We start from the raw sequence: 57,671 nt of genomic DNA on the forward strand, positions 1-57,671 counted from the left end.
TAGCGATTGTCGCTAGGTTTGTCGCTTGAAGGACTGGGTTCTCCGCGGTAATTGTTCATTGTTGACTGTTTTTGCTTGTTGTTTTTGTTGTTACTGTTTGTTACGCTGTAAACAACGGGATAACTGCCCTCTTTGCTAAAATTGACTTGGCTGTAATCCACTTTTACGTCTTTGCTAATATCGCCGTCTGCTTTATCGGTTGCCGAAATGCCTTGGAACCACGCGATATCGCCTGATTTTGTTCCTGCGAGAATGTCTAGATTACTAGCTTGAAGGGCAGGTTTTTCAGCGGTAACGGTAATGTTGATTGTTTTTGTTGTCGTTTTGTTGTTGCTGTTTGTGATTGTGTAAACGACTGGGTAGCTACCTTCTTTTTTGAAGTTTACTGCGCTGTAATCTACCTTGACGTCGGTGCTAATATCACCATCTGCGCGGTCGGTTGCGGAAACATCTTGGAACCATGGGATTTCATCGGGTTTCGTTCCAGCGATTGTCGCTAGGTTTGTCGCTTGAAGGACTGGGTTCTCCGCGGTAATGTTCATGTTGACTGTTTTGCTTGTTGTTTTGTTGTTACTGTTTGTTACGCTGTAAACAACGGGATAACTGCCTTCTTTGCTAAAATTGACTTGGCTGTAATCCACTTTTACGTCTTTGCTGATATCGCCGTCTGCTTTATCGGTTGCCGAAACGCCTTGGAACCACGTGATATCTCCTGCTTTTGTGCCAGCTAATGTGTCTAGATTAACGGCTTGCAAGGCTGGGGCATCTGCGATGATTGTGACAGTAACAGTGACTGCTGTTGTTTTGTTATTGCTGTTTGTCACGGTGTACACGACTGGGTATGTGCCCTCTTTTTTGAAATTAACGGCGCTGTAATCGGCGGTTACCGCGGTGCTCAGATCGCCATCCGCTTTGTCCGTTGCCGTCACATCTTGATACCACGCTACGTCTTCTGCTTTTGTTCCAGCTAGGAGTTGCAGGTCCGTGGCTTGAAGTACTGGTAAATCAGCGCTTACGGTTACTTGGACTGTTTTCGCTGTCGTCTTGTTATTGCTGTTTTCCACTGTATATGTGACTGGGTATTGGCCTTCTTTTTTTGAAGTTTACCTTGCTGTAATCGACTGTCAAATTCACGCTGATATCGCCATCTACTTTGTCTGTTGCGGATGTATTTTGATACCACGGGACATCTGCTGCTTTGGTTCCTGCGATGATGTTGATGTCTTGCGCTGTGATGACTGGTAGATTCGCTGTTACACGCGCTGTCACGGTTTTCGTCAAGGCTTTATTATTACTATTTTTGACGCTGTAAATAACCGGATAGTTGCCTTCTTTATTAAAATTAACTTGGCTATAATCCGCGACAAGTTGCCTGCTTAAATCGCCGTCTACTTTGTCTGTCGCGCTAGCTCCTGTGTACCATGGAACTGCGTTTTCGTCTGTTCCTGCGATGATATCAAGATCTGTTGCCTCGATGACTGGAGCGTCGGCTGTGATTGTCATTGTCACAGTTTTCGTTGCAGTTTTGTTTTTGCTATTTGTGATTGTGTATGTGACAGGGTAGTCGCCATCTTTTTTGAAGTTTACTGTGCTGTAGTCGACGGTTACTTTGTCTGAAACATCGCCATCAACTTCATCTATCGCGGACATAGTGCTCGTCCAATCGATGTCTGCCGCAGTGGAACCCGCTGTTGCCTGAAAGTTACTTGCTGTTAAAACCGGTGCTTCAAAAATTCGGATTTTGGCAATCGCGCTATCGCTTGTTAGTGTTTTTGCGGCTAACTCGGTTTCTGATACTGCTGGAATTTCCAAGTGTTTATTTTTCAAGTAGGAATCGTAATCGGCATCTGCTTTTAGATTCGCGGTTACTTTTAACATGTAGCTATTAACATATAGATTGACATTTTTAAGCGCTGCCGAGGTGGCTGTTGCCGTCACTGTATTCGAATTTTTGTCGATAGCGATGGTGAATAAAGATGATGCGTCTTTGCCTGAAATATCTGTGATTTTAACATCTTGAATGTCTAGAATATTTTCGAGCGATGTCTTCATGACTAGCTTGCTCTCAAGGTCATCTGTATCGCGATATGGTACTTCTTGGATTGTTGTGTATTCTACTTGGTTATCCTCCACATTTGATGTAGCTTCGTCTGCCATGAACTGTGGTTTCGGAAAATCAATGGCTACAAGGGATTTACCGATGTAAACCATGATGCTCGATCCTGCTGCTCGCGGTGCCATAATAAGATGATCGGTTGGTCCGTATATAAAAGAACCCCAACTTTCTTTGACAGATTCATTGCTTGCACCGCCGTTAGATGTGATGGAAGTCGATGTTTCGTCGTCACTGTATAGCAACGTACTTTTTTCCATGACGTAGATATTTTTCATATTACTTTCTTTGAAAATTTTCAGGCTTTCTTCGTTATCAATATCCGTGTAGGTGAAAAATCCGGATACATCAACAGGCTGTTTCGTTTCGTGATCTAGATATTGAATTTTAACGATAGGATCTGATGTTCCGCCTGTATTCGTGAACCTTAGGAACGTGCTAGCTGCATGACCAACTGTAATCGGTGAAGTTAACTCAAGCGGGATAAGACGTAAATCAACCCATCTCGAGTTGTAAATGCCAACTTTTGAGGCTTCCATATACGTATCTTCTGCGCCTTGCGTGATGGTATTCGGTTGAAAGACAATATTGCTTGCTGGTAGCGCTCTTGCTGTACCATTAACTACGTAGGAAATCTTTGTATCTGATGTAAACCTTGGGAAGAATGAGTACTCACTTGGAATGTAGAGTAGCGGATCTTTTTGTGTTGGTACTTTGATTGAGTATGGGCTATCGATGAGTTTGCCACTGGTGACTGCTGTAGTTCCAATAGCAGCACTCGTATTTTCGATAGCAAATGCTTGGTGGGACGGTACTAATGTGCTTATCCCAAGGCAAAAAACGATGACCGGGACTGCGACTTTATTCATGTTATTATTTCCCCTTTTCTTTGAATTCATTTAGGTTATTCACATTTGGAAATATGAGCCTTGCATTCACTATAAGGGATAAAAGAGGTATCGTGAAGAGCTTGATTCGGGATTTTGAAGGGGTTTCGTGTGAACAATTTGTGAACTTTGAAAAAGTTCTCATTTGATTAAGTTATGCAATCAAATGAGAACTAGTATGTCTATATAAAAAATTTTAAGTCTATCTTCGTGGAGTTTTTCGCCGCCTTGATAATGATGCTGCTTTACTCTTAGAAGCATCTCGATATGTGCCACTGTTATTATCTCACCAGCTAGAATAATGGGAATTCCAGGTGGGTATGGGATAACCATTTCTGCTACTGTTTTGCCGATTGTATGTTCAAGTCTTTCGAAATAGGTTGGACGAGACGTATTGAAAGCTTGGATTCGAATAATTGGTGGGATTGCAATTGGATTTGGTGGATTTGACGTGCCAAATCTAACATCTTCCCACTTTAGCTCTGTTGTCGGTGTTGGAAATTCCATAACGTCTTTAATTAAGGGCAGTGTAAGTAAAACATTATTAGTATCCGCGAGTTCAGGGTAGTAGTCTGCTTGCTCGAATACTGTTTGAAGGTCAAAACCAGATAATCCGTCTTTACGCACGATGAGTTTTAGTGGGTCGTCGGGTGTGATGATAGTGAGCTTATTTTTTTGAAGCCAAATTAGCCAATCTGTGCGCATTTTTTGGAATGCTTCGGTGTCTTGTTTGTTGTAATTCCCTACGTAATGACGCGCGTAATCGAGGGACGCCATGATTAAATAAGATGGGCTACTTGATTGTAACATTTGTAGATAGCGTGGAATCTCAGCTAATTCTTCTCGCCATTTTGGTATATGTAAATAAGATCCCATTGTCAGGCTGGTAGGGTTTTATGCGCGGAATGCACGACAACATCAGCGCCGAGTTGGATAGCTGAGACTGGAAAGATCGATGCATCTGCCTGAAAATGGGCACCGTGCGCTTCATCGACGAGTACGAGTGCGCCAAATTCTCGGCAGGTCGTGATGCAGGCTGCTAGGTCAAAGCTGAAACCGTAGTAGCTTGGATAGGTGAATATGACGGCGCGGATCGTTTCCATCTGTAAGGCTTCTCGTAATAGTGAGGCTTCGATACCGTTCGCCGTCCCTGTCTGCGGTTCCTTTTGTGTCGCCAAATAAATCGCATGGACACCCGCCAAATCTAACGCATGCATCACTGATTTGTGGCAATCACGTGACACTATTACCGTATCTCCACGCTTGCAAGTTCCAAGAATCATCGCCAAATTCCCAACAGTTGACCCGTTCACCAGCATGTAACTGCGATCTGTATTGTAACATGCGGCAATGAGTTGCTGAGCCTCACGTATCGCACCTTCTGGATGATGCAAATCGTCCAATCCCGAAATTTCTGTGAGATCATGACGCAAAACTTCGCGATATTTCCCGGGAAATAATAGCCCGTTTTTGTGTCCTGGCACGTGTAGAGACGTTGCTCCCTCATGCTTTTTTTAAGGCCTCCACAATCGGCATCTTGTTTTGCATCTAAAACCCTCCGCATCATTTCTATTGAAAAAAGACAATCGCAAGTTGCGATCGCCTTATTTTTCCAACAATTCTTCCCATAAATCAGGAAAACCCAATTTAACAAAATCCAAATATTTCTCATATGCCCTAATTAGTTCTATTAATTCATCTCTAAAATCATTCCAATAACTAATGTCTGAACATAGCTTTTTGCAAACATATACTGATGCAAAAACACGAGAATTATCTATATTTTTTGCCGTTCTGTCTAATTTTGGCGTTATCGGTAGTATCCTATCGTATAATCGGCTGTTATGAGCACAAATATTTCGAACAATGCTTGTTGCATATAACCAACTAGAAACGTACTCTCTTCTGACTCCACAAACCTGTTTAGCAATTTTATTTTGCAATGGATATTGCAAATTCTTATATAATTTAGATAATGATCCAAAAGTTATCATCTCTAAGCATACCCAGATGGGAAATGTAGATTCATATACCTGCGTGTAATGTCTCGCAAAAAGTTCTCTTCTCTTAGAAGCTTGGGAAATAGATTTTTTCAAATCCTCCTGCCACAAATTAAAATAAGCCGTATTTAAAAAATATACCTCTTTATAATGTCCAATCGGAGTATATTCCAAAGCAAAGTAATAGCCTATTTTCGATTTAAAAGCCACCTCTATGTGCTCAATTAATTTAAATAGCAATAGTCGAAGCTTTTCATCAAAGCAATACACATTGTAAACTTCTTCAAAACTAACATTTTCTTTAAACCTGTCCTTAGACTCATAAAAAGGAAGGCAATAACCTTTGAATCGAAAATATCCAACATTAGCAAGAGATTCTTTTGCAAATAACTCATCATTAATAGTCAGATTTCTTTCCTTCAAAATTGCAATCTGTTCCACCAACGTAGTAGCATCCTTCAAGTATACTCCCATGATTTCCTCCAGATAAAAAAAAATGCCCTCCCCTGGGACACCAACATGGGTGCGGGGAGGTTCTATTACTACTATTATAACCTTGTTTATCAGCGGATGCAATGTTTATCTCTATACTTACGAAACGTTTAATCTCCCACCATCAGGGAAATTTACATAGTAGGAACTAAAAACAAGGAGGAGACAGTAAACATGAAGAAGATTCTAAATGAAGTGGATCAAGCCGTGGAACAGATGGTAGAAGGCCTCGTCAAAACGCATGGCGATCTTGTGTATCGTGTGGAAGGAACGCGCGTCATTGCTCGTAACGACAAACGTCCTGGAAAAGTCGGACTGGTCAGCGGTGGCGGTTCTGGTCACGAGCCTGCGCATGCCGGTTACGTTGGCAAAGGGATGCTTAGCGCGGCGGTTTGTGGAGACGTTTTCACATCGCCAACGCCGGATCAAATTTTGGAAGGAATCAAAGCGGCAGATCAAGGAAAAGGCGTACTTCTCATCGTGAAAAATTATACGGGTGACGTGATGAATTTTGAAATGGCGGCGGAACTCGCGGAGGCAGAAGGGATTAACGTGGCGTCTGTCCTCGTCAATGATGATATCGCGGTGGAAGACAGCTCGTTTACGACTGGTCGGCGCGGCGTCGCAGGGACAGTATTTATCCATAAAATTGTGGGCGCGGCCGCAGAAGCTGGTGCTTCACTCGAAGAACTCCAAGCCCTCGGTGAAAAAGTCGTGGCTTCCGTCAAATCGATTGGCGCAGCCTTGTCAGCTGGGACGGTTCCCGAGGTTGGGCATCGCGGATTTGAACTTCCAGAAGACGAGATTGAAGTCGGTGTTGGGATTCATGGTGAGCCCGGATCTAGTCGCGAAAAAGTGATGACGTCGCATGAACTCGCGAATTTACTTTTTGCTCGGATTAATGCGGAACTGATTCTTGGCGCGGACGACAAAATCGTTGTTCTCGTCAACGGCATGGGCGCGACGCCACTCATGGAGCAGTATATTTTCGCCAATGATGTGCATAAAATCATCGCGGCACACGGGATTCCTGTTGCTAAAACGCTCGTTGGTGACTTCATGACATCGCTTGATATGAACGGCGTCTCCTTGACAATTTTGAAATTAACGGATGAAAAATGGCTCGATTTGGTGAACTACCCTGTCGTGACTAGTGCATGGAAATAGGAGGGATTTCAATGACTTATAATCTAAAATGGGCGATTGGCTGGCTGACGGATTTTAGCGATCGTGTCATTCAAAACAAGCAGTTACTCAGCGATTTGGACCAAGCGATTGGCGATGGTGACCACGGGATTAACATGGCGCGTGGCCTCACGGAGCTGCAAAAAACGCTGGCGGAGAAAGAGCCAACGAGCGTGAAAGATGCGTTCAAAACGGCTGGTATGACGATACTTAGCAAGGTCGGCGGCGCTTCTGGTCCGCTATACGGCAGTGCTTTTCTCGCGATGAGTAAGGCGACGGAATCCGAAACGTTGACCGAGGCCGAATTCATTGAAGCACTGGAAGCCGGACTTGCAGGAATCGAACACCGCGGCAAGTCACATGCTGGTGAAAAAACGATGATCGATGTGTGGGAGCCAGTCATCCACGCTCTGCGCCAAGACGAATTGACTGGAGATGTCATCGAGGCCGCCCTCCAAAAAAACGAAAGATTTAAAAGCTACGAAAGGCCGTGCCGCTTATCTCGGCGATCGTTCCATCGGTCATCTCGATCCAGGCGCCTACTCTTCTGCCCTACTTTTCCAAGCCTTACTCGCACAAGAGGAGCTGAAATAAATGACAAAAAAAATACGGTATTGTGATTATCTCCCATTCTGCAGATGTTGCATATGGCATTCACCAAATCATTCAAGAAGTCGCGCGTGACGTTGCGATTACACACGCCAGCGGAACAGATGACGGCGAAATCGGCACAAGTTTTGAGAAGGTAAGCACTGCTTTTGAAACCAATGAAGCCGATTACCTCTACGCTTTTTACGACCTCGGCAGTGCAAAAATGAACATCGAAACAATTATGGAAATCTCGGATAAAGAAATCCTCTTGTTTGATGTTCCGATTTTGGAAGGCGCCTATGTCACTGCGGCCCAGCTTCAAATGGACGAAAATATCGATGTGATCAATAAAAATTTAGAAACGATTATTGTGAAATGAAAAAATAAGTGCGACAAAAACTCAATATAAAGCAAAATAAGCAGAAAATCACGAATCCCTTTTTTTCGGGTAAGACGTGGATTCTGCTAGACACAAATCGAGCGAAAGCGTTTGTATTCAGGGAATTTGGTGGAAGCCGGAAGCGGAGCATACTGATGTATGTGAGAACCGGAAGTCCACCAAACTCCCTGAATGCGAGCGCTTTTCGCCGATTTATCTGGGTTATGTCCCAGACCTTTCATCGTTCACCAGCTGGCTTTTCTCACGCCAGGAATTTGTCCTTTATGCGCGAGTTCACGAAATGTAATACGAGACATTGCGAATTTGCGCATATAAGCCCGCGGTCTACCATCCGTCAAATCACGATTTTTGTAGCGAATCGGATTCGAATCTTTTGGCAGTTTTCTCAATGCTTCCATGTCGCCACTCGCCTTGAGTTCATGCCTTAACACTGCATATTGCGCGATTAACTGACGCTGTTTCGCCGCTTTTGCTATTTTAGATTTCTTAGCCATGTTCTTTCCTCCTTTTCGTAAATAGTAATGATTACGATTTGATAAGTATACTCCCACTCTCTAAATAAAGCAAGTTTTGTAACCGCAAAAAGCCGAATTCGCAAAACGAAGCTCGGCTAGTCTGCTTTTAACTTATCTAAAAACTTAGTTGCGGCGATAGACATCGTCTGATTCTTTTTCCAAATCAAGCTTAACGAGGCATCCAATTCTGGTTTAAGAGGAACGAAAATCAAACTGGTATTCGCCGTATTAATAATCCCATCAATGCACAGTGCACATCCTACGCCTTCCTCAACCATCAATGAAGCATTGTATAGTAAATTATAACTGCCCACGATATGAAGCTGATCTAGATTATTTCCAACCCATTCAGAAATCTGATCACTTACCAAACGTTGCTGAGAGATTAGTAACGGCACACCTCTTAAATCCTCTGGTGTAATAGCCTCCTTTTCAGCTAAAAAATGATTACTTCTAACTAATAGCCCCCACTTGTCTGTTTGCGGTAAACGGATAGATTTATATTTTTGCTTATTTGTGGGATTGACGACTATTCCAAAATCCAGCAAACCATTATCTAATTTCTCCATGACATCGTCTGCATTTCCGCTGTATAAATAAATTTTTATCTCTGGATAATCATCCATCATCCTTTTCGTTACTTTAGCGATCAGTGACATGGCCCTTGTCTCTGCGCCTCCGACATAGATTTCCCCAGCGACCACTTCGTCTTTTCTTAAATTTATTGTCGTCTTTTCTACTAGAGCCAGTATCTCATTTCCCCTGCTTAATAAAAACAGACCTTCTTCCGTTAGTCTGATTTCACGATTTCCTCGCTCAAAAAGTGTCACACCTAGCTCTTTCTCTAACTCTTTTAGTTGCTTGGACAAAGTCGGTTGAGAAAGATGGAGACTTTTCGCTGCTTTGCTAATATTTCTTTCTCTCGCTACTGCTAGAAAATATTTCAAGACTCGAAGTTCCATAAACCCTCCTATAATAATTAGTTATGTTTGATTATGCTTTATAAGTATTAGACATATATATAATACTACCGTAAACTGATGATAACAACTATTTAGGAGGGGTCACTTTGGCAGACACATTAAGAAAGCGAATCAATGGTCGAGAAATAACGGCGTCTGATCCGATTTTTGACGAAATTCATCGCTTACAAGAAGAGAATGAAGAAAGACTAGTGCATTTAAATAATACATTCCATACCAAACAAAAGATCAATCAAATTTTATCAGCCATTATAGGTGCAAAAGTAGACAATACAGTCACGGTTATGTTGCCTTTTCACACCGATTTTGGAAAACACATCACACTCGGAAAACACGTTTTTATTAATAGGAACGCGATGTTTGTTGATTTAGGAGGAATCACATTAGAAGACCACGTTTTAATTGGGCCTCGAGTAAACCTGCTTACAGTCAATCACTTAATAGAACCTACAAATCGCAGAGGGCTATTCACCAAACCCATTCACATTAAAAAGAATGCTTGGATTGGAGCAGCTGCCACCATATTGCCTGGTGTCGCGATTGGCGAAAATTCCGTTGTAGCGGCAGGCGCTATCGTCACCAAAGACGTCCCTGATAATGTCATCGTAGTTGGATCACCTGCAAAAATCACAAAAATGATTGAAAACTAATAAATCTTACTATGTAAAAATAGGCAGGGCTGTAACTAGCACTTACAGCCCTGCCTACCTGGGATGAGACTCTACAAATAAGCTGCACACAAAAAGACTTATTTATAAAGTCTACTCTATTTTACCTTCATTTTTTCGATTCAGTCAAAAATTTGTCAGAAAATACTTTTTTATTCAAGTTAACTATTATTATAGTCTGAACCGCTTTATTTAATTATTATTTTCTAGGAAAGCTTTAATTTCCCGGTCGACACCGATGTTCGCATGGAGCCAACTGTGTTGCGCGAATCGCCCGGTGAACAGAACTTCCCGATAATCATTATTACTAAATAGGAAAGCCGCACTTTTCGCGCTATCAACAGCAACAGGCCCATCGCTCCGGCTACCATCATCCACGTCCCCAACGATATTCAAAACTTGCAAATTGGCGGGAATCTTAGCTTTACGCTTCATCATTTCTTGAAAATAAGCTGACTCTTTTTTTCGGCCCAGTAGCGGTTAAATCATACGGTGTTAGCCCATCGCTAGATACCGCGGAACCGTTGAATGGTGTCCCAATCGCGGTGAATTTGTCCACTTTTGGATAGCTGTCAGACTGATAATTATACTTTTGCAGGAAGTTAACGAACGTCAAACCGCCATAGGAATGCGCAACGATATCCACTTTTTCAATGCCATAATCGTTTTTTAGCATGTCCATCGCCTTCGAAAACCACGTAGCATTATTCGGTATAATCGATCGCGGATTTTCAAAATTCACACGAATCATCGGCCGCTTCATGCCTTTATCGTAGACACCCGAAGCCTCGATATCCCCATTTTCACGAACGAGCAAAGTCAACGAACGCGTCGCAAAATTAGTCGCGCTATATCGAACCGTCGTTGTGAAAAACGTCCAATTCGAGCCATCAAACCCGTGAATAAAAACAATCGGCTCATCATCCGAACTCGTCGAACTGGAAATATTCAACGCTTGCTTCACGCGGAAGCCGAGCGGATCAAATAACGTCGTTCGAAAAGTCATAAACAAAAGCACCACGACAAGTACTATCGCGCCAATCATCATACCCCGTTTTTTCTTCATTTTCACACCCCATTAACCACAAAACTAGAGACCACAACTATGATCTCTAGTCCTATTTTATTTCGGCGAGTTTCTTAAGTTACGATGTCTTGCTTCACGAAAAAGATAAAAATATTTGGCTTCTGCTTTCTTTAATTCATATTCCGTTTCAGAATTGTAACCAAAACTTTTACGCGCAATGTCTCGATGTTGATTCCATTTTTCTTGGGTAACCTCAATCAATTCTACTAAATACGCGTCATATGACTTATGCATTTTCCCTACCTTTTGTTTCTTTTCACGTGGAGATTTCGCATTTTTGTCGCTTCTTGTTTCCATTTCGCTCACCTCGTTTTTAAATTTCGCGTCGGCCTTCTAATGCTTTGGATAGCGTCACTTCGTCAGCATACTCTAAGTCGCCACCAACTGGGAGCCCGTGCGCAATTCGCGTCACTTTAATGCCCGATGGTTTTAGCAATCTTGAAATGTACATCGCCGTCGCCTCGCCCTCCACATTCGGATTCGTCGCCAAAACTACTTCTTGAATCGTATCATCCTGCAAACGTTTCAGCAAATCAGGAATATTAATATCTTCTGGACCAATCCCATCCATCGGCGAAATCGTACCGTGAAGCACATGATACAAACCGTGGAAATCACGCATTTTTTCCATCGCAATCACGTCTTTTGCCTCTTGAACGACACAGATAATACTGCGATCACGAGACGTATCCGCGCAAATATAACACGGATCCTTGTCCGTAATATGCCCACAAACGGAGCAAAAACTCAAATTACGTTTCGCATCCACAAGCGCCTTCGCAAAATCAAGCACATCTTCTTCTTTCATGTCCAACGTAAAAAAAGCCAGCCGCGCCGCCGTTTTCGGTCCGATCCCTGGCAATTTCATAAAGCTGTCCATTAGTTTAGTTATCGGTTCCGGATAATGCATTGTCTCCTCCTTACCCCAAGTAAATCGGCGACAAGCGTTCGCATTGTTGGGGCTGTTTGAAACGAAGTGAATTACAGCCCCAATATAAGGGTGAACAAAGTGAACCGTTAATCCATTCGCAACCCGTGAAATACAAACGCTTTCGCTCAATTTGTACATTGCAGAATCTTCGTCCTATACAAAACTTGGCAAGTTCTTAGTACTACTCATTTTCTCAATCAAGTCAAATGCCTCTTTAATTACATTCCTGGTAGGTTCATACCCTGCGTAAATTTACCCATTGTGGATGCTGTTGTATCTTCTACTTGTTTCAACGCGTCGTTTGTTGCTGCTAAAATTAGATCTTGTAGCATTTCGATGTCTTCTGGGTCTACTACTTCTTCTTTTACGATGACGTCTGTTACTAGGCGTTTTCCTGTCATTTCAACGGTTACCATGCCGCCGCCTGCTGTTCCTGTGAAGCTTCTTTCTTCTAGTTCTGCTTGTGCTTTTGCCATTTCTTTTTGCATCTTTTGCATTTGTTTCATCATACCTTGCATATTTCCCATTCCACGCATTATTAAATCTCCTCTTTCTTATCTTAGTTTTTTATTCTTTAATTTCAAGTAAGCCTTCTCCAACTAGTTTCGCAGCTTCACTGATAATCGGATCTTCAGCCGGTTCTGACGGTTTTTCCCCGCCGTCTTCGGATTCAGTGTTGTCCGCATTTTTCAGGAAGTTCTCGCGGATTTCGCCCCATTGGTCTTCGGGAATACCGATGAAGGAGTAGTTATTCTTCGTCAGCCGCGAAATACCGTTCGTTACTGTTTCCACAAAATTGGGATTATCCATCGCCATTTGACAATGAATCTCATGCTTAAATTTTAACACAAAAGTGTCGCTAGAGGCAGCTACAGGCTCTGCTTCGTTTAAAAGTGCGGCTTGTGAGGCCATCAGCATCGAAATCAGATCGCTCCAGCAGCTACGAATGAGTTGCAAATCTTGCTTTTTCGCGGCGCTTAATACAGAATTGATCCGGCCTACTGGTGCTTTAAACTGCTTGTTTCCTGAGATGGCTTGCTTCTTGCGCGGTGCGGCTGATTGGGCGTTGGCACCGTTCGCTGCCGTTGCGCCATTCGCAATTTGACGTTTTAGGTCGTTTAATTCTTGCTCCAAACGGTCGACTTTGTTCACGAGTTCGGCAACATCTTGACTCGGCGCGACCGCTTCATTCGATGTGGCAACTGCAACCGGTGCTCCTCCGCCGACTTGTATCAACTGCACGAGCGCGACTTCGATGTAGATTCCTGGATGATTGGAAAATCGCATTTGTTGGCCAGCATCGTTTAAAATCGTCACGTATTGGTATATTTTGTTCACATCGGCAGACGTCGCCAATGTTTGGAACGCTTCATCGATGACCGCGCGCTCCATGGCATCTGTTAAATCCGGTGCTTTTTGGAATAGCAACACATCGCGGAAAAAGACGAGCAGGTCTTCCACTAGGCGAACCGGGTCTTTTCCTTCTGCGAGTAGTCCGGATAGCTTTTCCAATGCCATTTTTGCGTCAGAATTGATAACGGCTTGGACCAGTTCGGTGAGCATGCCTTGTGCTACGGAACCGGTGATTTCGAGTGCGTCGGCAACAGTGACTTCTTGTGTACCATAAGAAATGACTTGATCCAGCAAACTTAGCGCGTCCCGCATCCCGCCTTCTGCTGCGCGGGCCACAATGTCAAGCGCCTTCTCATCATACGCCATTTTTTCCTCTTCTAAAATAAACGCCAAACGCCCAATAATGTCTTGTGTCGTAATACGTTTGAAATCGAAACGCTGCACCCGCGAAATAATGGTCAGCGGTAATTTATGCGGTTCTGTCGTCGCCAAAATAAAAATCACATGTTTCGGTGGTTCTTCGAGCGTTTTTAAGAGCGCATTGAAAGCACCCGTCGAAAGCATGTGTACCTCATCGATAATGTACACCTTATACTTTGCGATAGTTGGCGCATACTTCACCTTTTCTCGAATATCACGAATTTCCTCGACACCGTTATTGGAAGCCGCATCAATCTCAAGAACATCAGGAATCGAGCCATCCGTCGTACCCGTACAAATCTCACAATCATTGCAAGGCTCGCCATCCACGCTATTCGGACAGTTAATCGCCTTCGCAAAAATCTTCGCCGCACTCGTTTTACCCGTTCCACGCGGACCAGAAAACAAGTACGCATGAGACGTCTTATTTTGGACGATAGCATTTTTGAGTGTTCGCGTTACATGTTCTTGCCCAACCACATCTTGAAAACTTTGCGGTCTGAAAACACGGTATAGTGCCTGATATGCCATTTTTACTCCTTTCAGCGAAGCGACAAGTGCCCATTTTCGTCGTTAAAGTCTGTGTTCCGATGCTCTTGTACAGTCGTACATTCCGCTTCGGTACTCGCCTTCGCCTAGAATCTGAGCACTTGTCGCTCCGCTGAAGGTTTGGCGTTTGCAAAGACTGACTTAATGATACGAGCCTTGTCTGCTATCTGCGTATTTCTGTATTTCCATTATATCTTATAAAACCCTATTTGATAAGTTCGAGTTAGCCTTCAATCTTGGAAACTAAATCCTTGTGTTGTTGGATTACTAGGGCTTCGATTCCGTCTAGCATCCGCGTGATTCGTTTCTTACGCGTGAAACCTAGCATGCCGCCGACCAGGATATTGTTCCAGCGCGCCATCGCCGTTTTCGATTCCACTGCCTCATCATAAATCACTTCACACGTATGTTCTGTGACAGCTTCAATCGTGTAGCTCGTCGTATGCGTATTTACATGCGTTTTCGTCTGAAATTCATAAACGGCGGGCGGGGTACATTTTGTAATAATCATCATTGCTTCCGAACCGTTCGCCATTTTGCGCTTAAATTTCAGACCTTCCAACTTCTGCACAAGCGGTTTCTTCCCTGTTGCGGCCTTCACATCATGGACAACCGAATTCATAATCGTATCAAAACACTCTTTTTGCGAGATCGCGAGTTTTTTTCGTAATTTTCAATGGTTTAACGCTCCTTCTTCACTTTATTCCGTGGCAACTTCTTCTTTAAAATTATCCCATTTACGCGCTCCTTTTACAAGTATATAAGGAAAGAAAATGAGATTTGTAGTATAATGGGAGAGAAATGGAGGTCATAGCATGGCACAAAAAGCAGATTTCCCAGACTTCGACAACGGCAAACTGGTGAAGAAAAACGATTATACCATCGTGCTCCCAGGCGACAAAGAAATTATTTTGCCAACGAAAAAGAAGGCTGACGATAAGAGAAACGAATCCAAAGATACAGAATAGTAGAGAGCCTCGATACGTAGACTAACAATCTCACTATCGAGGTTCTTTCTTTTCATGATATTCATTTTTCGCATAACACATAAATCCGAAGCATCAGTATACAGAATAACGATTGTACTTAAAGCGACATCCCTCGTATAATTTAAAGTGTAAAGAAGCTTGATTATACTTTTAATGGAGGTAATACAAATGACTGCAAAAATTACAGAAAAAATGCGTTTTAGTCCGGCTTTCGAATATATTGACAATGGTATCGAGCACGGGATCCTTAGCCCATTTGAAACAAAAGAAGTTATCTTGAAAAAGGGCCAATTAATCGCGGAAGGTTTTAAACCACTAACGTGCGATATTAAAATGTTAAAAGATGTACCCGTTAAATTGCGTGACGGTATCACGATTTATACAGATATCTATTTACCAATAACAGAAGAAAAAGTTCCCGCTCTCATCGCCTGGAGTCCTTATGGGAAAAGTGCCGGAACTGCACCTCGCTACAAAAACCTTTTCAATATGTTAGGTATGGGAAACGCATGGAACTCAGGTCTCACAAAATTTGAAGCGCCTGATCCTGCATACTGGTGTGCGCATGGTTACGCCGTTTGTAATCCAGATATGCGCGGCATCGCTCACAGTGAAGGTGACACCACGATGATTGGTTCCCAAGAAACAGAAGATGGCTATGATTTGATTGAATGGTTAGCCAATCAATCCTGGTCGAGCGGCAAAACTGCCCTTACCGGAACATCATATCTAGCCTTTTCACAATGGTATATCGCAGCAGAACAGCCACCTCACTTAACTTGTATCAACCCAACAGAAGGGCTTGCGGACGGTTATCGTGATTTAGCTTTTATCGGTGGCATCCCTGATGAAAATTTCATCGAACGCTTACAAGTAAATCACGTCAGTGCTAAAGGTGCCCATCGTGAAGACTTAGTAAAAGAAATGCAAGCTTATCCGATGGCCGATGCTGCTATTTGGAAAGATAAAGTTGCGGATGCGAGTAAAATCACTGTTCCCGCTTTCGTTATCGCAAGCTATTCCAACACTTTACACACAATGGGGACATTCCGTTCTTGGCGCACATTAGGATCAACAGAAAAATGGCTTCGCATCCACGACCGTCAAGAATGGCCATATTACTATGATGAAGACAACACAGAAGAATTACGTCGCTTTTTTGACTACTATTTACTCGGTAAAGATAATGGCTGGACCAATACAGCAACAGTACGCTATTCCCTTCTTGATTTCCACGGAAGCAATCAAACGGACATACCAGCAGAAACTTTTCCACCTGTAGCTAGCGAAAATAAACGTTACTACATGAATGGTAAATTACGTGCTTTACAAGAAAATCCTGAATCAGAAGATTTCCCAGTCAAATATATTGCCAACAGCGTACCTGGGCGTATTTCTTTCCAAATGACCTTCGACAAAGAGACATATTTTGTTGGTTATCCGAAAGCAAAACTATTCATGGAAGTGAACGGTTATGATGATATGGATATCTTCGTCTGGGTTCAAAAAATCGATAAACTCGGTAATATTTTGAGTGAATTCGTCGTTCCAAATCATGGCGCAGCACTCCAAGATTTCACGCAAGAAGGAGCATCCGCTTTACGTTACAAAGGTGCATGGGGTCGTCTTCGTGCTTCCATGCGTCACCTTGACAGTGAAATAGCAACAGATGAAATTCCGGCGTATAGTTTTGACCGTGTTGAAAAACTAGTGCAAGGTGAAGTCGTTGCATTAGATATCGTTTTAAGTCCGCTTGGTTTATCTTATGGAGCTGGAGAAACATTACGAATCGTCATCAGTACAAAAGACGAGCTTGGATCTGTGATGCCCGGAACACCAGGTTGTACACCCGATAATAAAGGGATTCACATTCTTCATACTGGCGGAGAGTATGCTTCCTATCTGCAATTACCAGTGATGATGAAATAACTTGTGCATTCAAGGTGGGAACTTTATAATGAAACTACTACCAATATGAGTGTGGAGTGGAACTATTTATGAAGTTAACCACCTTGAATTATTTTGTTAAAGTTGCAACAGAAAGTAGTTTTACAAAAGCTTCTGAAAAACTGTATATTTCGCAACCAACTTTAAGTAGGCACATTCAAGAATTAGAGGCTGAACTAGGTGTAGCACTGTTTATTAGGCGCAGTCACACGATTAAATTAACACATGCTGGGGAACATTTTCTAACAGCAGTGAGCGATATTTTAACGCGTGTAGATAAGCTAGCTCATATGTTTGATGATCAAATAAGCCTAGATAAAACAGATCAGATTATAAAAATCGGTTATCTACCCAATTTCAATATGAGCAGAATGTATGAACTATTGGAACTTTTTAAAGTCAGCCAGCCTCATGTTCAATTTTTGATGAAGCAAGATACACCGATGAAACTAGCGGACGGGCTCTCGAGCGGTCAGTATGATTTGGTTTTTAATTTATTAACTTATTTCCAATCTAGTGATACGGTTGAGCAAGCGATGTTCATGGAAAATCATTTACAGATTGCTATGCCTATCGATCACGCCTTAAGTCATAAGAAAAAAGTGCGTTTTGCGGATTTAAGTCAGGAAACATTTATTCTGCTTGAAAGACAGCAGTCGCCAGTCATTGTCGATTACGTGGTCAGTCAAGGGCTCAAGAATGGGTTCAATTTGAAGGCGAATTCTTATGTGAAAGACCTTGATGAGGGTCTATCTTTGGTTTCAATTGGTAAAGGTTCGGCTTTCTTATATTCGGGGATGAATGACGGGATGCTGGAAGGTAAGTATCGGATTAAAATTATTGATTTGGAAAGTTATAGTGAAGATCAACATATTGTTGCTGCTTTTGATAAAGGGAACAAAACAAATCTCCTTTTAGATTTATTTACGTTTATACAGAGGTATTTGGCAGATTTGTAGTTTTAGAAAATATAAAGGAATGGTTCTATAATCAATATCAGGCAAGTTTAACTTTCCTCCACATTGATTATAGAACCATTTTTTTGAATCTTTTTTCGTAATATTGAGCTACCGCTTTTTATCTTTCCTTACTCCTCGACGTTCTCCACGTCTTTCGCGCGGAACATCTGATTGTAACGTTCTTCATCTTCTTGATTATCACGCACGACTTTGGCTACTGTAAAAGCAGATGAAATCAAACCAATCGAACCCATAAGATAGTACCCTTTGACCATTAGAGGCTCTTTTAACGTTGCCAGACCAATGATTGTAAGTGCTAGGAACGCCAAGAATGAACGCCATGCTAACATAACAATTTTATAGTAAAAAGGACAGGTAGTTTTTACAGGGATTATTAGTTAGCTTTTGGATAGGAAAGTAGTGCACTATATTCTTTGGATTCCGCACTTTCAGGATCAATCCAGTTCCCGAAAACACTCATGTTCACAGTCACTTCACCGCGATCGTATTGGAAAATATAATACCAATCTGTACTTTGCGGATCATTCGTGTTTTTCTTTTGGCGGACTTCTTTGTCGTTCTTGTCGTAAGTGACGTAGTAATTATCTTCCTCGTGTTTCGGATTTTCAAGATAGGCTTTCCACTTCGCCATATCTTTTTTCGTCGTTATAATTCGATTGTAGCTGCCACTTTTGAAATCGTAGCCAAGCTTGCTTATATCAATAATATCATCTGTTGGGATGCCGTATGTTGCGATTTTTTCGTCGATCGCCGTGTTTGCTTTCGCTTTGTTGGTCGTGAAAATGATGGTTGGGATGGCGATGATGCAGATGACTGCTATCGCGACAATTCCCCATGATTTTTTTTGTGAATTTCATCGTTTCGACTCCTCGTGTGGTAAATTCGTGATTAACGCTATGATTCATTATAACACAAGAACGCATCAAAAAAAGCGCCCAAATTAGGACACTTTTTTTTCTTTATTAGTAGGTTCCTTTTTCATTAAAACCGTTGACAAAAAGCTGAATGTCAGAGAAATAAAAGGTATTCACAAAATCTTCGTTCTGAATTGCGAAATCGTACTTGCCTTCTAGATTGGGGCTGGTATTTGAATGCGGATTCCATTCCACGCTTTGTTCTATGGAAAAGAATGTGTAAGGCTCGCCGGCAAATGCTTGGCTGTTTACCTTGATGCCTGCTTTAGCGGCTTCGTCTGTTGTTAGCTTTTTCAACTTCTGAGCAGGTACTGATTTCACACCTTCCACGACCATATTTTCAATAGAGATTGGTAATAGAATAGTGTAGTAGTAAGGGGTTGTGATGGTTTGGAATTTATCGTAAACAGTGTTCTTCATTGCTAGGATAACGCTAAATTCACCCTTGGTAGCTGTCATTGTTTTTGTAAACTTAGTTAGGATGATATTATCGATGTCTATCTTGTCTTGCATGTCATCGATGGTTATTGCTTTTTCTGGTGGTTTTGATGGTTGTTCTTCGCTGGTTTCAGAGCATCCTGTGATGATAGTGAGAGTGAGGATTAGTATTGTGATTAGTATTCTTCTGTATTTCATTGTCAAAACTCCGTCATGGATGAGTATGCTGAATATGTCCAATTACCGTTGATTGCTTTTTTAGACTGGACGTTTCCTCTAGAATAGGTAACAATGTATCCTGCTGTAGAGACTTTTTGTGAACCATATGCTAGATTAGCATTTTTCTTTGGCGGGATAGCAAAAGTAACTGTAGTACTCTCTTTCACTGTTTTCCCTACACCTACCTCAGCGGAAACTTTAACACCCGTCTTCATTAAGCCGAACTCTGCCGCAGTAGATACACTACCTTTCACATACTTCTCCCGTGATACATTGTATTTTACCGTTTGCGTTGTGGATGATGCTTTATTATATGCAGTATGTTGCCACGTTGGTTGCTTACTAATCGTTTTAGAATAATATTCATATTGCTTACCATCAAACGCTATATATGTGGCTTTCATATTCCCTGTCGCTTGCACAGGCACTGCAATACCAAAAGCTAAGATGGTTACTAAAGCCAATATACTCATTTTTTGTATACCCCTTAAAAAAATACCCTTTTTTTCTGTTTCATTTCTATTCCTCTATTTTGTATATTTCTAGTTTTCTGATATTGATATATATATAATATCTTTATTTGAAGATATTATCAATGATTAACCACCACATTTTGTGTTAAATAATCAATCATACCCAAATTGACTATTTATTTAAGCTTACAAAAAGTTTAATTATTAATGATAAAAATACACTTCAAGGTATTTCTAGTCTATCCAACTAAAGAATTACTGCGTATCACTACGCCTCAAAGTCATACCAAATAAATCTTGTATTTGCCTGCTTATTTAGATACAATAACCTAGAACGACATCATATGAAAAGGGGTTATAAAATGCTTAAAAAAACTACTCATTATGCTCACTGTGTTCCTACTTGTCTGTTTACCACTGTCTCAAGTGAAAGCGGTAACAGCGATATCTGTTCCTTCATCCACGTTGCTGAAGGTGCAAGAGGTTCACAATGATACATTCCCGGCTAAAGAAAGTGAAGCATGGTACAAAATTGTTGCACCTGCAACCAAAGATTCTGGTCACACACATTTTAAAGTAACGTTAACTAGTAAACAAATACTATCGATGGCGATATATCCAAGTAAGGATCAAGCCTTAGATGACGAAACATTCTTTAATTATCGCGTGGGTACTGGCGAAAAAAACACGGTAACCGTTAACTTCCCAGATGCATGGAATGGCGAATACTGGTTGAAAGTTTCCTACATACCGGAAGAGGATCCTTCGACAGTGGTTGCGCCGTATTCGCTTAAATATGAAGAAGTGTTCTTACCACCGAATTATCCTGCTGAACAAGACGCGAATTGTGCTGCGGAAACAGCCCTAGCTGGCAAAGATGGTGCGGCAGACATTCTAAAAGATGCACGCTCGATTCGCGATGGTTTGCTGGCAAATTCTGATGCTGGCAAGGATATTTCTAAACTCTACTACAAAGCTTCTCCATTTTTAGTGAAAGAATTCTTGCTAAATAGTAGTGCGCGAACAACTGTCTACAATAATTTAAAAGTTTTACGCCCAGTTATTAAAGCCGCTGCAGAAAAACGTGAATATACGATTTCAAAAGAAGAAGCGAAAGCGTTCAATACGATCTCAAGCCTCATCAAAGACGCAGTTCCTACTTCTCTCGCCAACCAAATCACGGCATTAGAAAATAAGATTGATAGCCAAAACATGTCTGGTAGCAGTTTGAGCAGTATTTTTGGCAGCTTAGATATCTCGACAACGTTTGCAAAATCAGGTACAAGCAAGTTTATCGTTAAACTGAAACCGAATGCTTCCGCGAAAAGCCTTGTGAAGAAAGCGAGTGCTTATAGTATGGAGACGACAGAGCTTGATGATTCAGCGTCTACAGCGATGAACGATTTTTATACTGTTTATCAACCTACTTCTGATAATTCTCTGAAAAGTTTCAGCAAAAGTGAGGCGAATACGCGTAAGCAAGCGATCGATAGCCTTCCTGATGTAGAATATGTGGAAGAAGTCACGACTTATTCGAAAACAAATGGGACATATGATGCTTATCAATGGGCGATTAACAAGAATTCTGTGGTGAAAGATGCCGCCAATGTCGATATTCAGCAAGATGATTTTTGGAAAGCAACGGCGAGTCAGAAATTAGCGGCGGTTAAAGTTGCTGTTGTGGATACTGGTGTTGATAGCCGCTTGAAAGAGCTTCAGGGCCGAGTTGATAACAATAATGCTAAGAATTTCGTTGATCCAAATGGCGAAGGTTCTGCGATGGACGATAACAATCATGGTACGCATGTTGCCGGTGTTATCGCAGCGAATGCCGACAATAATTTAGGCATGAAAGGTATGGCAAAAAACGCAACCATTTTACCAGTAAAAGTCTTGAATGCCGATGGGGATGGTGATACGGATGCGGTTGCTCGCGGAATTCAATATGCGATTGATCAAAAAGTCGATGTCATCAATCTGAGCCTTGGTGGATCGTATAGCCGTACGCTTGAATACGTGCTGAAAAACGCGGATGCAAAAGGAATCACAGTGGTTGCAGCCAGCGGAAATGATGGTATGAAGGAGATTTCCTATCCTGCCTATTCTAAATACACGATTGCAGTCGGCGCAACGAACCCATTTGGCATCGTCGCTGATTATTCCAACTACGGACGCGAGCTAGATGTCGTAGCACCAGGAAGTAAAATTGCCAGCACGATTCCTGATGGAAATATCGCTTACATGGATGGTACAAGTATGGCGACACCTCACGTTGTAGCCCTTGTTAGTCTTCTAAAAGGTCAAAATAAAGCCTTGAAACCTGCTGAAATATGCCAAATTTTGCGTACAACAACGAATCCGCTTGCGTTTTCAGGCGAAGAGAATAAATACGCCGAAGAAGACGAGGTTATGTATGACGAATACGGCGAAGTAATCCCAGCGCTACCATTACCAGCATTTTTCGATATCGAATCTGGATACGGTAAAATCAACGTTTGGCATGCCCTATCGAAAAACGTGATTAAGGCGCAACCAGCAATACTTTATGACAACACTAATTATGCCACTGGAAAAGTCCCAGCAAACACCGAAGTGAAAGTTTTCCAAGGCACGAAGAAAATCGGTGAAGGGAAAGCCGCGGCGAATGGCCAATATAAAGTCTGGATTCCATTGCAAAAAGCTGGCAACAAGCTAACGCTGACTTTCAAAAACGGTACCAACGAAACAAAAGCACGCATCATTGTCGCAAAAGGCGTTGCACCAGCAGCTCCGAAAGTAACGACATTCACAGATAAAGACACGCAAATCAAAGGACAGACGGTAGAATCCGCCAAAGTTGTCGTGAAAAACAGCAAAAATCAAGTGGTTGCGACTGGAAATGCAACGGCAACTGGCGCGTTCAACCTACGAATCGCCAAACAACCCGCAAACACTAAGTTAAGCGTCCAAGTCACAGATATCGCGAAACGTGTGAGTAAGGCCACAGTTATCACAGTAAAAGATGTGACTCCGCCAAAAGCACCGACAGTAAACACGATTAAGAGCACTGCAACAACCGTTACTGGCACAGGTGAAAAAAGCGCGACGGTACGCGTTTACTTCCAGACGAAATTACTCGGCTCAGCAAAAGTCGATGCGAAAGGCAAATACAGCGTCAAAATACCGAAGCAGAAAGTCGGAACTGGTCTTTCTATTAAGCAATTTGATGCAGCGAATAATGTGAGTCCTGTTGTGAATAAAAAAGTGGTTAAATAACGATGTCCGTTTTAAAATATCCGATTTTTGTCCTATTGCTTGTCAGTCTGATTTTCAATATATCGTGTTCGAATGACGATAGCGCTCCTAGTAAAACTCTTACCGTAGAAAAAGCTGTATCGATCGACGATATGCAGAATAAGATTGATGTTAATGACATGACTCTAGCAAAATTCACAAAGAAAGTTACAGGCAATAGCGGGCATCTAACTGTGATATTAGGCATCAAAAGTACGACTTATGATACATTGGGAACCGTTACTGAGCCCTATTATTATACATTCCTATTACCAGAGAACATGGCAGCAAGTGTCAAACCAGTTCCTGCTGCTCGTGTTGTGGTATTGGACGACGATGCTATCACAAAAAATGGAATCAACGTGAATAGTTTTTCTTTTGCCGGTGAGCGCTATACTTTCTTAGAGATAGAGCAATCTGTTGTGTGGGACGCTAATTCAGATATTCCGCATAACTTGGATGGCGTATACCACTTCGCAATTCAAAATAAAAACTATGAAAACACCTTTTACTTCCATGACGTGCAGAGTTTTGTGACTGCTTTTGAACAAGAAGATTCCTATTAGAATAACGAAAGAAGCGCCAAACCATCAAAGGTCAGCGCTTCTTTTTCGTTATTTATTTTTCTAACTCGACTACTCGATATTTCTTAAAATTAACCACCGTACGCACTGGTGCATTGTGCTCTTTTTGCAGATCTTCGTCAATCGCTACGATAGCTGAGTTGATCAGCATTTTTTCGATTCGGCCGAAGTATAATTTATCTTCGCGTTCCCACGTCACGTAATCCTCTATTTCCCCTTGTATTTCGGGGTTCAACTTTGGAGATTTCCGCAGTTCTAGTAAATTCACACCTTGATTTTCTACTGGCATTTCATTCACCTCTTTTATCTAGTATAGCCTATTTTGGGAGAATTAGATAGGTTGGGGTGTTAAGACAGTGGAGACTGCTCGCTGTTTGGCGGTGTGCGAACAGGCATATTGGGCCTGTAATTCACTTCGTTCAAACTGCCACTGGTGGATTACCTGCTCGCTACGCTCTCATGCATATTGGGGTTGTAACTCACTTCGTTCGAACAACCCCAACAAAAAGCCTCCTCTCAGTTAAGAAAGAAGGCTTGTATCGTTTAAAATTATAATGCCATGCACCTTATTCTGGCGATGTATCCATCTGCGTTACCTTTGCAGTTAGCTCAGCCCAGGCGACCTCACGGCACATGGAAAGCACTGATTAATGCTGCTTCCTTCCGGACCTGACATGGTTCACAGGTTCCCATTGCGCAAGACCCAAACGTCAACACCACTTACAAAGGGCTGACCAAACAGGTACAAAGCCTCGATAAGGAATTCAACCCCACTAGAGCGGATTGTGGGTTACAGGGCTCCGCTACGTCCCCATCTAGCATGACAAATTAGCTGCCATTTCAAAAACGGCTCACTTATAAATATACCTTTCTTTCATGGAAAAGGCAAGCAAGAACTTGATTTATACGTGGATTTTACGATTCTTTTTTTTAATGGGAGTTGTATTGTGATGGCGTCATAGGCTGGAATTGTAAAGTCTTGGTTTGTGATGGGTTCTTCTAGGGCATTTACCAGCGTTATGTTACCTTTCGTTAGGCGTGATGGATCGATTTTTTGTGGTGTGTTCGTGGGGTTTTCGATCCGGATGATGTATTTATCTGACTCGTAATAGGACGGGTGACAGGCGGAAATGAGGTAGGTTTTTGGCACATCGCTTAGTTGTAAGGTGCGCTGTAAGCCTCGTTTCCGTTCTGTTTTTTGGATTTTATTGTCCAAGCGGTGTAGGAAATAGTTGTAGGCTTGGCGTTGATAGGAAACCGTTGTTTGGTTGAATTGTCTGCTGCGTTGGGCGGTTTCGTGTTCGCCAAAGCTTTGGGAATCTAGGCAGATGGCTAGTTGGAATGTGTGATTTCCGATTAGTTGGGCGCCTTCTGTCGGGATGAGGACGTGTCCTTTTTTTGTCGTGTCGCCTGATGCTCGGCCTGGACGGTAAGCGAGATTTGGTTTGCCAAGCTGGCCTGTCGTTGCGAGTAGGGTTAGCGCTAACTGGTCGCCGGATTGTTGGTATTCTTTGATGCCTCGCGTGAAGATGGTACAACTCTTTGTTTCGTTGGTCAGCGTCACGCTTTGTTCGAGTGGCTCGATGTCGACCGGCATTTCGCTGTATGTGTCTTGCCAATTCGCTGGGACGCCAGGCTTTCTCTCGATGTAGCCGAACGGAAGGGACGCGATATTCGTGTCGGTTTTCACGCCGGTATTGATTTTCAGACGCAGACGGTGACTCTGGATTTGGTTGTTTACTTCTACTTTACAATGAAGTAATGCGCTATCTTGACTCAATTCCAAGGTCATTTTGATAAAAAGTTCGCCTTGTTTGCTGTCTGGTACGAGTCGGTCTTCCAAGTCAAATGGCATGGTGTGGACGCCAGTCAAAATTAGGCGCTCTACTTGGCTGGATTTCTCTGTTGTTGCTTTTGTAAATCGGAAATCGCGCGGGACATCGTTTGCTAATGGGGAATAGTCATAGGTGTCGCCTGCGTTTGCAGCATCTTCAAGTTCGATAAAAGCGGGATGCTTCTCGCCAGTTGCTGTTTCAAGATGTACAGCGCCGTCTTGAAATCCAATTTTATAGAATGGATTGCTAATCGTGGCCTCCGTCGCTGATGTCATTTCTTCGAGCGCTGTTTCGCTCTCTTCAAAAGTCAGGACGCGGTAGCCAAGGCCGGGAAGCTCGATTTTCAGTCTCACTTGCAAAACGTAATATCCGGGCTCTTCGATAAAACGATTCCCAGCTGGCGTTTCCTCTAGAACGTCCTCTCTTGATTCGATGTATTCCGATTGAACAATCATCGCGTCTGGACATTCTGGAAAGTGGATTTGCTTATTTTTCGTTATGACTTGGACTTCTTTGTAGCCGTCAAACGTTGCCAATTCGGTGTTGAAAACGAGAATTTCATTGGCTTCAAGCTGTAGGTCGTCGGCGATTTTTTTCACGATAGTGTTTTCGATACTGTCGCATAATTCGTCGGCTTCCTTCATTCGGTGCATGATATCTTCTGCAACAGGGTCAGAAACGCATCCCGCCAAGCTGTCATGCGCTTGGCCTTCGAGTAGTTTTTTCCACGTATGCATCAGCAATCGTTCGCTGATTGGGATTCCAGATGCTTTGGCGATGACGAGTAGTGGTTCGATGCGTGTCAGTAATTTTTGCTCCAATTCCGCACTGTTCAACTTGATATTCATGCGGCTCGAACCAATCGTTTTGTGCACGCGAGCCAAAACTGGGCTTCTGAATTCGCCGCGATATTCCTCCAAATCTGGCAACGTTTTGACGTATGAGATGAAATCTTGATACGTGCTCAGTTCATAGGAATGGCGCCCCATCTTGTTTATTTCCGCCAATTTGTCCGCAAAATTTGTAATGATGTTCAGCTGGTCATTTCCCGACGGAATCAGGACTTCTTGCGTGCCGCTGTATTTCGCGATGAAATCAATCGCTGGGTCAAGACGCCCGTCCACATACGCCGTTGTTGGCTCAAGCAGCATCCCCGTTCCGTATCCTTGTGGCATATTAATCGCATAAATCTGCGCCGCATCCCCCAACCCACTCCATTTGAAATAGGTAGACTGGACTTGTTTTCCAAGGTGAATCCCACGCCAGAAAATGATATTATCGAAGCCAGCCTGCGCGAGCAACGTCGGCATTTGGGCGTTAAATCCGAACGTATCTGGCAAATAGCCAATTTTCATGTAATCGCCGTACTTTTTACTATCAAAAATGCCAATCATCGCGTTCCGCAAAATTGATTCGCCGTGCGCGAAAAACGCGTCTGTTTGCGTGAACCAAGGCCCGATAAATAATTGCTTATCCGCGATCAATTTTTTAATGTCCACCATTTTTTCAGGGTAAAGCGCGATATAATCGTCCAAAATCGATAATTGACCGTCCAATACGAAATTTGCCTCTGGGTGCGCCTTCAATTCCTCGATAACTTCTGTGAAAAGTTGTTCGCTTAAAACTAACGCATCGGCTGACGTAAAATACCATTCCCGATCCCAATGCGTGTGATTGACAATATGTGCTTTAATCATAATTACCTCCGTTTTTTAAGCTTCCCATTCTGCTTCGTCAAAATCGTCTTCTTCGACGGTATACGATTCTTCCTGACCAGCGCTATCTTTACGTAATGCTACCGAGATTCCCGCTACGACGAACGTTCCCACTGCGATTGCTAAAATATAGAACCACCAGTTTTGCACAGTGAACCAGCCATAAAAACCACTGATTGGTGCTTGGTTAATCGCGCCAAGTCCAACTGCGAGCGCGCCGCCGATTGCCGAACCTATCACGGTTGCCGGAATGACTTTTAGCGGAGATTCTACAGCGAATGGAATCGCGCCTTCACTGATACCAACGAGCCCCATGATCAGCGAGGATTTCCCAGCTTCCCTCATTTCGGTGTTGTATTTTCTTCTCGCAATCAAAGTGGCAAGACCTAAACCTAGTGGTGGAATAATAATCGCGACTTGCGCGGCCGTGTTCGGAGCGTAAATACCACTCGTCAAAAGTGCCATCGCGGTCGTAACTGCGGCCTTGTTCACCGGTCCGCCTAAGTCAAATCCAACCATCGCGCCAATAATTGCCGCCATCAAAATTTGGTTCGTTCCTGACATGCCGTTCAACCAAGATTCAAGCGCTTTATTCAAGTCGGCAAACGGAATTCCGACGACATAATTTATAATAAGAACTGTAACTAGCGTACCAACTACTGGCACTAAAAAGACGGGCACAATCGATGCTGCCGATTTTGGTAATTTGACATGTTTTTTAATCAAAAGACACGCGTAACCTGCGATCAAACCTGCTGCAAGCGCGCCGAGGAATCCTGCGCCAATATCACGAGCCAGCAAACCGCCGACAAGTCCTGGTGCAATGCCCAGCTTATCCGAAATCGAATAGGCGATAAACGCTGCAATGACAGGGAACATCATGCCAAGCGCCAAGCCACCAAAGCCATCCAAACTATGCAACAGCGAAATAATACCGTTCGCACTATCCGCATATTTCGCGTCCCAAATATCCGTAATCCCGTAAAAAGAACCACCAACACGCGCAATCGCCATGATTACCGCACCCGCAATAACGAGTGGAATCATATATGAAATACCTGTTAAAACATGTTTTTTAAGCTCGCTCCCAATTTTCTTGAACATCTGCATTTCCCCCTATTTCTCATCGATTAGTTTCAGTGCTTCGTTAATCACTTTTTCGGCGTCTTTAATCGGCGCGCTGACAGGAACTTCTAGAATCGTTTTCCCCGCAAAGCGCTCACTATTTCTCACTTTCGTATCCACTGCAAAAATAACAACTTCGCCGATATTCACGTCTTTTTCCGTTAGTTCATTCTCGATTCCCGTCGCGCCTTGGGTTTCCACCTTAATCAAGTCGCCCATCTTCTTCGCCCCTTTTTTCAGTGCTTGCGCGGCCATATATGTGTGGGCTACCCCCGTTGCACATGCCGTTACTGCGATAATTTTGCGTTTCATACTTCTACCACTCCTTCGTTTAAAATACGGATTACTTCTTCTTTGTCTCGCGTTTCTTTCAATCCTGCGACGATATCGTCATCCATGAGTTTGGTCGCGATTTCAGCTAGAATTTTCAAATGGGCGTCGGTTTTGTCGGAGTCGCTGATGGCAAGCAGGAAAATCATATTTACTGGCTCATCATCAAGCGATTCCCATTCAATCAAGTTTTTCGTACGAGCAAAAGCAATCGCCGAATGTTTGACGCTATCACTTTTACCGTGCGGAATCGCGATATTATTCCCAATCCCTGTCGTCGCGTGCGTTTCCCGATCCAACACAGCTTGAATGTAGACCTCTTTGTCCGCAAGAATGGCCTTCGAATCAAGAATCGTCGCCATTTCCCGAATCGCCGCTTCCTTCGTTGTCGCTTCTAAATCAAAAACGACGAGTTCTTTTGTCAATATATCTTTTACTTCCATTACATCCCATCCTTTATTAAATGTTCATATATTTCTTTGGAGGTCTCAAGCGTCGCCAGCTTTTCTAACCACTTTTTATTATCAATATAATTGTAAAATTGCTCGTATACCGCGTCTAAATCCAAACCATTATTCTCGGTTAACGCGATGAAGAATACTTTATCGACGTCCACCAGTCCCCATTTCACAGGTTTTTCAAGTGTCGCAATGACGATCGCCGACTTCTTAATCAGCGCTGGATCTGCGTGCGGTGTAGCCATGTCATCAAACGACGTGAACGATAATTCCTCTCGCAAAAGGGCGCTCTCTGCAATACCGGTCTTGGCGATATCCCGCGCAATCAGCATCTCGCCAATCTCGCTAATCACTGCCTCCATCGTTGCCACATCCAACTTTGCTAAAATATGTTCCTTCTGAATCAAATCTAAAAATGGCTGACTAACTTTCTTCTTTCGGTGCTTCACCTTTTCCATATGCCGCTCCACTTGTTGCAAATCCTCTTTATTCATCATCGGGCTCACCACAATACTTGGCACCGTTTCGAGTTCGAGATAAATCGTACTAATCACAAGATCAACATCGACATCCGACTCCATCATCGCCTGCACGGATAGGATTTTTTCAATCTGAATCATCGGGAAATACTTCTTAATTCTAGCAGCAAGCAATCTCGACGAACCAAGGCCAGTACTGCACACAAGTACCACGCGAATTGAATCAGGGAAGGAACGCATTCGCTCATGATAGGCCTCGAAATGAAGCGCGATATAAGCCGTTTCATCCTCATTTACTTGCACCTCGAATTTCGCCTCCACCTCCGTTTTCAAATACAGCGCCTCTTCAAACGCCCTCGGGAAGTTTTGCTTAATTTTACTGAGGTACGGATTTTTAAAATGCATGCCTAGTTTCAGCCGATTAATCGCCGACTTCACGTGCGTCGCCAAGCCTTCTAGCAACTCTTGATCAGACTCCGTTTCCGCCAAACATTTCGTCATAAATTCCGATACATCATCTTGCGGTTGCAACTGATTGCTAAGAAAACTGTTATTGCGCTGATTGTAAGCCGCTGCAAGATGAATCTGAATATAGCCAATTTCAAAATCAGGAATCGTGATATCCAGACGCGTTTCGAGCATATTGACAAGCGTTTCTGTATTTTGTTGTTGGAAATCCAACGCCTCTTTCATTAGGTCCATGATTTGATTTTCCACGTACTCTTTTTTGCGAATCCGTTCCACCGCAATGGCTAGATGGATCACAATCGACTGAAAAGCATAGTCCGTAAACGCGAAATCGTACGTTTCACTGAACTCGCGCACAATCGAGATAATCTCTTTTAAGCCCTCTTCTGGAAAAATCCCAGTCACGTCCGCTTGAATCGTATCGAAAGCCTGGAGTACTTTCTCGCCTTCTTGTTTCAAGTACCAGTTGTTGCCCCAGAAATTACGGATAAACTTCGATGTCAAGGCGCGCTTTTCTTGTTCATTGATGCGCAGTTTCATGCCTTTACTTGGCTTTTTATAGAGAACAACGCCTTCTTTTTCGAGCATTTTTGTGACTTCGATCATGTCTTTTTCAATCGTTCCGCGGCTGATGTAAAGCGCTTCTGAAAGTTCTTGGATGGTCACGTAATCGTTTGCTTTTAGTAATGTGCTGAAAATGTAAATCACGCGCTCTTCTTTGGTGGAAGGGACGAGACTCACTTGATTGTCTAAGAAACGGGCGACTTGCGCTAAGCCTTCGCTTTCTCCGTCAATATAGACGCCGACTTTCGGTTTACGAACGACCGTCATGCCGAACTCTTTTAGGAACTGGTCGATTTCTTTCAATGAATTAGATACTGTTTTTCCGGAGAGACTTAAGTGATCCGCAATATCTCCAACGCGTGTCTGGCCTGCCTTCATTAAAAACTGAATGATGTTCTTTTCGCGATTTGCAATCATTTTGGTTACCGCTTTCATTTCATATTTCCTTTCCCTAGCATTATTCTATTACAAAGCTTCCTTACCGAAAACTACGAAAATTACCGCATTGAATACCGTAATTTTGGGATATTGCCGAGTCCCCCTACGCGTGATAAGTTTAAGTGGCATTATTAATGATGAGAGGAAGCTTGTTATGTTGATTTATTTTGTTGCCTTATTACCGGTTCTCGGTTGGGGGTTTATGCCCATCATTGCGAACCTAAGAAAAAGCACCCCGGAGGAGCAATTACTCGGGACGTCGATTAGCGCGCTTATATTCGCATGTATTCTATTTTGGATTGTATCGCCCGAAGTCACAATCGCTTCATTTATCGTCAGTTTCGTGTCGGGTATTTTTTGGAGTTTTGGTCAATTACTGCAATTTAAAGGAATCGCCGCGTCTAGTGTCGCCAAGGCGATGCCGATTTCCAATGGGACACAACTCGTTGGTGCTACGCTTTTTGCCGTCCTCATTTTCCATGAATGGCAGACGATGAGCGCTGTTGTGATTGGCATTTTTGCAGTGATTTTCATTTTGGTTGGGGTGGTAATGACCGGATTTCAAAAACGTGGGAATCAAATCAAGGAGTCGGTTTCCATTCATGTCTACGCTATCGTTATTCTATCTTCCTTCTTTTTAACGCTTTACGTCGTGACAAACCAGCTATTTCACGTGACTGGTTTCGCTATCATCTTACCACAGGCAATCGGGATGCTGACATGCGCCATTGGCATTAATTTAGCGAAAAAATCTGCCATTTCCCACAAAAATGTCGCGTTCAATCTGCTGACTGGATTATCGTGGTCGATTGCGAATCTGGGCATGTTTCTCGCGACCGCAGTGCTTGGCGTAGCCACGAGTTTCTCGATTTCGCAGGCGTGCGTGATTGTCGCGACGATCGGCGGGATTTTGATTTTCAAGCAAAAAAAGAGCCCACTCGAGTGGACGTTTATTCTTTCGGGGGTTGGATTGATTATGGTTGGGGTTGTGTTGCTTAGTTTGTTGAAGTAAGCAGATTATCACAGATTTTCAGTCTTTTCATTGATACGTCGTTAAAGTCTACAAAAAAACTCATTATGTATCGCAATCACAAAAGCAACACATATATGATATAATAACAATTAGTAGCGAGTGAAAGATGGTGGCTATCCTTAATGGAAGGGGGGATGCTTATGCGAATAAGTATTTACTCTAAAGGAAGGAGATGCCTTGTGTCTGTAGCAGAAGCTTTGCAATTAGCAGTCGGTTTTGGAAGTCTTTTGATTTCCTTAATCGCTCTTGTTATTGCATTGATTAAGCTTAACAACGACCACAAAAAATAACCATCCTCACTTCGGCAAGAGTCGATGGTTATTTTTATAACAATTCAATTCAGCCACCGTCTTTTTAACGGAGCTACTAGAGGGAGTCATGTTATCGCATGGCTTCCTTTTCTTGTCCTCATTATAGCATTTTTTGAAAATCTCGTCAAAATTACTTCCTTTTCCCACGAAAAAATATCTCCTGTAGCTTCTCATTAAGAGAGTAACAAGAGATGATTTAATCTATATTGGTTTGTCATTCAGATCACCGCGGTGTGAAGTATGCGTATGATTTGTACGTTTGTTTATTGTATTTTACAACGATTTCGATTTTTACTTTGTAGCCTTTTGTTGCTGTGCTGATGTTGAATTTCTTAGGTGTGCCGACTTTACCAGAGATGTAGGTTTTTTTAGACTTGTAAAAGATGGTTCCTGTATAGGCTGTGTTTTTAGGTACACCTGCAACATTTAAAGTAACATTCGTGCGTTGTTTTGGTGTCGTTGTACTTAGTGATACTTTGACTGGGTTTTTAACTGCGGCTTCAGCTTGGATGCTTGAAATACCTGTAACTCCCGCTGAAACTGGTGATAGAACGACCAAGACTGCCATTAGAAATAACGCTATTTTATTTTTCATCGACGTGTTTCCCCTCTTTAATTAAGTATTATTTTTGACAAACCAATACATTACTTATATTACCATAATCGTTAGTATTCTCAAAATTCAACTTCGATGTAGTGCACACAATTTTGGTTTTCAGTGATTTTTAATTTGTGTTCAACTCGTGAAAAACAAAGGCTTTTCTATGCTATGCTTAATATGCCGTCTACCTCCAGAGACGAGTATTACTTCTGGGGAAGGGGGTGTCATTATGTATATCTTTTCTACAATCCTTGCTCCCATCATTGTTGGGTGCGTCCTTGCTACATTCAATTATTGGTTGGAGATGCGGGGCAAGAAGAAAAAACGAAAGAGTAGACGGTAATCTAACCAAAAAGAAACCCCTATCTTCTCCACAAGATAGGGGTTTCACTTTTAGTGCCATCATGCATATCTTTTTCCAACACCATTATATCATGGAAATCGATATTCGTAAAATAAAATCGGGAATCAAAAAAACTGGCCAAGGCCAGTTTTTTATGCGCTGAAATAAAATAAGTTTGCTAATACTGCAATCAATGTCCCTAAAAGACAAATTCCCACTAAAATGATTAGCGTCCATACTAATTTGCGGCTCATTCGAATCACCCCACGTTTTTTTTTGACACCGATGCGCGCTTTATCTGTTATTTCTCTCTATCTTAACATTTACTTGGCTTTTTTGCCAGTCAATTAGGCGTTCGTAGCTTCCCATTAGCTGTGTGGTGATTTGTTGGAAAATCGGTTGAAGTTCTTTATAAATCGCGACATTCTCGAGATTCGGTTGATAGACGTGCGTTGGTGGTAGTTTTTTCGGGAGTTCAAGTGTTGGTAAAATACCTAGTGTATGCAGGGCGATGATTGCAGCGCCTAGGCTTGAGCTTTCGATTGTGTGGGGTACGATGACTTCACGGTCGAAAACGTCGGCAACGAGTTGACACCAAACGGGATGCTGGGAAAGGCCTCCGGTGACGTGAATTTTGTCGTGCGGGTCGCTCATCACTTCGTAAACGTGTGCTAAATTAAATGCAATGCCTTCTAAAATGGCTCGGATGAAGTGGGCGCGTTTGTGATTAATCGTGAGTCCAACGAAACTACCGCGAATCTGGTCGGTCCAATAGGGCGCGCGTTCGCCTAGTAAATAGGGTTGGAAAAGTAGGCCGTTTGCGCCGGGTGGTGTTTGAGCGATGCTGTTGATAAATCCGGTGAAATCGTTTGCCGCGCGCTCGGCGTCTGTACCGAATTGTTCTAATCCCCAAGCGAGGACGGCACCGCCATTGTTTACCGCTCCGCCTTGTACGAAATAGCCGTTCGCGACACCATAGCAAAAGGTTCGCTGCCAATCGTCGACGTGATATATTTTTGTTAGTTTGCGAACGGCGCCGCTTGTTCCGACAGTTAGCGTGACATCGTGTTCGCCGACGGAGCCTATGCCGACATTGGCAAGCGCGCCATCACTGCTTCCTACGACAAAAATCGTATTTTCTGCGATGTTGCAGAGTGCTTCTCTCCACGCTGGCAAGACGCCTTGAAAAGAGTGCGATTCCGCGACTACTTTTGGCAATTGGGCTGTCGTGATCTGCGTGATTTCGAGTGCAAGCGATTCCCAGTCATGCGCCAACATGTTATAGAGCCCTGACGCAGAAGCCGACGCCTCGTCAATCACATATTCGCCGAACAACGCATGCCAAACATAACTTTTTATCCCGATATATTGAGCCGTTTTCGCCACGACATCCGGAAAATCATCATGCAGCCAGCAGAGTTTCGCAAAAGGCTCATCGGATGAATCGGCGTCCCCGTTTTTTCGTAAACTTGATGCAAGTAAAAATCGCGTTTTCGGTGTTCCAAAGCCTCGCCGCTGCGCTGATCCGCCCACGTAATGCAATTCGTCAACGGTTCGCCGTCCGCGTCCACCGCAATCAAACTGTGCATCGCCGCACTAAAAGAAATCGCTCGCAAAGCTTTCGCATCCAGGTCCGCCGTCTCCATGACAGCCCGAATCGCTTCCACAACCGCCTCCAGAATCACGCGCGGCTCCTGCTCCGCCATCCCAGAATCGTCCGTCAACAACGGATAGCCTCGCGATTCCCGCGCCACTAACTCACCATCCACATCAAAAATCACCGCTTTCGTGCTCGTCGTCCCAATATCGACACCCATTACAAAAATCACATTTCCCATCCACGTCACCCTCAATTTTTCCTCATTTGTCCCCAATTATAACGATAAAAAAAAGCGGAGTCAAGGTTTAGCCCTTGAAATCCGCGTGTCTTTCCTTTCATTGTCTAATCAAACCGTTAGTAACAAAAAGATATTCATTGAAAACAAGTGCAATAATCTTTTTAATCATGTTCTTTCTCATTTTTCCATTCCCTACTTTCTAAACTAGTTATACTTATTCCTGACAAAACAGCATTTTCAATCTAAAATATAAAGTAGTGGAGGGCATCTTTGCTCACCGCCCTTCCGTTTCGGTATAGCGAACCGCATCTTTGTTATCCCGCCGCGCCTTGTAGTATACTTAACCTGTATGCTAAAAATAGCAATTGCGAAAGGAAGATAATATATGAAATCACGTGCAGCAGTGGCCTTTGCGCCTGGAAAACCTCTGGAAATCGTTGAAATTGACGTAGAGGCTCCGAAAAAAGGAGAAGTTTTGGTTAAAATTACAGATACGGCGGTTTGTCACACGGATGCTTATACGCTTTCTGGTGATGATCCTGAAGGCGTTTTCCCAGCGGTTTTAGGGCATGAAGGCGGCGGTATTGTCATCGAAATTGGAGAAGGCGTGACAAGTGTTGCGGTTGGCGATCATGTGATTCCGCTTTACACGGCCGAATGTGGCGAGTGTGAATATTGTACGTCTGGGAAAACGAATCTCTGTCAGGCGGTTCGCGAGACGCAAGGGAAAGGTCTGATGCCGGATGGAACGACGCGTTTTTCTTATAACGGCGAGCCAATTTATCATTATATGGGCACGAGCACGTTCAGTGAATATACGGTTATTCCAGAGATTTCGCTTGCAAAAATTAACCCGGAGGCACCTCTTGAAAAAGCGTGTTTGCTAGGTTGTGGCGTAACGACGGGGATTGGCGCGGTTCACAATACGGCGAAAGTTCAAGCTGGTGATACAGTTGCCGTTTTTGGACTTGGGGCGATTGGTTTGGCCGTGATTCAAGGCGCGGTGCAGGCTCGTGCTAGCCGCATTATCGCGATTGATATGAACCCGGATAAATTTACGCTGGCAAAAGAGATGGGCGCGACGGACTTTGTGAATCCGAAAGATCATGCGCGGCCGATTCAAGAAGTGATTGTCGAGATGACAAATGGTGGCGTGGACTTTAGTTTTGAGTGTATTGGGAATACGGATGTGATGCGTTCGGCGCTGGAATGTTGCCATAAAGGCTGGGGCGAGAGCGTGATTATTGGCGTGGCTGGTGCTGGAAAAGAGATTAGTACGCGTCCATTCCAACTCGTGACGGGTCGTGTTTGGCGCGGTTCGGCTTTTGGTGGTGTGAAAGGGCGTAGTGAGTTGCCAGGTATGGTGGAGCAAGCGATGAAGGGCGAGATAAAGCTTGACCCGTTTATTACGCATAACTTGCCGTTTGCGAGCATTAACGAGGCGTTTGACTTGTTGCACAATGGTGAATCGATTCGGACGGTGCTTTCGTATGACTGAAAAACTGGAGTTGCTTGAGGAACATAAGAGTTTTGATGGTGTTCAGTTGAAATACCGCCATTATTCGACGGTTCTCGGTTGCAACATGACGTTCAGCTTATTTTTGCCGAACAAGGAGAAATTTGAGACGCCGCCGCTCGTTTGGTGGCTTTCGGGCTTGACGTGTACGGATGATAATTTTACGCATAAGGCTGGGGCGCAGAAAAAGGCCGCGGAACTTGGTTTGGCGATGTTGATGCCGGATACGAGTCCTCGTGGGGATGATGTTGCGGATAGCGCAGACTGGGATTTGGGTCAAGGTGCTGGTTTTTATGTGAACGCGACGCAGGAACCTTGGGCGAGGAATTTTCGGATGTATGATTATATCGTGACGGAGCTTACGGAGATTGCGCGGGATACTTTTGGTTTGACTGGTCCGGAGTCGATTATGGGACATTCGATGGGTGGACATGGCGCGCTGGTCATTGGTTTGCGCAACACGGGACGCTTCCGCTCGATTTCGACTTTTGCGCCGATTGTGAATCCGATGGAGGTTCCGTGGGGTGTTAAAGCGTTTGATGCGTATTTGGGCACGGATCGGGAGAGTTGGCCGGAATGGGATGCGACGAAGTTGTTGGCGGAATATGATGGCAAACAAATCCCGATTTTGATTGATCAGGGGACTGGTGATGGTTTCTTTGTTATGCAGTTGCAACCTGAGAAATTATCCGATATTGCAACTGAAAAAGGCTATCCAATGACGCTACGCATGCAAGCTGGCTACGATCACAGCTATTATTTCATCGCGAGTTTTATCGACGAACATTTGGAGTTTCATCAGAAGCATTTATAATTTAAAAGGAGTAAAATACTATAAAGTAAAAGCTTTAGACACAACTGGTAAAGTTCTTTACACATCCACACAAACTATTCAATAAGTTAACGAAAAATACCCCGATTTCTCAGATTAAATCTTTGAGAAATCGGGGTATTTTTATGATGTCTGGCGGATTTTTGCAACATTACTCGTAAACAATCCTGCCACACAAATCGCGATAAGTACGAAAATAAACGCATTCAGCAAACCAAAATAGTTCGCCAAGAATCCAAGCAACGGTGGCCCTGCAAGCGATGCGCCGTAGCCTGCCAGCGTCACCAAACTCACTCGTTTCACCGCGTACTGACTCTCATCCCCAGCAGCGGAGATTGTCATTGGGAATCCGAGCGAAGCGCCCAGTCCCCACAGGAATATAGCGATGACGCACAACACAATCGAAATTTTCAGGATGACTAGAAGTAAGCCGATTGCAGCGAGTGCCACGGCGATGCGGAGTAGCAACACGCGGCCATACGTATCGATTAGGCGGCCACTCACCAAACGCCCACTAATCATGCCGGTCAGGAAAACACCATAAATCACAGTACTAAAACTATGCGAAACATTGTAGCCATCTACCATCGCGAGCGGAATCCAATCATTCGCCGAGCCTTCGACAAACGCGAGACAGAGCGCCATAATCGCCAGCGCCACCGTCCGTTTATTTAGCCACAAACGCTTGTCCGCAGCGCTTTCTTCCGCATTCGCCTTCTTATCCGCCGCCGAATCCTTACCAATTCCCGCCGGCACGAATCGCGTCGAAATCATCAGAAGCGCGAACAATAAACACGCCACAATCGTCAAATGCAGGCTGACTGAGATGCCTAACTTGATGCAAATCGCTCCGACTCCTGCTCCCACAAGCGTTCCAATACTAAACGCCGCATGCAACACTGGCAAAATCGTCTTTTTGATCCGGTATTCAATCTCCGTTCCTTCTAAATTCATGGCGACATTACACATCCCAGCGCCCATTCCAAAAATGAATAGCGCCGCGAAAACCACGATTTGGCTTGCGACGAGCGCACCAATCGAAAGCGCAATGAAACCACTAAACATAAAAAATGCACTCGTCATAATCGCAAATCTACCGCCACGCGCCCGAACAAATACGTTGGCGAGCACCAATCCTAGAATCGAACCCATCGACAATCCGAGCAAAATAATCCCCATCGTCCCCGTCGTCGCGTGCAATGCATCCCGCAATTCCGGCGTTCGTGAAATCCAGCTCGAGAAACTAAATCCACACGTCGTAAAAATAACTAATATCGCATAATACCACTTTTTCTCCATAAAAACTCCCTTTTCTCTCGGTTTACTGCAACGTTAACATCTGTTTTATCGTGTGCAATACCGCGTCCTCATCATTTGACCTCGCAATAAAATTAGCCGCTGCCTTCGTTTCAGGAAAACCATTCCGCATCGCAAAACTGTAAAGTCCAGCCTCCATCAGCTCCAAATCATTCAGCCCATCGCCGAAAACCATCGTTTCCGCGTGTGTCACACCAAGAATCTCCTGCAACCTCGCCACCGTAGTTCCTTTATGCACGCCAACATCCGAAATATCAATCCAAGCGCCCTCCGAAGCAACGATATACGCCTTATCAAAAAAATCAGCCAACTGCGTGCGCGTATGAAAACTATCCTCTTTCGCATCATACACAGAAATTTTCACAAAATCAACATCAATTTCGCTAAAATCTGCTACTCGACGCAACTCCGAGTAAGAATGCTTCATCCGATTAAAAATCGCATCAGGCACCGTATCCTTCACAATCGCACCCGTCGACGTACACGCAATAATCACATAATCCAGACGAAAAGCTTCCAATTTTGCAATCATCTCGAGCCCCAGTTTATTCTTAATCAGCGACTCATACACAAACTCCCCGTTACGCTTAATTCGCGCCGCACTATCACCTAAAATCCACAAATCTTCCGTATTTTCAGGTCCAAAAAGTTGCTCGACACGGTCACATTGCTTCCCAGTACAGGCTGCGAACGCCACATTTTTCTGTATCATCAAGTCCTTGATTTCCTGATAAAACTCGCGATTATACTCGCCCTTACTATCCAAAAACGTCCCATCCATATCCGTAATCACTAATTTAATCATGCTCCTACCCCCATATTTCTTATTTTCTCCACTAATTCTCTATTTATAATGCTGTACTTAAAACCCGCATCTGAAAAGTCCAGTGTATCCGTTCCCGCTACTTCACACGTCGCTAAAATTCGTCTAATCGGCACAATCGTGAAATAATCGACCTCTTGATTCAGAGCAATCATATACAAACTATTCATCGAAAACCACCATTTCACCTGAAATTGCCGCCGATATTCTTTTTTTTTGTACAGTCAGCAAGTCTCTCACCCGTTCCCAACTCCCTATTATTTCAGATTCATAAACACTAAATGCGCCATCGCTAGCCATTCCAGACCCTTCATCACATCTTTATCAAACGAAGCTGCACAATGAAAGTTCGGCTTATTTGGCTGTTCCTGCAAAACACCATTTTCTAAAATCCTTTTTTCCAATTCCTGCTGACTCAAACCTTGCATATGAATCACAAACGTATGTGGCGCAAGGAGGCTGTTGTAAATACAGAGGATATCCATCAAATTCTGCACCGATTCCTCGAACGACCGAGGCAATTCTTGACCAATAAGCTGCGGCAAATAACGAATTTCACCAGCCAAACCATCCTGTCCTCTGAAAAGCCCGTTATTGTGGAAAAGACTCGCGCCCGGCATGCTCATCGGCAAATAATAAATACCAACCACATAATCGCGATCAGGAATCTCCACCGCTTTGCAATAGCCCACCGTTGCTAGATTGGCATCGTTTTCAATCAGGACGGGAATGTCGAACCGACCGCTTATTTCTGATTCTAAATCCCAGCCATCGAGTGCATCGTGCCAGCTCACTGCGATTTCGGAACCGATTTTTTTACCTGGAATCGAGATTGCGATATTCGTGATTGCCAGTTTTTGAGCAAGTATTTCCGTCACAACATCGATAATCGCACTCATTTTCACAACTTCCATCGGCTGATTTCGCGTTATTTGGATATCACCGCGCATATTCACAACATGGGCCACAATATGTAATTTTCCAGCGGTTTCTTGGATTGAAATTAAGAGATAGTGCTCCAAATCATAGTTGAAATGATAGTGCACAGACGGTCGACCGATTTTGGGATGGATCAATTCTCCGCCGATAAACTCGCCAGCCTCCACAAGTTCTTTGACCAGACCGTTGACTGTGACTGTGCTTATGTCCGATTCAGTTGCTAATTTCGCCTTTGTCGCCGATCCATATTTAAACAAAATACTTCTGATTTTATTCAAATTCGCCGCTTTTACGACATGCTTATTTTCCATCTACTTCACCAGCTCATCATTTATTTAAAATACTTAATTAAGTACCTTTATTATATAAAAAAAATATTGGCAATGTAAAGCCTTTCTTTTTTAAAAAAAACTCCCATACATCAGCGGAACTAACCGGTCATGCATGAGAGCACATTTCCTATTACATTATTTTTGGCGCCTACTCAAATATACCCCACTCATCAAAATAAGTCCCCAGCCAATCCATATTAAAGGCTCATTTCGAGTATCACCTGTCGTCGGTAAACGTGGCGCAGACCATTTCTGATTAGTATCCGCTTCTTCCAACCTTGATAATGCTTGGCTATCGATCGGCTTTACCATATAGTTTGCTGTGACCGCCTGCAACGACGCACCATTTGGCATTATGATTCCTCGCGGCGTTTCTCCACCTGGTGGCACCGTTTCTTCCTCCGGCACATTCGGCGCTGGCGGTTTCGGCAATTCCTCTGGCCCATCCAAAATCACATTACTCACCTCAATACTGACGAATTCTAGCTGCGATTTCACGATGGAAAAAGGAATCGGTGTCGTATCTAATTTGTAACCAGCGGGCGCTGCGGTCTCAACGAAACTATAGTCGCCTGGCACTAAATCCGACACAATAAATTGGCCCAAAGCGTCCGTCACTAAATCGGCTTGAATCACATTTCCATCAGAATCTTTCAAATCAAAAACAGCCCCCGCTAAGTGTCTCTGCTCATTCACGCTATCCGTTTTCGTCAACATAACTCCACCTTTAGCCAGCTCGTTATTCACCACTTCATAGTAAACATTTCGCTCAGAGGTGGCTTTGGAAATCGTAATTGGAATAGCTAACTCACCACGAACATAATCCATCGGCGCTTGTGTTTCCAACAGTTTATACTCCCCAATCGGCAAATCAGCAATTTCTAACTTTCCTTCAAAATCACTAACAACGTCCGATTTCACAATATTCCCATCACTATCTATCAAATCAAACACCGCGCCAGACAGTGGCATTTTTGTCGTTTGATCCTGTTTCGTGATAATTAACGTCCCAAGGATCAACTCATCCTCCATCGTGACATTCACCGGTGCATTCTGCTTCTCACTAATCGTGAAGTTTTGCGGTTCCTCGTTGATTTGATAACCTTCCGGTGCAGCTGTCTCTACAAAACTGTACTCCCCAGGTTCCAAATCACGCACAACGAGTTCACCATTTTCATCCGTTTTCAAATCTGCTTGGATGACCTCCTCGCCCTGCATCAAGCTAAACGTTGCATCCACCAAGCGTTGCGTCGTGCCTTTTTCATATTTAGTCAGCTTTACCTCGCCAATAAATGCCTCATTTTCAACCCTCAAATCCTGATTTTTCGAGTTCAGTGTCACCGCGATACCTGCCTCCGAGCTAGCCGATTTAAAGTAACCCGTTGGCGCGCTTAGTTCCTTCACCACATAGTCGCCATAACGCAAAGACCCAAATGTGATGTCCCCAGACGAATCTGATGTCGCTGTCCGCAATAATACGCTCCCATCCTTGTTGTACAGGCCAAACTCAGCCCCCGCCAACGCTCGCTTCGAGTTTCCATCCGCCTTATGCAGCATCAAATTTCCGCGTTCACCAGACGCACCACCAGAACCATCAGAAAATCGGACTTGGACTTCCGTCGTTGCCTGCGTTGGCTCCGTCGTGATATTATCGCCAGTCAATCGAATATTATTTCTGACAATCTCATTATCCGCCGCATCGATGAACGTATCATATTCCACTAAATAAGTCGTTGAAATTGTGTCGCTAAACGCAATCTCGAAAGATTGCTTCCCAGTTTCGCCGTCATTATGAATAGCAAGTGTATAATCCTTATCCACTATTAACTCCGCACCTTTCGCAAAATTCCCACTGGATGTCATCGTCGTATCATACACCCGAACAGAATCCGGAAGCAACACTTGATTCTCGCTCGGCGTATCCGCAATTTTTGCATTCGATATCGTGGATTGGCCCGCGTTCACTGTAGCCTTCCAGTGAATATTTTCCCCGTCCTGAACCCCCGTTTTACCAACATAACTGCCACCGTTTGGAATAATCACAAAGCCATCCAAGTTAGCTACATCTTTGTCCCCATCAAAAAGCGTCGCGTCATTCAAATAGTACGAAGACACCAACTGTCCGTCCAAACTAGTCTTAAACGTCGCGTAATATCCTTCCGAAATACCGTCTTTAAACATAATCGTCACCGTATTATTACTCGTATCCAGTGTATATTCATTCGGATCTACAAGCCCGCCATCTGAATAATTATACGCCTCCTTGCCCAACACCATTTTATGCACTTCCACCGAGTCCACAAGCAACGTCTGATTACTCGGAATTACATCCTTCAAAATTGGGGCTGCAATCGTTAATAAATTGTAATTAAAACCGATTTCCCATGTAATCTCTTTATTTTTTGCATCATAACTTCCAAGCTTAAAACCATTTTTTTTGCGTGTAATAATCTGGTTGTGTCGTCACCGAATCACTACTCGTCTTCTTTCCACCACCTGTTGTTTCCCACTCCAATAACGCATCATTTTTGAAAGCTGTCGCGTCACCTAATTGGAAACTAGTCTCATACGTCAGGACAAGTTCATGCGTCATCTGTCTGGCATAACTATTCAAAAGTGTAATCGTAAAACCGTCCTTATTCGCCGTCCATGCATAATCCTCACCATCGACTAGCACAGCATTTCCATTATCGCAATCCACCAATTTCAACGTATCACCAAGGAGTTCCATCCCCCCCCGAAGCAAAACTATCCCGAACCACCACATTATCCAACGCATAGTTATGCACATTCACTCGTTGCTCCCACTTCATTGTTTTCGAATGATAATCTGCGTCAACCAAACGCTTCGTAATACTCTGCGCCGCCGTACTCACCGTCGCTATTTTCTCGGGCGTATCCACCGTCCCAACACGGTTTACCACACTACTCACATCAGCATCGGAGTCCACAAGCTCCGTCTCATACGTCACCTGATAAGCCGTCTTCACCCCATCCGCAAACTGCAAATCAAATCCGTTCTGCGTCGCGTTCTTCTGCGGAATCACCGAATAATCCGTCGCCGCCAGCACATCCCCCTGCGTCACCACACCATTCCCGTCAACATTCGCGTGCCGTACAACGACCGAGCCATCCACCAATCGATGCGTCGCGTCAAACAAATCATGCAGCACCGCATCCTCCTTCGCCACATCCGCACCATCAAAATTAAAACCAACCGTCCACGTCACCCGACCAGTTTTCGCATCAAAAACACCATGCTTCGTCAAATGCTCCCCACGCTCCACCGTCACCGTACCTGTCGCGCTCGTAGGTTTCCCCGATGTCACAAAATCCGCCGTATTCACAAACTGAACCTTGCTCACATCCTCAATCAGCGTCGTGTACCGAACCTCATAGCCAGCCGTCGAACCATCTAAAAACGCAATCTCCAGCTCATCGTTCTGATTTTTCGAAATAGTATACTCCGACTTATCAGCCAGCCCGCCAATTTTTACGTCCCCATTCGTAAACACATCCAATTTATAAACCGCAATGCTCTCCATATCCAACCGAAGCCCCGCTGGAATCGCATCCTTCAAAACAGCGTCCCGCAACACTTCCTGCTTCTCATTCACACGAACCTTCCAGTCAATCTGACTCGCTCATACGCCTGATCCACCGTTCCCGACTTCGCCATCACCTTCTGCGCACCAGCCGCAACAAAATGCACATCGATACTCTGCGACTCCACGACCGGGAACACAATCTTCTGCTCCGTCAGCGTATTCTCCTTAACCGCATCAAATCGCGTATTAAACTGCAACGTCCCCGCAACGCCCGAATCCGTCTCCACATTTTCGTTAAACGTCATCGTCACCGTCCCGTCCGTCCCCGCAACAAATGTCCCATAATCGCCGAGCGTCCCATTCACCACCGAGTATAACTTAAAAATATCCGGCAACGCAAACGAATACGTATCCCCACTTTTCGCATTCAACGCATCCGGCAAAGCCCATTCAAACGCAACATGCGCCACCGAATCAACAGTCGGCCGATTCTCCTCCGTAAAAGTCTTTCCACTCGCATCCGTCAAAGCCACTTCCGTCAAAATCGGCGCAGTAATAGCACTTTTCAATCTCGGCCTCTCCGCCGACAACTGAAAACTACCCATCACATGAGCCGGAATATCCTCCGTTATCTCCAATTCCCCACGCGACTTATCCCCATCCAAAGTCACTTCCCCGTAAACGCTTCCATATCGCCCCACAAAATCCACCGTTCCATCACTCACAGCGAGCCCCTCAGGAATATCAATTCCAATCTCCGTCCCAACCTTCATCCCATCCACACCAGAATCCCAATCATACACCACTTCCATAGGCGGCGCATTTTCATTCTCCTCTAAACCTTGACTATTTTTCACCGTCACATCCTGAATAAATTCCCGCTCTACATTCGCCGAACTCACCGGAATCGCGGACACCACATTAAACCCGATCAACATAAACAACACAACAAAAATAACTGCCTTCTTCATCTCTATTTTCCCCTTTTCTAACAAAATTGCACAACTATGGTCCGTGCCTTATCCTGATGAAATTAGGGTTCCCACATGCGCCTTCATCCCAACTCTTAGATGAAAAAACAAAATGCGAGTTACTCCAAGATGTGTATAAAAACGAGTACTACAACTCGAAATTAAAAAGCAGAATTTTCAATATCGTTATCATTTCAGACAAGTTCAATTATGTTCAAAACTTCACTACAGTTAAAACACTAACATATAAAGTAACATTATGCCACACAAAAAGACCTGTTTGTGTCTAAATTGTGACAAAACAGGTCTTTATTAACGTATAAAACATCACTTTTCATTACATTAGTCACAGCTTAATCGGGCGATCTAATTCATACAAATGACGATAACGTTCTTCTTTCTGCAACAATTCCTGATGCGTTCCGTCCATAATCACGTCGCCATTTTCCAAGAACAATACCCGATCCATTTTCTCCACACCAACAAGATGATGCGTCACCCAAACGAGCGACTTCCCTTGCAGCGTCTCAAAAATCGTGCCGAGCAATTCCTTCTCCGTAATCGGATCAAGCCCAACTGTCGGCTCATCTAGCACAACAATCGGCGTATCCTGCAACAAAATCCGAGCCAGCGCAATCCGTTGACGTTCCCCACCCGAAAAACGCGCACCCATCTCCGTCATCTGCGTATGATACCCATCCGGCATGCTCATGATGAAGTCGTGCAGCTTCACCTGTTTCGCAACCTCCGCAACGTCCTCGTCCGTTGCATCCTGATTCCCCATCCGAATATTGTTCAGCACCGTCGTATTAAACAAATGCGCCTTCTGATTCAACATCGAAATCATCTCCGAAATCTGCGGGCGAAGTTTTGCCACATCATCACCATTCAACGTAACCGAACCCGATGTCGGCGCCAAGGCTCCCTGCACTAATTTCAAAAATGTCGATTTCCCCGTACCACTACGTCCTAAAATCGCGACCTTCTCGCCTTGATTCAACTCAAAATCCAAGTCTCGCAAAACAGGTTTTGAATCCGTGTAACCAAAAGTCAGTTTTTCCGTACGTAAAGTCACATTTTCCGTATTGATGGCGATTTTTTCAAGCGCGCCCTCCTCTTCCCAAGTCAGAAGTTCCGCGTCCTCGATTTCCTCCAAACGCGCAATCGAATCCTTGTAAAGCGAGCCATCACTGACCGCATTACTCACCGGAATAAAACTCTCCGACAACGCCAAAATCGCCAACACAAACGCCGCAATAAATGTCGGTTCAAAAACGCCATCCACAACCTGCCGATTCGTCCAATAAACCATCGAAAGTACCATAACCCCAATAATCAGTTGCCCAACAAAATCCCGCAACGTCGCAAAGCGCGCCTGTTTTGTCTCAGTGGCAAGCATCAATTTCTCATCCGCCTCATAATCCTCGATAAAGCCTTTTTCACGACCACTGAACATCCAGTCGCTAATCCCGAACACCGCATCCGTGAATTTTTGATACAATTTATTCCGTTCCTGCTTCATGTACGCATTTTTCCCACGCGCGTAAAGTAACGAAACCCAAGGCATCACAAGCACAAGAAGCGCAATATACGCGAAAAATAAAATCGCAAACGGAATCGAAAAGACGCCGAGTGAAATCACAATTCCGCCATATAAAACCATCGCCACAATATTCGGAAGCAGCGTCGTCAAATAATAATTTTGCAAATGCTCGATATCGTCCGACAAAAGCCCCAAAATATCTCCTGTCCGGTAACGCGAACGCATCAACAAAGCTTGCGGTTCAATGATTCGATATAAGCGAACACGCATTTTCGCCAAAATCCGCAAAACGAGCGAATGACTCGCCAAACGTTCAATATATCGTGACACCGCACGCATGATTCCAAATGCCCGAACCCCAACGATCGGCACATAAATCAATAAAATCGTCTCCGGAATCGTCGCTGCCGTCGAAATCAAATACCCCGACGTAAACATCAACGCTCCCGTTGAAAACACCGTCAGCAAACCAAGCAAAATAACCCAGAGGAAAAGCATCCGATTTTGTTTAATATACGGCCCAATCCAGCTACTTTTTATCATCAGATCTCCTCCAATTGGGCTTTGATTAATTTCGCATAAAAGCCATTTTTCGCGAGCAACTCCGCGTGCGTACCAACTTCCACAATCGCGCCATGATCCAGCACGATAATCCGGTCCATTTCAAGCATCCAATGCAAACGATGCGTTGCAAAAAAGACAAGACGATCCGTGAACAAATCAAGCATCGGCTGCTTCAACTCATACTCCGTCTCAATATCCAAATGCGCAGTCGGCTCATCCATCAACACAATCCGGCGATTACTAAGAAAAGCCCGTGCAATCGCAATCCGCTGCTCCTGACCACCACTCAGCACACGACCAGCCTCACCAACAAGCGTATCATAACCCGCATCAAGCTCCGCCACTAAATCGCGCAAGCCCGCCGCATCAGCCGCCCATTCCACTTCCCGGTCATCACTATCCGGCGCATAAAAACGAATATTCTCACGTACCGTTTCATGGAACAAATAAGGATGTTGCGGGATATATGTCACCTGACTCTGCCAAGCCGCATCACGCAATTGCACACGCTCCTCATTATTCCACAAAAACGCACCATCCGTCGGTTCCAAAAAGCCACTCAAAACATCGATCATCGTCGACTTCCCAGCCCCCGTGGCACCAATAATCCCGATTTTCTCAAAACCAGTCACCGTAAAATTAGCCGCATCAAGCGACGCCTTCGAATCCGGCTGATGTTGCACCGTCACATTTTGCAAAGTAAACGACGTATTCGCATCAAATTCCAACGCTTGATCCGTCGCGACCACCGTCACGTCCTTATCAATAATCTCCTGAATCACGCGTCCAGCCTCTTGCCCATCCAGCGTCGCGTGATAATCCGAGCCAACCTCCCGAACCGGCAAAAAGTACTCCGGCGCTAAAATAAGTATCCCGAGCGCAATCGGCAAAATCATCGTGGACTCAATCAAGCCTAAGCCCAGAAACACCGCCACCGTCGCGACCGAAAGCATCGTAAAGAAGTCCAGCGCAAACGAAGACAAAAACGCCATCCGCAAAGTCCCCATCGTCGCCTTCCGGTAATCCTCACTCACCTTCGCAATATTCCCCTCGTGCGCGCGACTAATCCCCAAATACTTCAACGTCTCGAGCCCCTTAAGCGAATCCACAAAATGGTTCGACAACACCCGATGCGTCTCAAACTGGCGATCCGCACTCGCCTTCGTTGCCAATCCAATCATAATCAAAAACAGAATCAAAATCGGCAACGTCAAAATCAGAATCGTGCCCGACGTCGTGTCTTCTATAAATACGTAGATTAAAATCATCACCGGAATAATCGACATATTCATCAATTTCGGCAAAAACAGCTCCAAATAACGACGAAAATCAGCGACACCCTCCATGACCATCGTCACGACTTTCCCCGTTCCTTCCGCACTCGTAAAACGCGGCCCAAGTAGAAACAGTTTCGAAAGCAGCGCCTCACGCATTGCCGTCCCCGTTTTTGCAGCATAATCATACACAATTTTGCGTTTCCATACATTCAAAAAATGCCGTACAAGATAAGCCCCCGCAAAGAGGCCTAAATCGAACAGCGCGTCACCCCACGGATCCCCGTGAAAGAGCGTCGTAATCGCAGTTGCTAAGTATCTTGCCATCGCGATGATAGCCGCGCCCTGAACAACTGTCAGGACGGCTAGCACGGCAAGGATCGGTTTTATACCTTGGTATTTCAATAAATCTCTACCCATCAGTACGTCATTTTCTCCTTACTGGATACACGCTTGCGGAACACATAATAGCTCCAGATTTGATAACCTAGTACAAACGGCAAAAGCGTCAGAGCCACGATTGTCATTACTTTTAGCGAATAATCGCCGGATGCTGCATTATGAATCGTTAAATCATACAACGCGCTAGTCGAACTGACCATCACACGCGGGAATAATCCTGCAAAAATTGCACCGATTGTTCCAACAATTCCAAGTCCACTAAAGGCAAACGCCCAACCTTCGCGCCCCTTCCAAAGAGCAAGCGCAGAGATCACGTAGAACACGACCGTCGCGCCAATCATAATCGGCAACAAAATCGGACGAGCTTGGAAAATATCCGTGTAGAAGAACGCCATCACGACGAAAATCGCGAGGACAGGAACCGTTACAAACCACATCCGTTTTGCAATCCGAGTCGCACGTTCACGAAGATCATCATGCGTACGAAGTGTAATAAACAGCAAACCGTGGAAGTAACAAATCAAAGTCACCGTCAACCCACCCATAAGCGAGAACGGCGTAATATAATCAAAGAAACCAGCATTCATATTCATTTCACTATTAATCGGCATCCCCGCAACAAGTGACGAGAACAAGACGCCAAGCAAGAACGGCGGCAAAATACTACCGATAAAAATAACCCAATCCCACGTCTTCACCCAAGCTTTTGTATCATGTTTCCCGCGGAATTCAAACGAAACACCACGGCCAATAAGCGCCAGCAAGAAGAACACAAGTGGAATATAATAACCACTAAACATCGTCGCATACCAGTTAGGAAACGCCGCAAAAATCGCGCCCCCAGCCGTCAGCAACCAAACCTCATTCGCATCCCAGAACGGTCCAATCGTATTAATTAAAACACGACGCTCCAAATCATTCCGAGCCACAAAACGTGTCGACATCCCAACCCCGAAGTCAAAACCTTCCAAGAAGAAGAAGCCGATGAAAAGTACAGCAACTAAAAGGAACCACAGTTCGTTTAATTCCATCTTATTTCGCCCCCTTCAAATCAAATGGATCGACAGACGCAGGCGTTTTCTTACCTTTTTTATCGTCGTGATCATGCGCAAATGGTCCAGCCTTAATTTCACGAATAAATAGCCATACAAGCACTATCGCGAGCGCTAAATAAATCGCTGAAAACGCAATGAGCGAGAATAATATCGCGCCTGCCGAGACGTTCGGTGAAACTCCGTCCGCCGTTGACATGTAGCCAAACACTACCCACGGTTGACGCCCAACTTCCGTCATGATCCACCCCATCGAGTTCGCGATGAATGGGAAAGCAATCATCGGAATCATCAGACGTAGATACAGTTTTGAAGTGGTTAATTTTTTGCGCCATGCAAGGAAAGCTCCCCACAAGCCAAACATAATCATTAACATCCCTGAAAGCACCATAATCCGGAAGCTCCAGAATGATGTTTTAACTGGTGGAATGTAGTTCATATCCGCCCCGAAACGATCCTTATACTTCTCTTGATACTCGGCCTGTAGCGATTTCATACCTTGCACGCTACCAGAGAACGTCGAGTAAGAAAGGAAACTTAACGCGTATGGAATATTGACTTCCCACGTGTTTTTCTGATTATCAACATCAATCCCCGCAATCATCGTCCACGGTGCCGGATCGGCTGTATCCTCCCAAATCCCTTCCGTCGCCGCCATTTTCATCGGTTGCGTTTTAACAAGATATTGCGCTTGTTGGTGACCACTGAAGGCCGTACCAAAACCACCGATAATAACGAGAACGAGCGCAATCTGGAACGATTTTCGGAAAAAGTCCACATCTTGCTTTTTAAGTAATTTGTACGCACTGACCCCAGCTACAAAGAAGGCCCCCGTCGCGAACGCACCAAAGATAACATGTGGGAACTCCACAAGTAACTGTCCATTCGTAATAAGCGCCCAGAAATCGTTCATTTCCGCACGACCATTAATTTCTTGGAACCCTACTGGATGTTGCATGAATGAATTCGCCGCTAAAATCCAGAACGCGGAGAAAACTGTTCCAAGTGCAACAAGCCAAATACACATTAAATGTAATTTCTTGTTTAACCGGTCCCAACCGAAGATCCAAAGTCCGATAAATGTTGATTCCATAAAGAAGGCAAGCAACGCCTCAATGGCAAGTGGTGCCCCAAATACGTCCCCTACAAATCTCGAATAATCCGACCAGTTCATCCCGAATTGGAATTCCTGAATAATCCCTGTTACTACCCCTACCGCGAAGTTAATTAAGAACAAGTGTCCCCAAAACTTCGACATTTTTTTATAGATTTCTTTTTTCTTCACAACATACAACGTTTCCATAAGAGCAACCATAAATACAAGTCCAATAGAAAGTGGTACAAATAAGAAATGGAAAACGGTTGTTGATCCGAATTGAAGTCTAGCTAAGAAAAGCTTATCCACCTTTTTTCCTCCTTTTGTGTTATTTGGGCGTTTAACCCTTTTGTTTAGCGTTATCATAATTTGCCGATTGTATACTATACACGTTAATCGATTGTGAAAAACTGCGAATACTGTTACGGTTTCTTGTGTTTTAATTCACAAATGATTTTATAGGAAAATAAACATGTGAAAATCCCCTGTTTACCGTGAAAAGTTTCTATTTTCAGGCTTTGTCTATTTTCTCACATAAACCGGCATGCATAGCGAGCTACAGAAACCACCCTCTCGAAATTGTTGATAGTCTTAGGAAGCGTTCTCGGATTCCTTAGATTATCAATATGAGTAAGAGTGAAGCGATTATTCGTTCATCCACGCTAACAAATTTTGTCGAGGCTAACGGGTTTCTTTCGCATCTTCGGATAATTAGAATAAGTTTTACCTAGTTCTTATTCTATCTCATTTTGCCCTAGATTTGTTTAGTTCTTTTGGTTCTATTTTCATAAGGGAAAACGTGGAGGCTCGAAATGAGTCGGGTGGCTCCGTTGAGTGGCATCAGTTTATTGCGCATTTTTTCACATAAAACATCATAATGGATGTTAATTGCATTAAAATAGGTATTAAGGCTTCTTTTGCTGTTTTTTCTTCGCGCGCAGATCTCGGAAAAAGTTCGTTAAGATGGCACCGCATTCATCGACTAGAATTCCTGATTCCACCTCGCATTGGTGATTGAAGCGCGGATCTTGAAGTAAATTCATGAGCGTTCCTGCTGTTCCCGCTTTTGGATCGGCGGCTCCGTAGTAAACTGTGCCAATACGGGAGAGTAGAATCGCACCGCTGCACATCGGACAAGGTTCGAGCGTGACGTATAGCTCCGCGCCTTCAAGTCGCCAAGCGTCTTGGTTTTTGCAGGCGTCTTGGATGGCTAGGATTTCGGCATGCGTGACGGCGTTTTTCGTCGTTTCGCGGAGATTATGCGCGCGTCCGATGATTTCACCGTTAAGTACGACAACCGCGCCGATCGGGACTTCCCCTTTTTCGCGTGCTTTTTCGGCTTCAAGTAAGGCCTCACGCATGTAGATTTCTTTTTGCATGGATGTTTCCCCTTTCAATATCTTCTTCATTTTAGCATAGGTATGCGGTTTGTGCCTTTTATTTGCTTTGATTAGATTCGTGTAGTACCATGTATTAGTACTAGGTCACAAAGATGCTGAAGAAGCCCGTTAGACCCGACAAAAATTGTTAGAGGGCGCAGTGAAAACCTTCTTTTGGTTTTTACGGAGGTCACGAAATTTTCGAGAGGCTAGCGCCTGAAGCTCGCTAAACAAGATGCTGAAGGCGCTCGTTAGCCTCGAAAAAAAATTGTTAGGGGGCGCAGTAAAAGTCCTCTTTTGACTTTTGCGGAGGCCACGAAATTTTCGAGAGGCTAGCGCCTGAAGCTCGCTAAACAAGATCTCAAAGACACCCACCCGCAATCCACGTAAGAACAAAAAACGAACCTAAACCAAGGAGATGTTACGAAATGAAATCAGAAAATTTAATTGCCCCTGAATTTTATAATATTACCGATGAGATTGCACAATTTGACTCGGAAAAGACAGCGCTGATTTGGCAGAATGAGGCTGGGGACGTGAAGGAATGGTCTTATCATCATTTGTTGGAGCAGGCGAACGGGTTTGCGAATGTGATGAAGGATGCTGGCATTGGAAAAGGCGACCACGTGATTGTAATGATGCCGCGCTTGCTTGAGACATACGCGGTTTATATGGGGATTTGGCTGACTGGCGCGATTATTATCCCAGCTCGGAGCTTTTAAAGGCGCATGATTTGGAGTATCGGATTCATCATGCGAACGTGAAAGCTGTGATTGCGGACGTGAGTTGTACGGCGGAGTTTGATAAGATTGTGGACGCGCCAAGTGTCGTGACGCGGATTGTTGTTGGGGCGGACCGCGCGCTTGACGGTTGGCTGGGTTATGAGCGGTTGGTTGAAGTGGCATCGACGCAATTTGAGAAGGTAGCGACGCATAAGGATGACCCATGTTTGCTGGCCTTTACGTCAGGCACAACGGGGAATCCGAAGGGCGTGGTGCACGTGCACGGTTGGGGTTACGCGCATATTCGGATCGCAGCGGACCATTGGTTGGATATTCACGAGAGTGACACGGTTTGGGCAACGGCTGGGCCTGGCTGGCAAAAGTGGGTTTGGTCGCCGTTCTTGTCTGTCCTCGGTAAAGGCGCGACGGGTTTCATTTATAGCGGTCGTTTTCGTCCCGCGAAACAGTTGGAACTTTTGCAAGATAAGAAGATTAACGTGCTTTGTTGTACGCCGACGGAATACCGTTTGATGGCGAAGGCGGATCACTTGGATGCGTATGATTTGAGCGATTTGCGCAGCGCCGTTTCTGCTGGTGAGCCGCTGAACCGCGAAGTAATCACAGTTTTCCAAGACAATTTTGACATTAAGGTTCGCGATGGTTATGGCCAGACGGAGAGCACGCTTCTGATTGGGACGCTTGTAGAGTTTCCAATTCGTCCGGGTTCGATGGGCAAGCCGATTATGCCGGAGTACATGGCGATTATTGATGAAAATGGCCAGCCTGTTGATGTCGGCGAAATTGGCGATATCGCGATGCGCAAAGATTTCCCTGCGCTATTCCAGGAATATTACAAAGAACCTGAGCGTCTGGAAAAAGCGATTCGCGGCGATTATTTCGTGTCCGGTGACCGCGCGTACCGTGATGAGGACGATTATTACTGGTTCCAAGGTCGAAATGACGATATTATTATTAGTTCGGGTTATACGATTGGGCCGTTTGAGGTGGAAGATGCGTTGACGAACCATCCGAGCGTGAAGGAAGTCGCTGTTGTGGCGAGTCCAGATGAGATTCGCGGCACGGTTGTGAAGGCGTTTATCGTTTTGAAAGATGGGTTTGTTGGGGATTCCGTACTTGTGAAAGAGTTGCAGAACTTCACGAAAGAACACACGGCACCGTATAAATATCCACGACGCATTGAATTCGTAGAAAATTTGCCAAAAACCGATTCTGGAAAAGTTCGACGCGTAGCCTTGCGCGACGCAGAATTCGCGAAAATCTCACAATAATCGTTGCCAAATCGCGCAAAATTGGGTACAATCATTCCAAGTAACTTGCTTTTGAGAGAGGGAATGGTATAGATGGAAACACGGTTTATAGAAGCCACCCAAACGCACGATTTGCGCCACCGCGTGCTAATTCCAGATCACCCAGTGGAGGCACTTGTCTACCCGGGAGATGAGGATCGGGCGACGTTTCATGTTGGGGTGTTTGATGACGACGGAAAGCTAGTTGCAATTGGGAGTTTTTACGAAGAATCAGACAGCCATTTTGAAGGCGAAAAACAGTATCGTTTACGCGGCATGGCGAGCGATTCCAACGCACGATTGCGCGGGCTTGGAAAAGCTGTGATTGTATTTGCGGAGGAAGAGCTGACGCGACGTGATGCGGATTTACTCTGGTGTAATGCGCGCGTGATAGCGACTGGATTTTATGAGAAAATGGGGTTTTATTCGGTTGGAGAAGAGTTCGTGATTCCGAAGATCGGCAGGCATTATCGAATGGGGAAGGATTATAAATGAAGATTGGAATGCCTAGTGTGATTGGGCATTCCAATTTTTTTTATTGTGGGCTTTCAAAAAATTGTGATGAAGTCCAAAAATGTAGACCTCTCAACATGCTATACTTAAAGAGCCGTCTACCTCTAGAGACGAGAACAGCATCTAGGGAAGGAGGGTAGATTATGAATATCTTCACCACAATTCTTGCGCCGGTCATTGTTGGTTGTGTCCTTGCAGTCTTCAATCACTGGTTAGAGACACGACGCAAGAAAAAAGAACCCGTAGACGGTTTGCTAACCAAGAAAGAAGCCCCCATCTCCTTACCCGAGATGGGGGCTTCGCTTTGGGTAAATCATGAATATCTTTTCCAAGTTCATTATAACATATCTATATGCATATGCATATAGAATTTGTTTGTGATGTTTAATACGGAAATTTATATTTTTCATAATCATACAGCACGACAACCGTTACTTTATCATTTTCATAATCCATTCCAAAACCTATCTTTTGATTCGTGTTAGAGTCCTGAAATTCAACCAGGTCGCCATATATCTCCGTACTTTTCTTTCTATAGTTAGCCCCATATTCCCGCTGAACGTCCACAAAACTACTGCCAATGCCGATTCCTTTTTTTGTCGTAAAATTTTGTCCATCAACCTTATCCCGGAGCTCCATACATACAATTTTTTTAGTTTTAGAATCTGTCGTCACAATAAAACTGTCTTTATCATCGAAATAATATACATTCCCTTCATCCTCGTTCGCAATTGCAAATTCGGGATAGTAATGTCTAATATACGATTCATCCATTCCGATAGTTAGTTTTCCAATCCCCTCGTTTTTTTAGCGAAGTGTCCTCAATAGGCCATACAATTTTTTATCCATAAAACACCCATATAGACAAGTAAACCTGTTAACAATATTCCAATAATCAATAATATTTTTTTCAGCATTTTTCACCTTCCTCAAAGTCATATACACTCCATTTCCGAAAAAGAGGCTTGCAGACGTAAAACATCGCGAACCCAATCATGCACGCCTGTCGTACTAAATATGAGATCATCCGCGTCGATAGAATGCGGGATTGCTTGGTATAAAAGATTCTGAACCAGCTGCACCATCTCGATTGAAAATGTGAAAATGAGTGCTGTCTTTATCCAAATTCTGATATACACATACCAGAATGATAAAATAAGTTAAACCCCCTCGATTTTCTCACAGAAAAAATCGAGGGGGTTTTATTGTGTCTTCTTATTTCTTACGACGCAAGAATAACGCGCCGAGTGCGGCTAAAAATCCGCCAAATACAAGAGTTTTCGTGTTATCCGTATCGCCTGTTTTTGGTAAGTCTTTGATTGGCGTCACGGCTTGCACCGTTTTTGTCGGTTCTGGTTGTACTATCATGTGCACGGGTGCTACTGGTTTTACCGTATCTACTGGAACCACCGGATCTACTGGTGCGATTGGTTGTGCACCGACAAGGACCGTAATCGTGTATTGTGTTTCGTTTCCGTCAGAATCAATGACGCTGTAGGTCACGTGGTAGATTCCTGGCACTTGCGTGTTGACATCATTCGACACAATCGTAATGTGGCTCGTCAAGTCGCCATCTTCTAAATCTTCTGCGCTCACGCCTGCCATTGGATCAAAGGCTTGACCAAACGCTAACGCTTGATCACTCGCATGAATCACTGGTTTCTCATTTGTCAGCACAGTCACCGTGTAGGTTTGCTCTGTGGTATTGCCATCCGAGTCCGTGATACTATAAGTCACGTGATAGACGCCAGCTACATCTGGATTCACATCGTTCGCGATGATTTGTATGTTCGCGGTCACATCGCCATCTTCGGTATCCGTTGCTGTTATTCCTGCCATTGGATTGAAGGCACGTCCAGCTTTGAAACTGCTATCTTGTCCTTGGATCTCTGGTGCATCGTTACTTAGGATTGTTACCATGATCGTTTTTTCCGTCGTGTTTCCGTCCGAATCGAGGACGCTATACGTGATGTGGTATTCTCCTGGCACATCGATGTTAACGTCATTCGCAA

General features: G+C 44.1%; 53 protein-coding genes, 1 other RNA gene and 5 pseudogenes (1 of these 59 running past the window's edge). 17 read left to right on the forward strand and 42 right to left on the reverse strand.

Annotation, left to right across the window (positions count from 1 at the left end):
* From PCORN_RS07105 to PCORN_RS07120, 5 genes and pseudogenes are all read right to left on the reverse strand, one after another.
* A partial coding sequence (locus PCORN_RS07105) for an immunoglobulin-like domain-containing protein (RefSeq protein ID WP_036078883.1) occupies positions 1-1,064 on the reverse strand: 1,064 nt, incomplete at its 3' end.
* Positions 1,048-2,982, reverse strand: coding sequence for an immunoglobulin-like domain-containing protein (locus PCORN_RS07110; RefSeq protein ID WP_036078885.1), 1,935 nt, complete (start codon positions 2,980-2,982; stop codon positions 1,048-1,050). The genes PCORN_RS07110 and PCORN_RS07105, both read right to left, overlap by 17 nt.
* A 180-nt stretch (positions 2,983-3,162) precedes the next feature.
* Positions 3,163-3,777, reverse strand: a complete 615-nt coding sequence (locus tag PCORN_RS20185) for an Orn/Lys/Arg family decarboxylase (protein ID WP_420912022.1) — start codon at positions 3,775-3,777, stop codon at positions 3,163-3,165.
* A gap of 3 nt (positions 3,778-3,780) precedes the next feature.
* Positions 3,781-4,484 (reverse strand): annotated as a pseudogene (locus PCORN_RS20190) (aminotransferase class V-fold PLP-dependent enzyme); the annotation flags it as partial.
* 120 nt (positions 4,485-4,604) lie between these two features.
* Positions 4,605-5,474: an Abi family protein gene (locus PCORN_RS07120; protein ID WP_036078982.1), complete on the reverse strand. Its 870-nt coding sequence runs from the start codon at positions 5,472-5,474 to the stop codon at positions 4,605-4,607.
* Between the two features lie 192 nt (positions 5,475-5,666).
* On the opposite strand from PCORN_RS07120, the gene dhaK reads away from it, so the two are divergent.
* The 3 genes and pseudogenes from dhaK (at position 5,667) to dhaM (ending at position 7,647) form a co-directional block, all read left to right on the forward strand.
* Positions 5,667-6,659, forward strand: a complete 993-nt coding sequence (gene dhaK / locus PCORN_RS07125; RefSeq protein ID WP_036078886.1) for a dihydroxyacetone kinase subunit DhaK — start codon at positions 5,667-5,669, stop codon at positions 6,657-6,659.
* Between the two features lie 11 nt (positions 6,660-6,670).
* Positions 6,671-7,271 (forward strand): annotated as a pseudogene (gene dhaL / locus PCORN_RS07130) (dihydroxyacetone kinase subunit DhaL).
* A 19-nt stretch (positions 7,272-7,290) separates the two neighbouring features.
* Positions 7,291-7,647 carry a dihydroxyacetone kinase phosphoryl donor subunit DhaM gene (gene dhaM, locus PCORN_RS07135; RefSeq protein WP_036078888.1) on the forward strand — a complete coding sequence of 119 codons (357 nt, stop codon included), beginning with the start codon at positions 7,291-7,293 and terminating at the stop codon, positions 7,645-7,647.
* A gap of 245 nt (positions 7,648-7,892) precedes the next feature.
* Here dhaM and rpsN read toward each other — a convergent pair whose 3' ends face one another.
* A complete protein-coding gene (gene rpsN / locus PCORN_RS07140; RefSeq protein ID WP_036078890.1) occupies positions 7,893-8,162 on the reverse strand; it encodes a 30S ribosomal protein S14 in 270 nt (89 codons plus the stop codon).
* A gap of 116 nt (positions 8,163-8,278) precedes the next feature.
* The gene (locus PCORN_RS07145; RefSeq protein ID WP_036078892.1) at positions 8,279-9,145 is read right to left on the reverse strand and encodes a LysR family transcriptional regulator; all 867 of its coding nucleotides are present in this window, start codon (positions 9,143-9,145) and stop codon (positions 8,279-8,281) included.
* Positions 9,146-9,252: 107 nt separating this feature from the next.
* Between PCORN_RS07145 and PCORN_RS07150 the strand changes: the two genes are divergently transcribed.
* Positions 9,253-9,816 carry a sugar O-acetyltransferase gene (locus PCORN_RS07150; RefSeq protein WP_036078893.1) on the forward strand — a complete coding sequence of 188 codons (564 nt, stop codon included), beginning with the start codon at positions 9,253-9,255 and terminating at the stop codon, positions 9,814-9,816.
* A 210-nt stretch (positions 9,817-10,026) separates the two neighbouring features.
* On the opposite strand, the gene PCORN_RS17225 is transcribed toward PCORN_RS07150, so the two are convergent.
* The 7 genes and pseudogenes from PCORN_RS17225 to PCORN_RS07180 all read right to left on the reverse strand — a co-directional run.
* Positions 10,027-10,272: an alpha/beta hydrolase gene (locus PCORN_RS17225; protein ID WP_051999314.1), complete on the reverse strand. Its 246-nt coding sequence runs from the start codon at positions 10,270-10,272 to the stop codon at positions 10,027-10,029.
* Complete coding sequence (locus tag PCORN_RS07155; RefSeq protein WP_051999315.1) at positions 10,259-10,900, reverse strand: alpha/beta hydrolase; 642 nt, start codon at positions 10,898-10,900, stop codon at positions 10,259-10,261. Before PCORN_RS07155 ends, PCORN_RS17225 begins: the two co-directional genes overlap by 14 nt.
* Positions 10,901-10,957: 57 nt before the next feature.
* Positions 10,958-11,218 (reverse strand): YaaL family protein, encoded by a 261-nt coding sequence (locus PCORN_RS07160; protein WP_036078894.1) that lies wholly within the window; start codon positions 11,216-11,218, stop codon positions 10,958-10,960.
* Positions 11,219-11,234: 16 nt separating this feature from the next.
* Entirely contained in the window at positions 11,235-11,831 is a 597-nt protein-coding gene (gene recR / locus PCORN_RS07165; protein WP_036078895.1) for a recombination mediator RecR, read from the reverse strand.
* 239 nt (positions 11,832-12,070) lie between these two features.
* Positions 12,071-12,388: a YbaB/EbfC family nucleoid-associated protein gene (locus PCORN_RS07170; protein ID WP_036067665.1), complete on the reverse strand. Its 318-nt coding sequence runs from the start codon at positions 12,386-12,388 to the stop codon at positions 12,071-12,073.
* Positions 12,389-12,419: 31 nt separating this feature from the next.
* Positions 12,420-14,156 carry a DNA polymerase III subunit gamma/tau gene (gene dnaX / locus PCORN_RS07175; RefSeq protein ID WP_036078896.1) on the reverse strand — a complete coding sequence of 579 codons (1,737 nt, stop codon included), beginning with the start codon at positions 14,154-14,156 and terminating at the stop codon, positions 12,420-12,422.
* Positions 14,157-14,397: 241 nt separating this feature from the next.
* A pseudogene (locus PCORN_RS07180) lies at positions 14,398-14,832 on the reverse strand (DUF3284 domain-containing protein); the annotation flags it as partial.
* A 157-nt stretch (positions 14,833-14,989) separates the two neighbouring features.
* On the opposite strand from PCORN_RS07180, the gene PCORN_RS19290 reads away from it, so the two are divergent.
* From PCORN_RS19290 to PCORN_RS07190, 3 genes are all read left to right on the forward strand, one after another.
* Positions 14,990-15,142, forward strand: a complete 153-nt coding sequence (locus PCORN_RS19290; protein ID WP_159102547.1) for a hypothetical protein — start codon at positions 14,990-14,992, stop codon at positions 15,140-15,142.
* A 189-nt stretch (positions 15,143-15,331) separates the two neighbouring features.
* The gene (locus PCORN_RS07185; protein WP_036078898.1) at positions 15,332-17,092 is read left to right on the forward strand and encodes a CocE/NonD family hydrolase; all 1,761 of its coding nucleotides are present in this window, start codon (positions 15,332-15,334) and stop codon (positions 17,090-17,092) included.
* Between the two features lie 68 nt (positions 17,093-17,160).
* The gene (locus tag PCORN_RS07190) at positions 17,161-18,069 is read left to right on the forward strand and encodes a LysR family transcriptional regulator (RefSeq protein WP_036078899.1); all 909 of its coding nucleotides are present in this window, start codon (positions 17,161-17,163) and stop codon (positions 18,067-18,069) included.
* Positions 18,070-18,197: 128 nt separating this feature from the next.
* On the opposite strand, the gene PCORN_RS07195 is transcribed toward PCORN_RS07190, so the two are convergent.
* From PCORN_RS07195 to PCORN_RS07215, 4 genes are all read right to left on the reverse strand, one after another.
* The gene (locus tag PCORN_RS07195; protein WP_051999317.1) at positions 18,198-18,419 is read right to left on the reverse strand and encodes a YiaA/YiaB family inner membrane protein; all 222 of its coding nucleotides are present in this window, start codon (positions 18,417-18,419) and stop codon (positions 18,198-18,200) included.
* A 44-nt stretch (positions 18,420-18,463) separates the two neighbouring features.
* Positions 18,464-18,721, reverse strand: a complete 258-nt coding sequence (locus PCORN_RS07200) for a hypothetical protein (RefSeq protein ID WP_036078902.1) — start codon at positions 18,719-18,721, stop codon at positions 18,464-18,466.
* A gap of 331 nt (positions 18,722-19,052) precedes the next feature.
* Positions 19,053-19,640, reverse strand: coding sequence for a hypothetical protein (locus PCORN_RS07210; RefSeq protein ID WP_036078906.1), 588 nt, complete (start codon positions 19,638-19,640; stop codon positions 19,053-19,055).
* A 2-nt stretch (positions 19,641-19,642) separates the two neighbouring features.
* Positions 19,643-20,134 carry a hypothetical protein gene (locus PCORN_RS07215; protein ID WP_036078908.1) on the reverse strand — a complete coding sequence of 164 codons (492 nt, stop codon included), beginning with the start codon at positions 20,132-20,134 and terminating at the stop codon, positions 19,643-19,645.
* 384 nt (positions 20,135-20,518) lie between these two features.
* Here PCORN_RS07215 and PCORN_RS07220 point away from each other — a divergent pair, with 384 nt between their 5' ends.
* Positions 20,519-23,389, forward strand: a complete 2,871-nt coding sequence (locus PCORN_RS07220; protein ID WP_036078909.1) for a S8 family peptidase — start codon at positions 20,519-20,521, stop codon at positions 23,387-23,389.
* A gap of 2 nt (positions 23,390-23,391) precedes the next feature.
* Positions 23,392-23,973, forward strand: a complete 582-nt coding sequence (locus tag PCORN_RS07225) for a hypothetical protein (RefSeq protein ID WP_036078915.1) — start codon at positions 23,392-23,394, stop codon at positions 23,971-23,973.
* A gap of 52 nt (positions 23,974-24,025) precedes the next feature.
* Here the strand turns inward: PCORN_RS07225 and PCORN_RS07230 are convergent, their stop codons facing one another.
* The 7 genes from PCORN_RS07230 to PCORN_RS07255 all read right to left on the reverse strand — a co-directional run bounded on the left by PCORN_RS07230 (position 24,026) and on the right by PCORN_RS07255 (position 31,400).
* The gene (locus PCORN_RS07230; RefSeq protein ID WP_036078917.1) at positions 24,026-24,280 is read right to left on the reverse strand and encodes a DUF2187 domain-containing protein; all 255 of its coding nucleotides are present in this window, start codon (positions 24,278-24,280) and stop codon (positions 24,026-24,028) included.
* A 268-nt stretch (positions 24,281-24,548) separates the two neighbouring features.
* Positions 24,549-24,815: signal recognition particle sRNA large type (gene ffs, locus PCORN_RS17830), an RNA gene on the reverse strand.
* A gap of 50 nt (positions 24,816-24,865) precedes the next feature.
* Entirely contained in the window at positions 24,866-27,523 is a 2,658-nt protein-coding gene (locus PCORN_RS07235; protein ID WP_051999318.1) for an alpha-mannosidase, read from the reverse strand.
* Between the two features lie 15 nt (positions 27,524-27,538).
* Positions 27,539-28,645, reverse strand: coding sequence for a PTS fructose transporter subunit IIC (locus PCORN_RS07240; RefSeq protein WP_036078919.1), 1,107 nt, complete (start codon positions 28,643-28,645; stop codon positions 27,539-27,541).
* Between the two features lie 12 nt (positions 28,646-28,657).
* Positions 28,658-28,978, reverse strand: coding sequence for a PTS fructose transporter subunit IIB (locus PCORN_RS07245; RefSeq protein WP_036060685.1), 321 nt, complete (start codon positions 28,976-28,978; stop codon positions 28,658-28,660).
* Complete coding sequence (locus PCORN_RS07250) at positions 28,975-29,439, reverse strand: PTS sugar transporter subunit IIA (protein ID WP_036078921.1); 465 nt, start codon at positions 29,437-29,439, stop codon at positions 28,975-28,977. Before PCORN_RS07250 ends, PCORN_RS07245 begins: the two co-directional genes overlap by 4 nt.
* Positions 29,439-31,400: a BglG family transcription antiterminator gene (locus PCORN_RS07255; protein WP_036078922.1), complete on the reverse strand. Its 1,962-nt coding sequence runs from the start codon at positions 31,398-31,400 to the stop codon at positions 29,439-29,441. The genes PCORN_RS07250 and PCORN_RS07255 overlap by 1 nt, the downstream gene beginning before the upstream one ends.
* Positions 31,401-31,557: 157 nt before the next feature.
* Between PCORN_RS07255 and PCORN_RS07260 the strand changes: the two genes are divergently transcribed.
* Entirely contained in the window at positions 31,558-32,415 is an 858-nt protein-coding gene (locus tag PCORN_RS07260) for a GRP family sugar transporter (protein WP_036078923.1), read from the forward strand.
* A 161-nt stretch (positions 32,416-32,576) separates the two neighbouring features.
* Positions 32,577-32,726, forward strand: coding sequence for a putative holin-like toxin (locus tag PCORN_RS18300; RefSeq protein ID WP_149024282.1), 150 nt, complete (start codon positions 32,577-32,579; stop codon positions 32,724-32,726).
* A gap of 244 nt (positions 32,727-32,970) precedes the next feature.
* On the opposite strand, the gene PCORN_RS07265 is transcribed toward PCORN_RS18300, so the two are convergent.
* The gene (locus tag PCORN_RS07265; RefSeq protein ID WP_036078927.1) at positions 32,971-33,342 is read right to left on the reverse strand and encodes a hypothetical protein; all 372 of its coding nucleotides are present in this window, start codon (positions 33,340-33,342) and stop codon (positions 32,971-32,973) included.
* Positions 33,343-33,577: 235 nt separating this feature from the next.
* On the opposite strand from PCORN_RS07265, the gene PCORN_RS18975 reads away from it, so the two are divergent.
* Entirely contained in the window at positions 33,578-33,691 is a 114-nt protein-coding gene (locus PCORN_RS18975) for a type I toxin-antitoxin system Fst family toxin (RefSeq protein ID WP_277620171.1), read from the forward strand.
* 294 nt (positions 33,692-33,985) lie between these two features.
* Here the strand turns inward: PCORN_RS18975 and PCORN_RS07275 are convergent.
* A pseudogene (locus PCORN_RS07275) lies at positions 33,986-35,529 on the reverse strand (gluconokinase).
* Positions 35,530-35,914: 385 nt separating this feature from the next.
* On the opposite strand from PCORN_RS07275, the gene PCORN_RS07280 reads away from it, so the two are divergent.
* Both PCORN_RS07280 and fghA read left to right on the forward strand, forming a co-directional pair.
* Positions 35,915-37,027 carry an S-(hydroxymethyl)glutathione dehydrogenase/class III alcohol dehydrogenase gene (locus PCORN_RS07280; RefSeq protein WP_036078931.1) on the forward strand — a complete coding sequence of 371 codons (1,113 nt, stop codon included), beginning with the start codon at positions 35,915-35,917 and terminating at the stop codon, positions 37,025-37,027.
* Positions 37,020-37,859, forward strand: a complete 840-nt coding sequence (fghA, locus tag PCORN_RS07285) for an S-formylglutathione hydrolase (RefSeq protein ID WP_036078933.1) — start codon at positions 37,020-37,022, stop codon at positions 37,857-37,859. Before PCORN_RS07280 ends, fghA begins: the two co-directional genes overlap by 8 nt.
* A 141-nt stretch (positions 37,860-38,000) precedes the next feature.
* Here the strand turns inward: fghA and PCORN_RS07290 are convergent, their stop codons facing one another.
* The 13 genes from PCORN_RS07290 to tadA form a co-directional block, all read right to left on the reverse strand.
* A complete protein-coding gene (locus tag PCORN_RS07290; protein WP_036078936.1) occupies positions 38,001-39,176 on the reverse strand; it encodes an MFS transporter in 1,176 nt (391 codons plus the stop codon).
* A gap of 22 nt (positions 39,177-39,198) precedes the next feature.
* On the reverse strand, positions 39,199-39,999 hold the full coding sequence (locus tag PCORN_RS07295; RefSeq protein ID WP_036078938.1) for an HAD-IIB family hydrolase: 801 nt from the start codon (positions 39,997-39,999) through the stop codon (positions 39,199-39,201).
* The gene (locus PCORN_RS07300; RefSeq protein WP_036078940.1) at positions 39,996-40,187 is read right to left on the reverse strand and encodes a hypothetical protein; all 192 of its coding nucleotides are present in this window, start codon (positions 40,185-40,187) and stop codon (positions 39,996-39,998) included. The genes PCORN_RS07295 and PCORN_RS07300 overlap by 4 nt, the downstream gene beginning before the upstream one ends.
* Positions 40,188-40,274: 87 nt before the next feature.
* Positions 40,275-41,267, reverse strand: a complete 993-nt coding sequence (locus tag PCORN_RS07305) for an ROK family protein (RefSeq protein WP_036078942.1) — start codon at positions 41,265-41,267, stop codon at positions 40,275-40,277.
* Positions 41,268-41,423: 156 nt separating this feature from the next.
* Positions 41,424-43,739, reverse strand: coding sequence for a SpaA isopeptide-forming pilin-related protein (locus PCORN_RS07310; protein ID WP_338151764.1), 2,316 nt, complete (start codon positions 43,737-43,739; stop codon positions 41,424-41,426).
* On the reverse strand, positions 43,711-44,019 hold the full coding sequence (locus tag PCORN_RS07315) for a hypothetical protein (RefSeq protein WP_036078946.1): 309 nt from the start codon (positions 44,017-44,019) through the stop codon (positions 43,711-43,713). Before PCORN_RS07315 ends, PCORN_RS07310 begins: the two co-directional genes overlap by 29 nt.
* A complete protein-coding gene (locus tag PCORN_RS07320; RefSeq protein ID WP_036078948.1) occupies positions 44,003-44,905 on the reverse strand; it encodes a collagen binding domain-containing protein in 903 nt (300 codons plus the stop codon). Before PCORN_RS07320 ends, PCORN_RS07315 begins: the two co-directional genes overlap by 17 nt.
* Entirely contained in the window at positions 44,902-45,807 is a 906-nt protein-coding gene (locus PCORN_RS07325) for an Ig-like domain-containing protein (RefSeq protein ID WP_036078950.1), read from the reverse strand. Before PCORN_RS07325 ends, PCORN_RS07320 begins: the two co-directional genes overlap by 4 nt.
* Positions 45,808-46,153: 346 nt before the next feature.
* A complete protein-coding gene (gene cydC, locus PCORN_RS07330; protein ID WP_036078952.1) occupies positions 46,154-47,893 on the reverse strand; it encodes a thiol reductant ABC exporter subunit CydC in 1,740 nt (579 codons plus the stop codon).
* A complete protein-coding gene (gene cydD, locus PCORN_RS07335) occupies positions 47,893-49,608 on the reverse strand; it encodes a thiol reductant ABC exporter subunit CydD (protein ID WP_036078955.1) in 1,716 nt (571 codons plus the stop codon). The genes cydC and cydD overlap by 1 nt, the downstream gene beginning before the upstream one ends.
* The gene (gene cydB, locus PCORN_RS07340; protein ID WP_036078957.1) at positions 49,608-50,621 is read right to left on the reverse strand and encodes a cytochrome d ubiquinol oxidase subunit II; all 1,014 of its coding nucleotides are present in this window, start codon (positions 50,619-50,621) and stop codon (positions 49,608-49,610) included. The genes cydD and cydB overlap by 1 nt, the downstream gene beginning before the upstream one ends.
* 1 nt (position 50,622) lies before the next feature.
* The gene (locus PCORN_RS07345; RefSeq protein ID WP_036078959.1) at positions 50,623-52,047 is read right to left on the reverse strand and encodes a cytochrome ubiquinol oxidase subunit I; all 1,425 of its coding nucleotides are present in this window, start codon (positions 52,045-52,047) and stop codon (positions 50,623-50,625) included.
* Between the two features lie 596 nt (positions 52,048-52,643).
* Positions 52,644-53,117, reverse strand: a complete 474-nt coding sequence (tadA, locus tag PCORN_RS07350; protein WP_036078960.1) for a tRNA adenosine(34) deaminase TadA — start codon at positions 53,115-53,117, stop codon at positions 52,644-52,646.
* Between the two features lie 428 nt (positions 53,118-53,545).
* On the opposite strand from tadA, the pseudogene PCORN_RS07355 reads away from it, so the two are divergent.
* From PCORN_RS07355 to PCORN_RS21255, 3 genes and pseudogenes are all read left to right on the forward strand, one after another.
* Positions 53,546-55,128, forward strand: a pseudogene (locus PCORN_RS07355) (acetate--CoA ligase).
* 72 nt (positions 55,129-55,200) lie between these two features.
* A complete protein-coding gene (locus PCORN_RS07360; RefSeq protein WP_036078962.1) occupies positions 55,201-55,641 on the forward strand; it encodes a GNAT family N-acetyltransferase in 441 nt (146 codons plus the stop codon).
* Between the two features lie 161 nt (positions 55,642-55,802).
* Positions 55,803-56,027, forward strand: a complete 225-nt coding sequence (locus PCORN_RS21255) for a type I toxin-antitoxin system Fst family toxin (RefSeq protein ID WP_036078964.1) — start codon at positions 55,803-55,805, stop codon at positions 56,025-56,027.
* Between the two features lie 16 nt (positions 56,028-56,043).
* Here the strand turns inward: PCORN_RS21255 and PCORN_RS07370 are convergent, their stop codons facing one another.
* Together PCORN_RS07370 and PCORN_RS17230 are read right to left on the reverse strand one after the other, a co-directional pair.
* Entirely contained in the window at positions 56,044-56,433 is a 390-nt protein-coding gene (locus tag PCORN_RS07370; RefSeq protein WP_036078966.1) for a hypothetical protein, read from the reverse strand.
* Between the two features lie 441 nt (positions 56,434-56,874).
* On the reverse strand, positions 56,875-57,671 hold the 3' end of the coding sequence (locus PCORN_RS17230) for an immunoglobulin-like domain-containing protein (RefSeq protein ID WP_051999319.1). Its footprint extends 2,530 nt past the window's final position; 797 of the gene's 3,327 nt are visible here — the last part of the coding sequence; its start codon lies beyond the right edge, outside the window — the gene reads right to left on this strand; the stop codon is at positions 56,875-56,877.

The organism is Listeria cornellensis FSL F6-0969, assembly GCF_000525855.1.
GTDB lineage: Bacteria > Bacillota > Bacilli > Lactobacillales > Listeriaceae > Listeria_A > Listeria_A cornellensis.

Bases quoted from the DNA above. Each gene is read 5' to 3' on its own strand.
- PCORN_RS07110 (WP_036078885.1), bottom strand. From the start codon at position 2,982: ATGAATAAAGTCGCAGTCCCGGTCATCGTTTTTTGCCTTGGGATAAGC.
- PCORN_RS20185 (WP_420912022.1), bottom strand. From the start codon at position 3,777: ATGGCGTCCCTCGATTACGCGCGTCATTACGTAGGGAATTACAACAAA.
- PCORN_RS07120 (WP_036078982.1), bottom strand. From the start codon at position 5,474: ATGGGAGTATACTTGAAGGATGCTACTACGTTGGTGGAACAGATTGCA.
- dhaK (WP_036078886.1), top strand. From the start codon at position 5,667: ATGAAGAAGATTCTAAATGAAGTGGATCAAGCCGTGGAACAGATGGTA.
- rpsN (WP_036078890.1), bottom strand. From the start codon at position 8,162: ATGGCTAAGAAATCTAAAATAGCAAAAGCGGCGAAACAGCGTCAGTTA.
- PCORN_RS07145 (WP_036078892.1), bottom strand. From the start codon at position 9,145: ATGGAACTTCGAGTCTTGAAATATTTTCTAGCAGTAGCGAGAGAAAGA.
- PCORN_RS17225 (WP_051999314.1), bottom strand. From the start codon at position 10,272: ATGATGAAGCGTAAAGCTAAGATTCCCGCCAATTTGCAAGTTTTGAAT.
- PCORN_RS07155 (WP_051999315.1), bottom strand. From the start codon at position 10,900: ATGAAGAAAAAACGGGGTATGATGATTGGCGCGATAGTACTTGTCGTG.
- PCORN_RS07160 (WP_036078894.1), bottom strand. From the start codon at position 11,218: ATGGAAACAAGAAGCGACAAAAATGCGAAATCTCCACGTGAAAAGAAA.
- recR (WP_036078895.1), bottom strand. From the start codon at position 11,831: ATGCATTATCCGGAACCGATAACTAAACTAATGGACAGCTTTATGAAA.
- PCORN_RS07170 (WP_036067665.1), bottom strand. From the start codon at position 12,388: ATGCGTGGAATGGGAAATATGCAAGGTATGATGAAACAAATGCAAAAG.
- dnaX (WP_036078896.1), bottom strand. From the start codon at position 14,156: ATGGCATATCAGGCACTATACCGTGTTTTCAGACCGCAAAGTTTTCAA.
- PCORN_RS19290 (WP_159102547.1), top strand. From the start codon at position 14,990: ATGGCACAAAAAGCAGATTTCCCAGACTTCGACAACGGCAAACTGGTG.
- PCORN_RS07185 (WP_036078898.1), top strand. From the start codon at position 15,332: ATGACTGCAAAAATTACAGAAAAAATGCGTTTTAGTCCGGCTTTCGAA.
- PCORN_RS07190 (WP_036078899.1), top strand. From the start codon at position 17,161: ATGAAGTTAACCACCTTGAATTATTTTGTTAAAGTTGCAACAGAAAGT.
- PCORN_RS07195 (WP_051999317.1), bottom strand. From the start codon at position 18,419: ATGTTAGCATGGCGTTCATTCTTGGCGTTCCTAGCACTTACAATCATT.
- PCORN_RS07200 (WP_036078902.1), bottom strand. From the start codon at position 18,721: ATGGCGAAGTGGAAAGCCTATCTTGAAAATCCGAAACACGAGGAAGAT.
- PCORN_RS07210 (WP_036078906.1), bottom strand. From the start codon at position 19,640: ATGAAATACAGAAGAATACTAATCACAATACTAATCCTCACTCTCACT.
- PCORN_RS07215 (WP_036078908.1), bottom strand. From the start codon at position 20,134: ATGAGTATATTGGCTTTAGTAACCATCTTAGCTTTTGGTATTGCAGTG.
- PCORN_RS07220 (WP_036078909.1), top strand. From the start codon at position 20,519: ATGCTCACTGTGTTCCTACTTGTCTGTTTACCACTGTCTCAAGTGAAA.
- PCORN_RS07225 (WP_036078915.1), top strand. From the start codon at position 23,392: ATGTCCGTTTTAAAATATCCGATTTTTGTCCTATTGCTTGTCAGTCTG.
- PCORN_RS07230 (WP_036078917.1), bottom strand. From the start codon at position 24,280: ATGCCAGTAGAAAATCAAGGTGTGAATTTACTAGAACTGCGGAAATCT.
- PCORN_RS07235 (WP_051999318.1), bottom strand. From the start codon at position 27,523: ATGATTAAAGCACATATTGTCAATCACACGCATTGGGATCGGGAATGG.
- PCORN_RS07240 (WP_036078919.1), bottom strand. From the start codon at position 28,645: ATGTTCAAGAAAATTGGGAGCGAGCTTAAAAAACATGTTTTAACAGGT.
- PCORN_RS07245 (WP_036060685.1), bottom strand. From the start codon at position 28,978: ATGAAACGCAAAATTATCGCAGTAACGGCATGTGCAACGGGGGTAGCC.
- PCORN_RS07250 (WP_036078921.1), bottom strand. From the start codon at position 29,439: ATGGAAGTAAAAGATATATTGACAAAAGAACTCGTCGTTTTTGATTTA.
- PCORN_RS07255 (WP_036078922.1), bottom strand. From the start codon at position 31,400: ATGAAAGCGGTAACCAAAATGATTGCAAATCGCGAAAAGAACATCATT.
- PCORN_RS07260 (WP_036078923.1), top strand. From the start codon at position 31,558: ATGTTGATTTATTTTGTTGCCTTATTACCGGTTCTCGGTTGGGGGTTT.
- PCORN_RS18300 (WP_149024282.1), top strand. From the start codon at position 32,577: ATGCGAATAAGTATTTACTCTAAAGGAAGGAGATGCCTTGTGTCTGTA.
- PCORN_RS07265 (WP_036078927.1), bottom strand. From the start codon at position 33,342: ATGAAAAATAAAATAGCGTTATTTCTAATGGCAGTCTTGGTCGTTCTA.
- PCORN_RS18975 (WP_277620171.1), top strand. From the start codon at position 33,578: ATGTATATCTTTTCTACAATCCTTGCTCCCATCATTGTTGGGTGCGTC.
- PCORN_RS07280 (WP_036078931.1), top strand. From the start codon at position 35,915: ATGAAATCACGTGCAGCAGTGGCCTTTGCGCCTGGAAAACCTCTGGAA.
- fghA (WP_036078933.1), top strand. From the start codon at position 37,020: ATGACTGAAAAACTGGAGTTGCTTGAGGAACATAAGAGTTTTGATGGT.
- PCORN_RS07290 (WP_036078936.1), bottom strand. From the start codon at position 39,176: ATGGAGAAAAAGTGGTATTATGCGATATTAGTTATTTTTACGACGTGT.
- PCORN_RS07295 (WP_036078938.1), bottom strand. From the start codon at position 39,999: ATGATTAAATTAGTGATTACGGATATGGATGGGACGTTTTTGGATAGT.
- PCORN_RS07300 (WP_036078940.1), bottom strand. From the start codon at position 40,187: ATGAATAGTTTGTATATGATTGCTCTGAATCAAGAGGTCGATTATTTC.
- PCORN_RS07305 (WP_036078942.1), bottom strand. From the start codon at position 41,267: ATGGAAAATAAGCATGTCGTAAAAGCGGCGAATTTGAATAAAATCAGA.
- PCORN_RS07315 (WP_036078946.1), bottom strand. From the start codon at position 44,019: ATGGAACTCCTTGGTGATACGTTGAAATTGGTGGATTGCGATAATGGA.
- PCORN_RS07325 (WP_036078950.1), bottom strand. From the start codon at position 45,807: ATGAAGAAGGCAGTTATTTTTGTTGTGTTGTTTATGTTGATCGGGTTT.
- cydC (WP_036078952.1), bottom strand. From the start codon at position 47,893: ATGATAAAAAGTAGCTGGATTGGGCCGTATATTAAACAAAATCGGATG.
- cydD (WP_036078955.1), bottom strand. From the start codon at position 49,608: ATGGGTAGAGATTTATTGAAATACCAAGGTATAAAACCGATCCTTGCC.
- cydB (WP_036078957.1), bottom strand. From the start codon at position 50,621: ATGGAATTAAACGAACTGTGGTTCCTTTTAGTTGCTGTACTTTTCATC.
- tadA (WP_036078960.1), bottom strand. From the start codon at position 53,117: ATGCAAAAAGAAATCTACATGCGTGAGGCCTTACTTGAAGCCGAAAAA.
- PCORN_RS07360 (WP_036078962.1), top strand. From the start codon at position 55,201: ATGGAAACACGGTTTATAGAAGCCACCCAAACGCACGATTTGCGCCAC.
- PCORN_RS21255 (WP_036078964.1), top strand. From the start codon at position 55,803: ATGAATATCTTCACCACAATTCTTGCGCCGGTCATTGTTGGTTGTGTC.
- PCORN_RS07370 (WP_036078966.1), bottom strand. From the start codon at position 56,433: ATGGATGAATCGTATATTAGACATTACTATCCCGAATTTGCAATTGCG.